The sequence below is a fragment of the Alkaliphilus peptidifermentans DSM 18978 genome, from assembly GCF_900101495.1.
Taxonomy (GTDB): domain Bacteria; phylum Bacillota; class Clostridia; order Peptostreptococcales; family Natronincolaceae; genus Alkaliphilus_C; species Alkaliphilus_C peptidifermentans.
Window position 1 is genome coordinate 57,672 of sequence record NZ_FMUS01000013.1, and the last position, 55,260, is coordinate 112,931.

Sequence of the window (55,260 nt, forward strand, 5' to 3'; positions counted from 1 at the left end):
ACATATTATTAAGGGAAGGGATGTACTTGGTATTATGCCAACAGGTGCAGGTAAATCCATTTGCTATCAGCTTCCAGCACTAATATATGATGGTGTGGCAATTGTTATTTCTCCCTTAATTTCATTGATGAAGGATCAAGTGGATACCCTTCGTGAGATGGGAATAAAGGCAGCCTTTATTAATAGCTCTCTTAGTATTACCCAGATAAGGAAGGCTATATACAATGCTAAATCAGGTGCGTATAAGCTAATATATGTGGCTCCAGAAAGACTGGAAACAGAAGAGTTTATAGAGCTTTTACAATCTCTTGATATATCACTAATTGCAGTTGATGAAGCCCATTGCGTGTCACAATGGGGACATGATTTTAGACCAAGCTATACAAGAATTGCTGATATGATAAGTACTCTAACCAAAAGGCCAGTATTAGCTGCATTTACAGCAACAGCAACAACAAGGGTTAGTGAGGATATAGTTAACCTATTGAAGCTAAAAGATCCCTTTTTGCTAACAACTGGCTTTAATAGAGAAAATCTATACTTTGAGGTTAATAAGCCAGATAAAAAACTGGACTTTTTATTAGATTACCTTCAAAAGAATAAGGAAAAATCCGGGATCGTCTATTGTTTAACTCGTAAAACTGTTGATGCTGTCAGCGATAAGCTTACTAAAAAAGGGTTTAGTGTGACAAAATATCATGCAGGGCTATTAGAAAAAGATAGAAGAGAAAACCAAGAGGATTTTATATATGAAGGAAAGCAAATAATGGTGGCAACAAATGCTTTTGGTATGGGTATAGATAAATCCAATATTCGATTTGTGATACACTATAATATGCCTAAAAACATGGAGTCCTACTATCAAGAAGCAGGCCGTGCCGGACGGGATGGTGAATATTCAGAGTGTATACTTCTCTATAGTGGCTCCGATACTGTAACGAATAAATTTTTAATTGAACAAAATAGTGACAACATAGATAAAACTGAGGATTACAGAAAGCTGCAGGAAATGATTGATTATTGTAACACTGATAATTGTCTAAGAAATTATATCTTAAATTACTTTAGTGAAACAGACCTAAAGGAAACCTGTGATAATTGCAGTAGCTGTAATAATGATATTGAACATACAGATATAACTATAGAGGCACAAAAGATTATGTCATGTATTAAGAGAATGGATGAGGGATTTGGCCTAAGCTTAGTTGCGGATGTATTAAGCGGAGCAAATACTAAGAGAATAAGGGACTTGAGCTTTGATAAATTATCAACCTATAATATTATGAGGGAATACCCAAAGGATACTATTAAAGAATTGATTTCTTATTTAGTTGCTGAAAACTATGTAACATCAACAGGTGACAAATACCCAGTTTTAGTATTAAATCCACGAAGCTATAGTGTTTTAAGAGGTAAAGAGTCGGTCTTCATAAAAAGAGTAATTCAGAAGAAGCAACAAAGAGAAAAAGCTCAATTAACCCAAAGTGATTCACAATTGTTTGATATATTAAGAGGCCTAAGACGGAGGATAGCACAAGACCAAAAGGTTCCTCCCTTCGTGGTTTTTACAGATGCAACACTTAATGATATGTGTAGAAAGTATCCACAAACCAGAACTGAGTTTTTAAATGTAGCAGGGGTTGGAGAAAACAAACTTGAAAAATATGGAGATGATTTCCTAACAGCTATTATAGCCTATGTCGATGAAAATAAAATTGAAGTTAACATTGAACCAGAGCCAATTAGAAAACAACATGTAAAAACTAAAGAGGAAAAGCAAGATACAAGATTAGTTACATATGAGCTATATAAAAATGGCAGTTCAATTGATGAAATAAGAGATAAAAGAGTGCTGACACTTGAAACTATTGAAGGACATCTGCTGGAGTGCAAGAAGAGAGGATTATCAGTTAACTACTTTGAGGGGGTTGTGACTGAAGAGTTGGAGTACCAAATAATCAATAATATAAAAGAGTATGGTGTCGGTAGGTTAAAGTCAATAAAAGAAGCATTACCAAAAGAAGTAACCTATGGGATGATTAAATATGTAATTTATAAAATGAATTATATATAGCATTTAATTTTTAGCACTTTCGCTTGGAGAGTGCTAATTTTTTTATTGACAGTAAATGCGTAAAATTGTATCATAATCTGTAAAAGGGATTTTAATACATAACATTCAAAGAGAAGGAGTCGGTTTTATGAGTAAAGAAAAAGGTAGCTTATCTATTCATAGTGAAAACATATTTCCAATTATTAAGAAGTGGCTTTATTCAGATCACGACATCTTTATTAGAGAGCTTATATCCAACAGCTGTGATGCTATTACAAAAGTAAAAAGATTGGAGAGCTTTGGCGAAGCGGACCTACATGGTGAAACTGATTTTTTCGTTAAGCTTATTTTAGATAGCACAGCCAGAACATTAAAATTCAAAGATAATGGAATTGGTATGACTGATGATGAAGTAAGGAAATACATTAATCAAATTGCTTTTTCAGGGGCAGAGGATTTCTTTAACACCTATAAGGATAAAGGAGATAAAGATCAAATTATTGGACACTTTGGTTTGGGCTTTTACTCAGCCTTTATGGTGGCTGATAGGGTTGAAATAGATACACGGTCCTACAGAGATGAATCAGAGCCAGTAAAATGGAGCTGTGACGGTGGTACTGAATTTGAAATGGAAAAGGGTGAGAAATTAAATAGAGGAACAGAGATAACTCTTCACTTGGGGGAGGAAGGAGAATCTTTTCTTAATGAGTACACTGTTAGATCCACAATCGAAAAATATTGCTCCTTTATGCCTTATCCAATATATCTTGAAGTAGCAGATAAAGAGCCCCAAAAAGATGAAGAAGGCAATATAATAGTTGAAGAGCCAAAAGCCCTAAATGACGTAGATCCACTATATTTAAAACAACCGAATACTTGTAGTGACGAGGATTATAAAAAATTCTATAATAGTACCTTTAAGGATTTTAAAGAGCCACTTTTTTGGATACATCTCAATATGGATTATCCATTCAATTTAAAAGGAATTTTATACTTCCCTAAGCTAAGTACAGAGTTTGATACCCTGGAAGGGCAAATTAAGCTCTATAATAATCAGGTTTTTATAGCTAATAACATTAAGGAAGTGATTCCAGAGTTTTTATTGCTTTTAAAGGGAGTTATAGACTGTCCTGATTTACCACTTAATGTTTCAAGAAGCTTTCTACAAAATGATGGATCTGTAAAGAAGATTTCTGAATACATAACAAAGAAGGTAGCTGATAAACTTAATCAACTATTTAAATCTGATCGTCAGTCCTATGAAAAATTTTGGGGTGACATTAGTCCCTTTGTTAAGTTTGGATCATTAAAGGATGAGAAGTTCTATAAAAAAGTAGAAACAATAATACTATATAAAACTATTAGTGATAAATATGTTACAGTAGAAGAATATCTTACAAACCTTGAAGGCAAGCTAGAAAACCAGGTTTATTATGTAACAGATAAGGTACAACAATCACAATATATTAAGCTGCTGCAAGAACACGACATCGACGCAGTTATATTAGATCATAACATTGACTCCCCTTTTATTTCCCTTGTTGAGTCTAAAAAAGACAATATTAGCTTTAAAAGGGTAGATTCAGATATAGCAGACCTTCTAAAGGATAAAGATGCAGAAACAGATGATGAAACTAATAAAAAAGAAGATGAAAATGTTTTGTCTGTCTTTAAAAAAGCTATAAATAAAGAGGAAATAAAAATTCAAATTGAAAGCTTAAAATCAGACGATGTTGCCGGTATGATTATTCTTTCTGAAAATACCAGAAGAATGCAGGATATGATGAAAATGTATGGAATGAGTGGTTTGAATATGGGAGCAATCCCCAGTGAAGAAACGCTGGTGTTAAATAAAAAGCATCCACTAATTCAATATGTAATTGAAAAATCATTAGAGGACACAGAAACCCTTAATTTAATTGCACAACAGGTATATGATTTAGCCATGATTAGTCATAGGGCACTATCACCTGAAGACATGAGCAATTTTATTAAGAGAAGTAATGAAATTATGAAACATATGATATCCTAAATATCAAAAAGTTGTATATTATTTTAAAGCATTTGTGGTGAATATGCACTTATCTCACTTCTTTTAGTTATGTTTGTCTTAAAAACTTACATTTGAAAGAGAAGTGAAGATAAGTGCATTATTCTATTCAAGAAATAATGCAGAGACACATACACCCTGGCATTTATTAGGGACAATAATATTTTGTAAACAATAGCATCTTTTATTTGTATTTGTTTTTTTCGTCAGCTAAGGTTATTAGCTCAATACCAAGTTCCACTAATTTTTCTGAACCCATAAAATTTAATGCTATCTTTGCTCTGGATTTCCTTTTATCTATTTTTTTTATCAAGCCTTCAAATCCTTTCAAAGGGCCTGATTCGACATGAATTTTTGAATTTTCCATAAATACTTTAGAATAATCTATAATATTATTTTCTGGGATTAGTCTCAAAATAGGTTCAATTTCGGCATTATTTATCTTTGAATAGAATTCACATGAATTATTTAATATTTTATATACTTTTGGTATCTGATTAATTATATAGTACATATTAACACTCATTTCAATGTTAATAAATACGTATCCAGGAAAAAGTGTTTTGACGACACTATAAAGCTTACCTTCTCTTCTTTCATTCATTTTCTTCTTTGGAATAATTAAATTATACTCAGATTGATGGAAATGATAATGGATATATTGTCCTACAACATCTTCTTCTCCTGTTTTAACAAAGATAGCATACCAGCTCATTCAATTCCCCCCATTCAAGTTAAAAATAGAATATCATATAAAAATAATTAGAAAAACTATACTTATGAGGAAAAATATTACAATAAAATAAACCTGGTATAATGACTGACAGGTAAAATTTGTAATATTGGCAATAAAATCATTAATCAGAAAAATACATTCTTCGACAAAATACACTTTGGTTGCTATAAGACTAAAGAACAGTTCAAATTACATTAAATGGAATATATACTTAATCTATGCATTAGGAGGGAGAAATAATATGGTATATGAACAATATTTCTATGAGGCAATGTTTCAATCATGGGAAAAATGTATAAATATCGGAATATCTAAAGAAATAGAAAAACCGTTAATAAAACTCACCAAGAATGATTTAGCAGTAAGACAAGAAAAAAATAACAATCTAATATTAAAGTTCAATGATTTCTTGGACAAGCATATTGATGCTATAAAGAATGTTAATAATGGTGGATATTATTTTATACTGTTTGATGAAGATGGATATATTTTAGACACAATAAAAAGCCAGGGGAAAGGCAAAAGAATGAGTAACAGCTTTATATCCCCAGGTATATCCTTTGACGAATCTAGTATAGGAACAAATGCCTTAGTTTTTGCAAAAAAATTTAAAAGTGCTATATGTATGCTGCCAAGTTTTCATTATTGCAACAAGCTAAAGGATTGGTATGAGTACTGTGTACCTATAAAAATAAATGAGCTGGAAAAAGGATACATCTCTGTGGTGAGTGAAAAATATCCTGTGACAAAAGCAGTAGTGGGATTTGTTGATTTGTTGCAAACAAATATGCTGGATGAATATTTTAATGTTAGTGACATTTCAATTGATGCGAAACAGAACAAACATTTGACTGAAAGACAATATGTAGTATTAAAACTAATAGCAGAAGGCCTGTCAGACGAAAGCATATCCCATGAGTTAAAAATATCCCTATCTACAGTTAAATATCATAACCAGAGTATTTTCAAACACTTAAATGCAACAAGCAGAGTAGAAGCTGTCATAAAGGCATTAATTCTTAAAGAGATAAGTATTGCTGATTTATATAATATAATTGCATAGAGTTGTTTTGGGGGCAAGCTATCTTAAGCCTCGGAGGGGTGAAAAATGCAGAATGAAGTGTATGTAATGAAGATTAATGAGGATTTTAAGAGAGAAAAGTTCGAAAGTCTTTTAAATTTTATTGATAAAAAAAAAAAAATAAGATACTTAAATTTAGGGTTTACGGCGATTCATTAAGATCACTATCAGCCAATATACTGCTTCGAAATATTATAATGAAAAAATTAAAGCTGAGAAATTCTGATATATATCTTGAATCAAACAAGTATGGTAAACCCTATTTATTAAATAATGAAAACTTCCAGTTTAGTATTTCTCATTCAGGTATATGGGTAGCTTGTGCTATATCACCAAAAGCAATAGGTGTTGATGTTGAAGAAATAAAATCAATTGAGGATAATATAGCCAGACGTTTTTTTTCGCCACAGGAGGTAAAGGATATGTTTTCCTTCACAGGAAATGAGAGATTACTTTACTTTTATGATCTATGGACCTTGAAGGAAAGCTTTGTAAAGGCAGAGGGAGAGGGATTAGCAATTCCACTTAATTCTTTTACGGTTAGGAGGAACAATAAAGGAAATTTTTACCTAAATAAACAACATGCAAAATATTTTTTTCAGCAGCTGAAAATATCCAATAACTATAAACTATCTGTCTGCTGTACTAAAGGGACTCATTTTAGTGGTATAAAAATTTATAATATTGACCAATTGTATAAAGATTTTATGAATAAGGTTGATTAAATTAAATAATTGAGGGGAGGTGGAGTATGTCTATTGAGTTATATGATTTTAAAAAAGACAGACCAAATTATGAGAGGAGATATTCTATTCAGGACATAAAAAAAACTAGTAATTGCAATGGTAACGAAATAGAAGTTGAATCGCTTGGGGAACAAATAGAAAAGCATGAAAAATATATTGAAATTTTGAGAAGGTATGGCGAAATGATTTCAAACGTAACAGAAGAAAAATTCACATTATTATTTTTGACAACCTGTGGTATAGTAATTAGCATTATAGATTTCAAAGAAACTAATAAAGAAGATATGAGAAGGTTTAAATTAGGAATGTCTTTTAAGGAAGAAGCTATAGGAAAAAATGCAGTTGTTATGGCTATGAATTTAAATACACCAATTAGGTTAGCCCCTGAAGAACATAATAGCAGTACACTGAACAATGTGCATGAATATTGTGTACCACTTAATATTACTGGAAATAAAATAGGATATTTTAACTTTATTACAGATCAAAAAAGTAACATTGATAGAATTGTAGATATAGCCCATGTCATTAAATTTTATACATATTACACAATAATAAACAGTTTAAATATATATGATGCAAGCCAACAAGAATCACCCATGTTTACCAGACGGCAACTTGAAGTACTTATAAAGATGGCAAAGGGAATGACTGAATATACTATATCGAAAGAGCTAGGGGTTAGTATAGATACCATCAGATTTCATAAAAAGGTTATTTTTAAGAAGTTAGATGTTAACTGCACTGTTGAAGCCGTTATTAAAGGACTTAAAGGTAATTATATATCCTTAAATGATACATAATTATATACTCTGACTACCATCTAATGTAGTTGTCAGTAAATATCAACTGGATTATCATAAAATTGTAACAGATTATAATGATAAATATAGTTGAACATATTATAAAAGCATTTCGAGGAAGCTAATCGATGTGGAGGCACGTTAGCCTAATCGAGAGATTATAGAGTAGATGTAGATATAGTAGTGTATTATTTGTTTCATACATGAATGGGCGAAGCTATGTTTTATTATATGTAATAATATATAGCTAGTTATTGTAATCAGTATAAGTATATATAAATAACAAGACTTTTCTTGAGTCTTTTTTTATTGTATAGGAAAGTTCGTTTATAAGTCCTATACAATAGGAGGTTGTTAAGAGGAGGATCCCCTTATAATTAATGAGGAGGATACAGCGAAGCGTCCTAAGGACCTGAAATAAAACATTTGTAGATAGCAATAAAATTAAAAGAAATCACTTAATTAGTTGGAGGGAATCCAGATGTTAAGAACAGCACTTTTATTTTCTGGACAAGGGTCTCAGTTTATTGGAATGTGCAAAGAAATCCACCAGCAGTATGATGTTGTAAAACATACATTCGAAGAAGCCAGTGAAGCATTGGGATTCGATTTGTATAAATTATGCACTGAAGGTGATTCAAAGGAGTTGACAAAAACTGAAAATGCACAACCAGCAGTACTAACATCAAGTATTGCCGCCTATAAAGTATATATGCAGGAGATAGGTATAAATCCAGTTTATTGTGCTGGACATAGCCTTGGAGAAATATCAGCATTGAGTTGTGCAGGAGCCATTAAGTTTTACGATGCAGTTAAGCTTGTACATAGTAGAGGGAAATTTATGCAGGAAGCTGTTGAGGAAGGTATAGGCGCAATGTCAGCCATCATTGGAAATGATATAGAGTTATTGGAATGGACTCAACGTGAATGTAAAAGGTATTCAAAGAAACAGGATATTGCAGTTGTTTCTAACTATAACTCTAAAAACCAATTGGTGATATCAGGGCATAAGGGTGCTATAGAGCAGGTGGGAGATGCTTTAAAAGCTAGAGGGGCAAAGGTTATACCATTAAAAGTAAGTGCACCCTTTCACTGTTGTCTGATGCAGCCAGCTGCTGAAAGAGTGAAGGATTTGCTGGAAGGGATTGAAATAAAAGACTTGCTCATTCCAGTCATATCTAATGTTGATGCAAAACCTTATATTAATAAGGCAGATGTCAAGGGTAATATCTACAGGCAAATGACAGCACCTGTAGAATGGGTGGAATCAATTATCTATATCCGCACTCAGGGTATAAATTTAGCCTTTGAATTGGGGCCTAGAGCTGTTTTAAAGGAAATGATAAAATACATAACAGATAAAATAGCTGTTATTTCAATAACCGATGGTGAAACAGCCAGTATTGCAAAGAGTATTATAGAAGAGAGGGCTGAAAAGGAAAAAGAGGAAATAAAGCAGGCTAAAGGCAAGCTGATAATGAAATCAATGGCAGCAGCTGTATCTACAAGGAATTTAAACTATGATAAAGAGCAATACACCGAAGGGGTTATAAAGCCCTACACTGTAATCAAGCAAATATGGGACAGAATTCAAGAGGAAAAAACTGAACCATCCATGACAGAAATGGAGCAGGTGCTTAAGCTTTTGAAATTAATTTTCACTATAAAAAAAGTCTCATTAGAGGAGCAAAATGAAAGATTAAAGGAAATATTATGTGACACAGGCTTACATAAGCTGAATTAAGCTATAAATGCTGATGTATGTAGATGAAAGCTGCGATGGGAGGTTGAAAATCATTGGATAGAGATATTACATTGTATCCATTAACACATCCACAAAAAAGAGTATGGTATATAGAAAAAATTTACCCCAGCACTTCAGTAAATAATATTAGTGGAACCGTAAGAGCTGAGGGGAAAATTGATTATAAAGTACTGGAAAGAGCTATAGATACGTTTGTGGAGGCCAATGATGGAGTAAGAATCCAATTAAAGGAAGTTGAAGGTGAAGGCTTTCAATATATTGAGGAATTTGTCAGCTGCCATGTGGACTTTTTTGATTTTAGTAATAGCTCAAACCCTGAAGAAGATTTTAACGCATGGGCATGTGAAGAATCGAAAATACCCTTTATACTTGAAGATAGTCCTTTGTACTACTTTGCTATATTTAAAATTAATGAAGGGAGTAGTGGCTATTACGTAAAGTTTCATCATATAGTTTGCGATGGTTGGTCGATAAAGCTGATGACAGAACAGATAAGTCAAGCCTATAACAGCATTATTAACAATGAAGAAGAGTATCTGGAGAAGAAACCTTCTTATCTTCAATATGTAATAAATGAGAAGGCGTACCTAACTTCAGATAAAATCCATAAAAATAGAGAATTCTGGACAAGTAAGTTTTCTGAGGTTATAGAGGGTATTACCAGGGGAAAAATTAATAATTTCCCAGGGAAAAGAAAATCCTTCCACTTTAATAAATATGAATCAAAAGAAATTCTTGAATATGTTAAAGAAAATAGTATATCCCTAAATACACTATTTACTGCGGCGACATTAATTTATTTAAGTATCGCTGAACAGCGGAATGACATTACAGTAGGTATTCCCGTATTAAATAGAAGTGGCAAAATAGAAAAAAGTATAGTTGGTATGTTCACCAGTACAGTACCTTTGAGAATTAAGGTGGATGAAGAAGAGGAAATTTACAGCTTTATTCAAAAAATAAAATCTGAAATGAAGAAGTGCCTATTTCACCAGAAATATCCCTATAATCTCCTTGTTCAAGATTTACAGCTAAAGAAAAAAGGGTATGACAATCTATTTGATGTATGCATAAACTACTATAATACAAAACTGGAGAGCAGACTAGAGGGTATACCCTTGGATAACAAAGAAATCTATAACGGTAGGCAAATTTACCCGTTGCAAATAGTGATTAAAGAGTGGTATGGAGAAGGAAAACTGACTTTAGAGTTTGATTACCAGCAGGAACATTATAACGAAGGTAATATTGAAGATTTATTTTTATACATAAATAAAATCCTTAAATCAATAATTTCAAATGCAGGCATAAAACTAAAGGATATCAATATTTTATCAGAAGAGCAGGTAAAATATCAGTTATGGGACTATAATGATACGGTAAATAACTATGATGACAATACAATAGATCAAATGTTTGAAGAAGAGGCACAAAAAACACCTGATAAAATTGCTGTTTCCTACAAGGAGAGGCAATTGACTTATAAAGAGCTTAAAATGAAATCTGATAAGCTAGCCAGCTTTCTACTGGACAGTGGAGTTGAAAAAGGAGAAATTGTAGGCTTAATGACAAATCATTCTATCGAGACTATAATAGGTATTCTCGGTATTATGAAGGCTGGAGCTGCTTTTCTTCCTATAGATTCCAATTATCCTCCAGAGAGGATAAAGCACATGCTGGAAGAATGCAGTGTATCAACAATAGTTTCAAACTGTAAATTAAATAATGACATTACTTTATCTTTTAATACCATACAGTTGGACAACCCTGAAATATATAAGCAAATATTACATTTGCCAGCCCGTAAAAATAAGCTTTCGGATATTGTCTATGTTATATACACTTCTGGATCTACAGGAAAGCCAAAGGGGGTACATGTTCAACACAGAGGTCTGGTAAATTATATAAAGTGGGCACAGAAAACATATGTAAAAAATGAGACGGAGGTTTTTCCCTTATATTCTTCTTTAACCTTTGATTTAACCATTACTTCTATTTTTCTGCCTTTGATTTCCGGAGGTAAAATCATTATATACAGAGATGAGGATGACACAGAGTATGTCTTATATAGAGTCTTTAAAGACAAGCTGGCTACAATAGTAAAGCTGACGCCATCTCAGCTATCCTTGATAAAGGATATGGATAATGGGAAATCCACAGTTAAAAGGCTTATAGTAGGAGGAGAGGATTTAAAAGTAAGTCTGGCAAAGTCTATATATGAAAGCTTCCAGGGTGATATAGAAATATTTAACGAGTATGGGCCTACTGAAACAGTTGTAGGCTGTATGATACATAGATTTGATATAGATAGAGATACAGGTCTATCTGTACCAATAGGAAAACCTATTGATAACGTTCAGATATATATATTGGATAAATATATGAGACTTTTACCTCCAGGAAGCGTTGGAGAATTATATGTATCTGGTGATGGAGTTGCAAGAGGCTACATGAGAAAGCAGGATTTAACCGATGCTAGATTTATTACAAACCCCTTTATCAAGGGAAAAAGGATGTACAAAACTGGAGATTTAGCAAAGCTTAATCTGCAGGGAAATATAGAATTTGTCGGCAGAGCTGATAGACAGGTGAAGATTAGAGGACATCGCATCGAATTAGGAGAAATAGAAAATTCCTTGCTGAGCTTTGAAGCAATAGAAAATGCAGTTGTCAGTATCCGTCAACAGGCTAATGGAGATAAATATCTATGTGGCTACATTGTAGAGAAGATAAAGGTAGATTTAAATGAACTAAAGGATTATTTAAGCCAATTTTTATTCAATTATGCAATACCAGAACACTGGATTTATATGGACAATATACCTTTAACGAAAAATGGAAAAGTAGATTATAATATGCTGCCAGAACCTGAGATAGTCACTAATAAAAAAATAGTAGAACCACGGAATTCAATAGAAAAGGTTTTACTGGAGTATATTGTTGAATTAATAGGTGTTGAAGCAGTTGGAATGAAGGATAATTTTTTCCATATTGGTGGAGATTCAATAAAAGCCATTCAACTATCCTCCAGACTTCAAGGAAAAGGATATAAAATAAGGGTAGAGGATATTTTATCTAAGCCCCTTTTAGAAGAAATGGCTCTTTGTATATTGGAGGGGGAGTATATATCAAAAAATAACAATAATACTTGTGAAGGAAGCATTAAAGCTTCACCTATCACGGAATGGTTTTTTGCACAAAACCTCCAAAACCCAGATTGTTTTACCCAGTCGGTAATGGTTAATATAAGAGGGGGTATTGATGAAAATCAGTTTAATGATATATTTCAAAAACTAATCCAGCATCATGATATATTGAGGGTCAACTATGATCCTATAAAAAAGGAGCTTTATTATAATAATAGATACTTGAATAACAATTTTAAAGTTGCTTTTTATGATCTTTCAAAGTATACAGTGGAAGAACAGAAGAAAATGCTTCAACAGATTTCAACTGAGGAATCTGGGTTTAACATAGAAAGGGATATTTTGATAAAGGCATGCTTATTTTATATGGACAAGCAGCAGTATAAATTATTTATAAAAGTCCATCACCTGGCTATTGACGGTGTTTCCTGGAGGATACTGATAGATGATATCTCTACTGCAATTGAGCAGTTAATTTTAGGAAGGGAAATAGAATTACCTTCAAAGACAAGCTCATATAGTCAATGGTGTGAAGAAATAAATAGATTTTCTATAGATAAGGCTCTGGAAAAAGAAAAGAGCTACTGGCAAGAAATTGTTCAAAAAGAGATTACATTTCCTGCAGCAGGAAAGAAGTATTTTAAATCCAGCACTAAGAAAGGTTTAACAATAACAGCGCAGCTTACAGAAGATGAAACAGCAAATTTAGTCTATAGAGCAAATCGTGCCTATAACACTAAGGTGAATGAATTACTGATTATTTCATTGGTTATGACTATTGCACAGCTTAGTGGAAGTTCCAGTGTGGTTTTAGAGCTGGAAAGTCATGGTAGAGAACACTCCCTCATGGAAAGTGACTTAACTAGAACAGTTGGCTGGTTTACCAGTATGTTTCCCACCTCCTTTAAAGCTGAGGGAATAGAAGAGATGGATATTCTAATTAAAAGTCTAAAGGAACAAATCAGGGAAATACCATATAACGGAATAGGGTATGGAATTCTCAGATATCTGAAAAAGCAAATACAGGATAATTATGAGAATACAAGATTACGGTTTAACTATATGGGTGACATGGATGATATAGGTGGATACAAATATGTAAAAGATGCTGGTATATGCTTTTCAGCCTACAGTGACGCATCAAATATTTTGACATGTCCCATGGTAATTAATGCTCTGTTGATGGAAGATAAGCTAACCATACTAGCCACCTATGACGAAAAGCTTATCAATACAGATAAATGTAAAGAGTTTATAAATTTATATGTAGAAAACATAAGTAAAATAGTTGATTATTGTATCAGTAAGGATACTATCCAATATACTGTCTCCGATTTTGATTTGGTAAAGATTTCTCAAGAGGAGCTAAATAATTTAATTAAATAAATTCAAATTTGAAACCCCATAGGAGATATGAAAAAGCTCCTATGGGGTTTCTTATAAAATATAAGGTAGAGGAGTGTAGGTATGAGTAAAAAAATATTATTTTCATCTGAATCTGTAACCGAAGGTCATCCAGATAAAATCTGTGATTGCATATCTGACGCAGTACTGGACGCCGTTATAGAGAAGGATCCAGAAGCTAGGGTGGCATGTGAAACAGCTGTTACAACTGGACTTGTACTGGTAATGGGGGAAATAACCACAAAGGCTTATGTGGAAATTCCAGATATAGTTCGCAGTACAATTAAGGAGATTGGATACGATAATTCCGTATATGGGTTTGATTACAAAAGCTGCTCTGTTATTACGTCAATTGATAAGCAATCAGAAGATATTGCTTTAGGAGTTGACAAGGCAAAGGACAAAGAGAATTGCGAAAATTTATACAGCCAGTGTGAAGGGTATTGTAATGATAATCCGGCGGAGGGAAGTATTCTCGGTGCAGGTGATCAAGGAATGATGTTTGGATACGCTTGTCAAGAAACCGAAGATTATATGCCTATGCCCATTTATCTAGCCCACAAGCTTACCAAAAAACTTACTAAACTAAGGAAATCAAGAGGTATTGATTATCTAGGGCCAGATGGAAAAGCCATCGTAACTGTTGAATACCAGAACAATATACCTGTGAGAATAGACAATATTGGGGTATCGATCCAGCACCTGCCAGAGGTGGATAGGGGTACTTTAGTATCTGACATTGTTAATAAAGTAATTATTCCAGAGATACCTAAGGAACTAATAGACAATGCCACCAGATTTATGGTGAATCCTACTGGTCGCTTCGTAAAGGGCGGTCCATGTGCAGATTCAGGTCTTACAGGCAGAAAAATTATAGTTGATACATATGGAGGCTTTGGAAGACATGGTGGAGGAGCATTCTCTGGTAAAGATCCAACAAAGGTAGATAGAACCGGTGCTTATGCAGCCAGATATATAGCTAAAAACATAGTGGCTGCAGGCTTGGCAGAAAGATGTGAAGTGCAGATTGCCTATATCATTGGTGTAGCTAATCCAGTTTCTTTACATATAGATACCTTTGGAACTGGAAAAATCCATAGCAATAAAATAGTTAAGATAGTCAAAAGTATTTTTGATTTAAGACCATCGGCCCTTATAGATAATTTTATGCTGAAAAGACCAATATATAAAGCCCTTTCATCCTACGGTCATTTTGGACGTCCCGAGCTGAATCTTCCATGGGAGCAATTGGACAAAGTAGATGAAATAAAGGCTAAAGCAAGTACATTGGCATAGGATGGAGAAAAATTATGACAAATATAATTGTTACTGGTATGGGGGTTGTTTCAACAGCAGGAAACGACTTAAATACATTTTGGGATACCCTGGTGAATGGGAAAGTAACCTATGGAGAAATAGACGAATTTAAAGAAGACCCCAACTATAGAATTAAAGTAGGAGCAAAAATTAAGGATACAGCCTGGACTAAAAATATTCCAAGTAACATGGAAGAATACGGTAAAGCAGCAAAATATGCTGTAAGGGCAGTCAGCAATGGACTTAATGATGCAGGCTTAACATCCAGTAGATTGCATAAAAACCGTACTGCCATTATTATAGGAACCACTATGGGGGAGATACAGGTAGAGGAGGAAGTAACACAGCTAAAGTGTAAGCTAGGACTTGATCAGGTTCCACCAGAGCTTTTAAACCAGTATAGAACAGATAATATAGGAAATGCAGTTAAGAAAGTTTTGCAGATATCAGGACCTGCCTATATTGTTCCAACTGCCTGTGCAGCAGGTAATTACGCAATCGCATTGGGGAGGCGACTGATTGAGTGGAATTATGTAGATGTGGCTATTGCAGGAGGAGTTGATGTATTTTCTCGGGTTGCCTTTACTGGCTTTCAACGCTTGCTTTCACTAGCACCAGATATTTGCAGACCCTTTGACATGGAAAGAAAGGGGTTGGTGGTGGGAGAAGGATGTGGAATATTGATTATGGAAAGGTTAGGGTGGAGAAATGATCAAAATAATAGATACGGAGAAATTTTAGGTGTAGGCTTAACCTCAGATAGATACCATATGACAGCTCCCCATCCAGAAGGAGATGGAGCCCAGCGAGCTATTGTACAAGCATTATATGAATCAGGACTTTCACCAAATCAAATTGATTATATTTCAGCCCATGGTACTGGAACCACCATGAACGATAAGGTAGAGGTAAAGGCTTTGATGGAGGTTTATGATAATATAAAAATTCCTCCCATAAGTTCAATTAAATCAATGATAGGACATTCTATGGGTGCAGCAAGTGGGTTGGAGCTAATTGCATCATTTCTTATGATGAAGAAGGGTATAATGCTGCCTACTGTAAATTATAGTACACCTGATCCTGATTGCTCTGTCGATTGTGTTCCAAACCTTGCAAGAGAAGGTACAATGAGATATATACTATCAAATTCATATGCTTTTGGAGGACAGGTTAGCAGTATTATTATAGGCAGGGGAGATTATATATGAATAAAAGAGTTTTTATTACTGGTATAGGCTGTGTATTGGGAAATAGATTTCAAGAGGATGGGAAATATTATTCCATTGCAGAAGGACAATATGAAGATATAATAGCCAGGCGAAGGCTTAATGCATTAGATCGTATCAGTAAACAATGTATAGCAGCTGCTGAATTGGCTTTTATGGATGCAAATCTGAAGGAGGAGAGGATTCCTGAGGATTGTGGTATTTTTTTTGGCACTGCATTTGGTCCTATAAGCAGTATACATAAATTTGATACAGTATCAGTTGAAAAGGGAGCCCTTTTTGTTAACCCCAGTCATTTTCCAAATACTGTCCTAAACTCACCTGCATGTCGAACTGGCATTGAATTTGCCATAGCAGGACCAGTATATACAATATGCAATGGCATTACATCTACATTAGATGCTTTAGGGTTGGGTTATTGCCATGTTAAAAATAATATTACTTCACTTGTTATCGCTGGTGGTGTAGATGAAGTATCGGAGCTTCAGTTAAAAACATATGATTCCCATAATACTATAGTAGAAGGCTGTGGCTTTGCAGTATTGGAAAGTGAAGAATATATGGAAGATAAAAATAATGTCTATGAGATACTTGGCTATGATACCTTTAGTGTTTTGAAGGAAGATACCCACCAAATATGCAGGGAATTGTCCGATAGGATAGGGGAGCTGGTTAAATCTTTAGACTTGCAAAGTGATGTAATATTCTTCAGCATTTATAGCTGTTTAGCCAGTGAAACTGTTGAAAAAATATTGGAAGAAATAAAACAATATTTCAATAATCCAATAAAATATAAGCTTGTTACTGAAGATTTTATTGGAGCAGGTGGAATAGTTCAATTGTTTGATTTAATGAAAAACTCTGAAAATACAAGGGGTTTAAATATATTATTAAATATGGATGAAGGTAAAGCAACGATGTTACTATTGTCAAAATATATCAAATAAATTATTTATTGGAGGGTAAATTTATGAGTGTAAAAAATACTGTTACAGAAATTGTTTGTGAAATAATTGGGATGCAGGCTGATGAGATTAATCCCGATGCTTCCTTTAGTGAGGATATGGGAATAGATTCTCTAAGAGCATTGGAAATTCTTGCAGCCATTGAGAATATATTTGAAATAACCATTGACCCAGAGAGATTAAAGGACATGGGTTCACTCAACAAGGTTATTAAAGTAACTGAAGAGCATGTGAAATGTTGTGATAATTTATGATTACATTTGATAAGATAAGAAGATATTTGAAACAGGAAGCGCCCTTTGTATTTATTGACAAGGTTTTGGAATATGAGGTGGATAAAAGAATAGTGGCTTTAAAAAATGTATCAGGTGGTGAATTGTTTTCGTCATTGCATTTTCCAGAAAAGGCCATTTATCCAGGGGTTTTTCTTGTGGAATCTGTGGCTCAAACAACCGCTGTTTTATGCTATATTTCTAGAAAAGATGAAGAATCCCAAGATACACAATATTTAGCCCTTGGAGGGATACAGCAATTTCAATTTATAAAACCTGTAAAGCCAGGAGATTCCCTTATAATTCAAGTGGACATAACAAAAAGAATTGCCAATATGGTTTTAGTAAAGGCAGTAATCACCGTAGATAAGGCTGTAGTAGCGTGTGGACAGCTTTCCTTCGGAGTGATGAAGGATGAGGAATAGAGAAAACAATATATTCATCACAGGTGTAGGGGTTGTTTCCATATTCGGGAATTCACTAAATGAGTTTTGGACAGGTCTTATGAGGCAGGATAATATTCCAATTCATGTTGAATACTTAAAAAAATCAGGTGGTGAAAATACCTTAGGTCTACCAGCAGACATGCCTGTTGAGGATAATCAACCGGCTGACAGAATTCTAGAAATGGGGGAAAAAGCAATATATTCAGCCATAAAGGATTGGGGAGGCAACTTGTCTGATTATAAACGTATATGCCTTGTGGTGGGATCAGGGCTGGGGTTTTCAGACTGTTTTTTATTTAGAGATGATTTACAGAATAATAAAGAGCTTCTATCGACATTGGGAGAAAGGCTTGCAGGCTTTGTTGATAAGGAGTGTAGAAATGTTTATATTGCAAATGCATGCTGTGCAGGAGCACAGGCCATTAGCTATGGAATGGATCTTCTGGAATTAAATCGATATGATTTGGTAATTGCGGGAGGTATTGATATTTTATCCAACATTGCCTACTCTGGCTTTTTAAGGCTGAATTCCATAGACTTTATGGGCTGTAGACCCTTTGATAGAGATAGAAAGGGAATTGCAACAGGGGAAGGTGCAGCATTTTTTGTATTGGAGAAGCAAAGGGAAGCTTATAGTAAAAAACCTAAAGTATACTGCGAACTAGTAGGCTCTGGAATAACAAATGATGCTTATCACGTAGTACAGATGAAAAATGATGGAAGGCAAATATTGAGGGCAATGGAAGAGGCCCTTGAGGCTTCTGGAATGACCAGAGGAGATATAGACCTGGTTGTAACCCATGGAACAGGTACTATACAAAATGATATTATAGAAGCCAACACTATAGAAACCTTTTTTAAAGAAGATTTAATTAATATCCATGTGACAGCCCCTAAAGGGGCTATTGGTCATACCGGGGGAGCTTCAGGAGCCTTTGGCCTATTGACTGCAGTTGGTTCCATTTGCCATGAATGTGTTCCCCCCATTTGTAACTTTAAAGAGGCTGATAATGGATTTAATATACCATTGGTTGGGAGAAATAGAGTACAGGCAAAGGTATCTGGTGCTATGGTAAATACCTTTGCATTTGGTGGAACCAATGTAATTATTGTTTGTAAAAACCATATTGGAAGTGATTATGTTGGATAGAGTGTACATTATATCAACGAAATATATAAATGAAGAAATGCTCAAAAAAACATCCCTTAAGCATCGTGATTCAAGAGTTATGGATGTACTGTCAAAAAAAGCCTTATTATTGGCAAGAGAAATCTTCAGTGAAGAAGTAAGCAAAAAAATTAAAAGTGAAAGGCAGGGAATAGTAATTGCTTCCGATACTGGTCCCTGCACCTCATTATGGGAGCACACAAATATTTTGCAAACTGTTGGATTTAAAGGCATTAATCCAAGTAAATTTCCCAATACCATGCTTAGCACGGTATTAAGTCGTGTCTCAACAGAATTTAATTTGAAGGGTCCCTCAACGGCCATGTATGTAAATTCCAATAGAAGTGAAGCACTTGAATATGCAGTTGTACAAATTTTGATGGGGAGAAGTGACTTAATGGCAGTTATGTTTATAGGTGAAGGTGAAAATGGATTTGGAATATTAATAATGAGCCAAAAATTTCTATTAGAAACCCAAGCTAAAGTACGATTTTATATTAATTGTTCAAATCAGCATGTCTATATTTTTGAAGAAAGGAAAAAAATCTATGAGACTAGCATTAATTTCGCCTAAAGGTGTGGCAATGGGAACAAATGAAGAAAATATACAAACTAGAGAGATCTATAATCACCTCAATAATATTGATTCATTAAAGGAACTAATGAGCTGCCCTAATTCTCCCTTACTTACTATTGCAGCACTGGCAGAAAATTTTTTTGATGAAGTCCTATACATTGACGAAGAGATTGAAGCCATAGACTGGGATGAATTCTATGATGTGGTTGCTATGTCCTTCATGACACAGCAGGCTTCAAGGGCCTTTGAATTGGCAAATAAGTTTAGAGAAAAAGGGTCTTACTTAGTTTGTGGTGGTATGCATCCCACAAATTCACCTGAGGAAAGCATGAAATATTTTGATAGTGTATTCATAGGTGAGGGAGAAATAACCTGGTTTGAGTTTATGAGAGATTTTAAAAATAATTCTCCACAGAGAATATATAAGAACAAGGTAGAGATCGATATGGATACCGTCCCCATTCCTCGATTTGATCTCTTGAAAATGGACAGGTATAAAACTATTCCAATACAGATTTCCAGAGGCTGTCCCCATAATTGTGAATTTTGCGCTTCTACAAAGGTTTATGGAGCAAAATATAGACATAAGAGTATTTCTAAAATTCTTACCGAGATAGAAATTATAAAGAGCTTAAAGCCCAATCCACATATATATTTTACCGATGACAACATGTTGGTGGATAAGAAATTTTCCATAGAACTGTTAAAAGAAATTCAAGGTGGTGGGTTTCGATGGATGACCCATTCAGATGTTAGTGTTGCAAAACATCCCGAGGTTCTAAAGCTCCTTTTTTCATCAGGATGCCGTAAGATAGTTATTGGCTTTGAAAGTATAGTTCCCGACTCCCTACAAAGCCTTGAAGACTGGAAATATAAGAAGCTTAATTTTTATAGTGAAGCTATTGGTATTATCCAGTCCTATGGAGTAGGTGTATGGGGGACATTTATAATTGGGCTTGACCATGATGATATTTCAGTTTTCCAAAGAGTTATAGACTTCACCTTAGAAAACAACCTCTATGGTGCTATGATTTCTGTACCTACACCATTTCCAGGCTCTGATCTCTATAGGCGCCTGGAGAATGAAGGCAGAATTCTTACAAAGCACTGGGGCAGCTATACCCTATGGAATGTCGTGGTTAAACCTGCAAAAATGTCAGTAAAGGAGCTGCAGGAAGGCTTTAAACATACACTAAACCAAATATACTCAAATGAGGCAGCAATAAAGCGGATGGAGTATTTTAAAAAAATATATGGTTCCCTTAAGGAGAATTTAAGTTGAAAAGAATACTAATTATGGCCCCTGCAATGAATGGACCTGGGGGCAATAGAAAATTCAACAGTCAATGGCCACTGTGGCTGGAAAAGGAAGTTAATAACCACCTATGGAGGCTGGTGACACCAGCCCTTCTCACACTGGCGGCCCTTACCGATAAATCAAAATACATCATTGATGTTGTGGATGAAGAATTTCAACAGGTGGATACCGAAGCATATTATGATATTGTTGCAATGTATACTATTACCCCTAATGCTAAAAGAGCATATAGCTGGTCAAGGTATTTTAAAGCCAGGGGCAGCTGGGTAGCTTTAGGTGGAGTACATGCAACTATTATCCCAAAAGAAGCCAGTGAATATGCCGACACAGTTTTAGTAGGTGAGGGAGAATATATATGGCCTCAGTTTTTGAAAGACTTTCAGGAGGGAAAACCACAAGATCTTTATTTTCAACCCTTTGGAGAAGTAAAGGTGAATGATTCACCGCTGCCTGCCTTTGAATTTATACCTGAATCAGGACGTAGAATAGTTCCTATACAGACGGCAAGGGGATGTCCCCATGGGTGCCGCTTTTGTAATGTAAAGAATTTATACGGAAGGGAATATCGCAGTAAGAGTATAGAAAAGGTTGGAGAAGAGGTCAATAGGGTAATGGATTTATGCAAGGGAAGCACCATATATTTTACCGATGACAATCTCTTTTGTCATATGGAAAGGGCTAAAAGACTGCTATATCTTTTGGGAGATTATAGGGCCATGTGGTATACCAATTCTGATCTTTCCTTTGGTATGAATGAAGAATTTATAAAGCTGGCCTATAAGAGTGGCTGTAGGCAGGTTTTGATAGGCTTTGAAAGTATTACAGCAAAAAATCTTAAAGATATAGATTACACTAATTTTAAAATGCGTCACATACCACTTTACCAGGAGACAATAGAAAGAATACAATCCAATGGCATTGGAGTAGTAGGAAGCTTTATTGTGGGATTAGATGGTGATGACTGTAGTGTGTTTGATACTTTAGCTGATTTCATATTTCAAACAAAGCTCTACGGAGTAAGTATAACAGTAAATACTCCATATCCAGGTACTGAAATATTTAAGACAATGGACAGCAGAAATAGAATTTCTTCATATGATTGGGATCAATATACAATATTTCAACCAGTAATTAAATCATCCCATATGACCTATGAGGAATTAAACAAAGGCTATATTAATCTTTTAAAGCAAATAAACTCACCTGCCTACACAGCACAGAAGCTTCAATACTTTAAGGAAAATATAAAAAATCTAAGGGGAAGTAAATAAGTGAAGGAAAAAGCAAGAAGCCTCAAAATTGCATATATGTGTTCATATGTTCCATATAAATTTATGGAACAGCAGGGATTTGAGATGATTTACATTAATCAACCATATAATATCTCCAAGGAAATGCATGACAAATTACCAGTTAATCTATGCAGCTATGTTCGCTATTGTCAAAAGGTTGTTGAAACAGGTGACTTTGATGGCATAATACTGACAAATTGTTGTAATGGTGTACAGAGATTATATGATTATATGAAGTCAGAGGTTAAAATAAGATTTTGTTATTTGCTGGAATTACCAAGAAAAAATACCCTTAAAGAATATGAATTCTATTATAAATCTGTTAGTTTGCTGGTGGAAGAAATGAAAAAATATTTTGACATAGGTGATATTTCTATATTAAAGAAGTCCCCAGAAGAAATTCGAGTAAAAGAAAAGGTACCAGATGGAAGAACTGTGCTGGCACTGGGAAGTGCAGTCAGTCCATCAACAATGGAGACACTAAATGATTATTTTACATCCTACAATATACTGGTGAAGGCTTGTAGTACAAGACAAAGCGGCGATGCCATACTGGAAATCCGCAATAAATTTACCGGTAGAGATTTTGATATATCAAATAAAGAATTCTTAATTGATGCTGAGCCCTGTCCTAGAATGAATGATTTTACAGGCTGGTTTAAACAGTTTATAGCTCAACAGCATACCGGCTTATGTGGGGTGGTATATATATCACCTCAAAGGTGCGATAACCTTCTACTTAGTTATCCTCACGTAAAAAAAATATGCGATTCCCTTCATATCCCCATAATACAAATTGAAGAGGAATATGGCAGCTGGGCTATGGGGCAGCCATCAGTAAGACTGGAGGCCTTTGCCGAAAATTTAGGATTCAAGGGGAAAAAATAATGAGAAATAATAATGAATTTAAACAACGGATGAGTTTAGTAAAGGCAGTTATTCCAGGGCTTCAGCTGGAGGCAGTAAAAAAGTTGGTGGAAAATCAGATAGATATTTTTACTGAGATAATATGGAAAAACCCAGAAAAAATTATTTGGACAAATATGGTAATGCCATTGGAGATTTTTTATGCAGCAGGGCTGGTGCCTATAAATATGGAATTAGTTGCAGGCTGGCTAGCTACTTTAGGCTTGTCGAAAAAATATATTATGCTAAGTGAAAGTATGGGCTTTAGTCCAACCCTGTGTTCTTACCATAAAGCTGTATTAGGAGTATGTGAAAATGGAGATTTGCCCTTTCCAAGGGCAGCAGCCATTACATCCCATTTATGTGATGGTGGTAATGGAGTAGTAAATCACTTTGTCCATAGATATGATACATGCTCCTATACACTAAATATACCATATCACAATAATGGCTTACATTTTAGCTATGTTCTGCAACAGTATAGAGAACTGATAAAATGGCTGGAGGATTATACTGGAAGTAAATTGTCAAATGAAAAATTATCCAGAGCACTAGAGCTTTCCAACAGGGCAAGGGAATACTGGGTAAAGGTTTTACAGCTGAGGAGGGGAGTGCCTTTAATCAATGGACATCTTGCCTTGAGAAACCTCTTTGGGGCTACCTTTCTATTTGGCACAGAAATTGGAGTAGAAGTAGCAAAGGCCTACCATCAGCAGCTTTGTGACAGCAAGGCTGCAGAATCTAAAACTGACTCAAACCGCAGCACAAAACGCATATTATGGATACACTTTGCACCATTATATGCCAATCAATTAATGGAATATCTTGAAGAACAGCTTAATTGTCGTATTGTTTTCGATATAACAGGTTATATTTACTGGCCGGAATATGAGCTTGAAAAGCCACTGGAAAGTCTAACACAAAGAACATTATCACACTTTTACATGGGTGATGCCCAGGAGAGAAAAAATCTGTATTCCAGCTTAATAAAGGATTTTAGAATTGACGGCGTTATACACTTTATGCACAATGGATGCCGTGCCATTCCAGGATGGTCATGGCAGGTAAGACAGGTTGCAGAAGAGGGAAATATTCCCTTTTTGGAGATTTCGGGAGACTGTGTAGACCCCAGAGGCTTTTCAGAGGAACAGATGAGACTCAGGCTGGAGGCTTTTAATGAAGCTCTAAGGAGGGATGAATTTGTTTTTAGGAGTTGATGTAGGTTCAATTAGTACCGATGCAGTGTTGATTGACAGTCAAAAAAATATATTGTCCTATTACATTGTAAAAAGTGGGTTTGATCATAAAGCTGCTGTTGATAAGGTATTAAAGGGAGTTTGTGAAGGAGCTGGAATAAAGTCTAAGAATATTATTAAAATGGTGGGAACTGGCTACGGAAGGCGGAATGTTTCTGGTATTTACAAATCTGTTACAGAAATATCCTGTCATGCCATGGGGATACATACCATATTTCCCACTGTAAGAACCCTTATTGATATAGGTGGACAGGATAGTAAGGTAATCCGTATATCGGAGGAGGGCTTTGTGGAGACATTTGTAATGAATGATAAATGTGCTGCTGGGACTGGTCGATTTCTTGAGGTAATGGCAAATGCAATGGATGTAGGTGTAGAAATGTTGGGGGAATATTCATCGAGGGCAACTAAAGCTGTGAAAATCAGTAGTACATGCACTATTTTTGCTGAATCAGAGGTAATATCAAGGATTTCACAAGGGGATACAGAAGAGCAAATAATTGCAGGTGTACATAATGCCATAGCAGATCGTATTGTAGCAATGGTAAATTCCATAGGATTAAAGAAGGATCTTGCCTTAACTGGTGGGGTAGCAAAAAATGAGGGTATTAAAGCAGCACTGGAAAAAAAATTTGGAAAGATATTGGTACCAGAAGAGCCTCAAATAACAGGTGCTCTGGGGGCAGCAATCTATGCCCTGAATTATAAGGAATCATAATGGCATGAAAAATAATCTCAGAATTGGCTGGTATTGCCCCTATACTCTTCCCCCTATAGCACAGATTAAAAATATCACAGAGGTTGAAATTCTATGGAATGAAGGAAAAAACTCTTTTTTTGGAAATGTAAAGCTCTGTCGTAAAATGACCGCACTACTAGAAACAGTAGAGAGTAAAGAAATAAATGGACTGATTATGCCAGAATGCTGTAATGTAGCCTATTCAATAAAGGAATATTTAAAAAGAGAATATACTGATTTATCCCTTTACAGTATATATATCCCCAGAAAAGTAGATGAATCCTTTAATGAAACCCTATGGAATCAGTGGAATATCCTTTATGATAAATTGGACGGAAATCAACAAGTAGAAAATAGCAAATTAAATACAAATCCCTTTACATGTAATATAAAGGAAATAGCCACAAGGATAGATGATTTACCAATGATTAACCCTAAAAACAATTGGTGTTCTATGCCAAAGGATTATCAGATTAATGATAAAAGCCTTAAACAAATTGCTGGTGATATATTAGAGACAGTGAATTGTCCAAGATTAATCTTTAAGAATAATAAAAGACATAGTAAATTTAATGATGTTCCTGTACCAGACCAGCAGTGTATAATACAAAGATACTATACCTGCTTGTCTCAACAGCCTATAATGAATGGAAATGGTGATGAAGCAGATGAAAGCACTAGTACATAGAATGGATTTATCTGCAAGACTTCATAAAGGATTGGGCAGTACATATCTTTCTCAGTATCTTGAGATGCAAAAAAAATCATTGGAAAAAATTTTAGCAGGAGGGTCCTATATTGCAAGTACCTTTTATATGCCCAGTGAATTATTCAAGCTTTTAGATATAGAGGTTATATATATTGAAAGGCTTACAGGCTTTACAGCGGCTAACCAGCTTCTTACTAATATACAGTTTTATCGGTCTTTGAACAATCTCCCAGAATGTGGATGCTCATATCAAATTGCCTTCGACAGTCTTTTAAGTAATAAGCATATACCGTGGCCCAGTGAAATTATTGCTTTAAACTATGCCTGTGATGACGGATGGATCTATGGCAGCTATGCCAGTGCAAAGTATTCTGTACCATTCCACTTTGTTGAGGTCAATAGAGACACACAGGCTTTGGCAGTAGATTTGAAGGATTTGTATAATAAATTAAGGAGTAAATATATAGAAAAGAATTCTATAGAGAAAATTGTCGAAATATCCAACAGTACCATGGCTGTTAAAGAGGAAATAGATGCTTTACGTTTAGAAAATCCAGGGATAATAAATAGCATGGATGCATTTAGAATTTTTACGTTGTATAACGATTTAGGAGACCTTCAGACCTTTGATATTTTAAATGATCTTAAAAATAAAATCCATGAAGGGTTACAGAGCTATCAAAAACCTTCTGGAGCTAAAATATTGTGGCTGGGAGTTATTCCCCTCTATCATAACCGAATTATAACAGATTTAGAAGAAAGATATGTCTGTAGGGTTGTTTACGAGGATCTATTTGATTTTACAAATAGGTATTTATCAGTTGATGGCTTTTTTAATGATCTTGCCAGTCGTATAGAGTCATCTGTTTTTTTCTCCCTACAGAATCGGTTAGATGCCATACAACGTTATAATAAGACTATAGAAATTGATGGCATAATACATTTTTCTCAAAGAAATTGTAAGTTTCTGCCTTCTATGGTGCCCATATTAAGGAGAGAGATGGAAAAAGCCAATATTCCCTTTGTTGAAGTATCGGGAGATGTAATTGAATCACAATACTTTAATATTGAAGGCTTTTGGAATGTAATGGATGTATTCTTTGAGGGAATCTATGGGGGTAGAAAGCTTGTATATTAAAATAAAAGAATTTAATCATATAGCTGTAGTAGAGTTAAATAGGAGTCCCGCTAATGGATTTAGCAGGGGCTTTCTTATGGAGTTTATTAGGGCAATAAAAAAGGTTGATGAAGATAGAAGTATAAAAATCGTCATTATATCCAGCAAACAAAGTCAAATTTTCTCATCGGGTCTTGATTTAAGAAGTCTTATGGGAGATAACGCCGATGAAATGTCAAGAAACATATTTGATGCAGTTCATCTTGTATATAAAATTGTAGAAAAAATAATGTTGTCGAAAAAGATTTTTATAGGAGCCCTTTCCGGAGCAACTATAGGGTCAGCAGTATCAGTTGCTTTAGCATGTGATTTACTGATAGGCAGTCCCGAGACATGGTTTTGGCTGCCAGATCCTCAGTATGGGGGATTATTGGCGGATGGAGGAATTGATTTACTCATAAATCACATTGGCACCTCAAGGGCAAAGATGCTGGCATTGACAAATGACAGAATTAATCCTCAAAGAGCCCTTGAATGGGGGATATTGTATAGAGTGGTTGAGAAGGGTAAATTACTGGATGTGGCTTTTTCAGAGGCAAAACGATTATCTGGATACTCTACTGATACCCTAAGCTATACCAAAAGATTGATTAACGAAGGAATACTAAATAGCTTTAAGTGTGATGAGCTAAAAGAAATATTAAATAATAGAGAAATATACAATAGATTGCAGAACTATATTAAATTATAACAGGAGGGAAGGACATGGGATTAGATAATAAGGTTGCAATAGTATCGGGAGGTTCTCGAGGGATTGGCAGAGAAATAGTTTTATCCTTTGCCCAAAGCGGTGCAAATGTTGTATTCACATACTTTAATAGTCCTGATGCTGCCAAAGGGGTGGAGGAAGCGGCAAAGGACCTAAAGGGAACAGTAAAGGCATTTCATGTAGATATAAGGAATGCTGATGAGGTAAAAGAGCTGGTTAAAAAGGTTATAGATACATGGGGTACTGTGGACATTGTGGTTAATAATGCAGGCATCTCAAAGGATAAAACACTTCCATTCATGGAGCATGAAGAATGGAAAAGTGTTTTGGAAACTAATATATATGGAACCTTTTATTTAACTCAGGCAGCAATAGCCTATCTATTAAAAAAGAAGAAGGGAAGAATTATTAACATCAGTTCAATTAGTGGTATAAGCGGCATACCTGGTCAAACCAACTATTCTGCCTCCAAGGCAGCTTTATTAGGATTTACACGATCATTGGCCAAGGAGGTAGCACGTTACGGAATTAGTGTTAATGCAATTGCTCCAGCCGGTGTAGAGACAGATATGTTTAGAGCTTTATCCCCAAAACAAAAAGATACCCTATTACAAAATGTTCCTATGGGGAGGCTGTGTTCAGCCAATGAAGTAGCAGATATTGCCCTTTTTCTTGCGGATGATGCTATGTCACCAGATTATTTAACTGGAGCAACTATAGTTTTAGATGGGGGAATGGGATCTTAAATGAGTAGAACAATTGATAATCTCACGTTGGTCTGGGATAGACAAACAAGTATTAAGAATATTTCACGTAACCTGAGAAATAAAAAGCAAATTTCAATTGCATTAATTGACATAGATTTCTTTACAAATATAGATGCAAAGGTTGGGGGAGAAATAGGTGATACAATACTGTTCAATATTGCCAATTATTTAAAGAAAACCCCAAAGGTAACTGTAGGAAGGTATGGTGGAGACGAGTTCATAATGATGTTCTTAAATGCAAGTGAAGAAGAAGTAAAGGAAAAGGTTTATGCAATTCACAAGGATTTCAAGAAGCAGAGGTTTATACCAAAGGGATCATTGTATGAAAAGGTTCCAATAACCATTAGTATAGGTATGGCATTTAGCTCGGCGACTACTAATGGCTCCTTCCTTCTTTTAAAATCTGCTGAAACGGCACTGGCAATGGCTAAGAAGAAGGGAAGGAATAGAGTTGAAGTGGCAACAGATATGAAAATACAACTGATGCGGAAAAATGGAGTAGTGACAACAGCAGTTGGAGGAGGATTAAAGGGCAGCTGCAAAGACGGCGAAAAGGCCTTTAAGGCAGAAATTGCAGAACCCTATGGTGTTGATTTGAATAGAAGGGGAGACCTTTTTATCGTTGATAGAGGAAATCATAGAATAATAAAGGTAAATTATCAAGGACGAGTATACACAGTAGCAGGTTCAAAAGACTGCGGGTATCTTGGCGATGGTGGCTTGGCAACAGAAGCCCTTTTGTCAAAACCCAGTGGAGTCGCCATAGATAATAATAATAATATTTACATTGCTGATACAGGAAATCATCGGATAAGAAAGGTAGATGGAAAAGGGATTATAACAACTGTAGCAGGATGTGAACTTGATGGTTACAGCGGTGATGGGGGAAGTGCTGTTTTAGCAAAGCTTAGCCGTCCAGGAGGCGTGGTAGTAGACATAAGGGGAAATGTTTATACAAATGATTACGGGAATAATGTTATCAGGATGATAACACCAGAAGGACTTATATATACTGTTGCCGGATCAGGGAAATATGGATACGAGGGAGATGGTAGGGGGGCAAGTGAAGCTACTATGGATAGACCCTACGGCCTTGCAATTAATCCTGATGGAAGCATGCTGTATATTGCCGATTATGGGAACAACTGTATTCGACAGGTGGATATGAAGAGTAAAATAATAACCACATTATGTGGAGGTGGAAAAGCTGGGTATATGGGTGATGGAGGCGATTCCACAGAGGCACTTCTTGATGGGCCATATTGGGTATGCCTATGGGGAGAAAAATACCTGTTGATTGCAGATGGAAATAACAACTGTATTAGGATTGTAAACCTTGAAACTAGAAGAATTGATACATTAGTAGGTGGAAAAGAAGCAGGATATAGAGACAGCAAATATATTGAAGATGTTACCTTCAACACTACAGCCGGGATGGCTGTAGATACTAAAAAAGAAGTCATCTATGTTTGTGATTATGCAAATAACTCCATTAGAAGGGTTTTAATGAGGGACATAACTATGCCGGAAGGAATATGACAATGGTAATAATTATAGTTGCTTTTTGTTTATTAATCTTCATAACCTACAGCTTAATGGAGGCATATTATCTTGTTCACTCACTAAGTCATCCTGCCATAAGGAAGCATCTAATAGGTATCAACAACACATTAGTATCCAATAAAAAATTTGACTTTAAAAGCAACACTGGGCTGAAGCTTAAAGCCATAGAATATTTACCTGCTTTAATGCCCCGAGGGACAATTATAGCCTTTCATTATTTGGGAGGCTCTAAAGAATCTATATTTCCATATTTGGAATTTTTAATTGCTGGAGGCTATAGGGTCATTAGCTTTGATTTTCCCAATCATGGCGAAAGTGATAGCCAGGTGACAACTAAGTTTACCCTCGACAAGGATGCCTTTATGCTAATGGAAAAAATTAAAGAAATGGGTATTGGCGGTCCATATGGTGTTATGGGGCTTTCTATGGGGGCAACTGCAGCCTTGGCGGTATATGAAGGATATCCAGAAATAAAGGGGGCGGTTATTGACAGCGGGCCCCTTATTTATGTCAGAGAATATTTTGACTATGTTTTAAATATTAAAGGTATAAAAAATCCCCTATGCAGGTTCTTCTTTAAAGTGCTTTATCTTCACCTTGTAGGCTTTAAAAGCATGTCGGAAAATACTTTAAAATCCCTTAAAAAACTAAAGGGAAGGCCGATTTTTTTTATTCAGGCCGAGAAGGATACTACAATACCAATAAGAAATGCTTTAAAGGCATTTCAGCTGGTTAAATCAGATAAGGCAATGTTTTGGAGTGTCCCAAAGTCCAGACATTTGACAATTCTTAGTCAAAATAGTAAGGAATATAAGAAGAGAGTATTGGACTTTTTTGATGATGTTTTTTGCATATAGTTAACTGAGCTTGTAGAAATATAGTAGAGGAGGGAGAAATTTTGTACACCCACAAAAAACTGCAAACATCGCCCTACGTGATTATAACAACAGATGGCATAAACAAGGACAAAAAATTTTTTTCCACATTAACTGGAGAATATTATGATATAGAGGATACCAATCTGCAAATCCTGGAGTATTGCAGGTATCCTAGAGAAATAGAAGAATTACAGCAAAAATTTGGAGAAGACACTATTGAGGAATTAATCATCAATAAACTGTTGTCAGACCCATCAACAGTTTGGCAGGAAACTAATATAGTATACATGGAAATGGAAACCTGTACCTACTGTAACTGGAAATGTGAATATTGCCCCATCACATTTGACCCAAAGCCACATAGGGTTATGGGTATGGATGTTTACAATGAGATTATAGATAAAGCCGCCAGACATCCTTCCTTAAAGCATATTGCCTTCAATTTCTTCAATGAACCTACCCTTGATATATTCTTTGAAGACAGGGTACGAAAGCTGGCACAGACACACTTAAAACTGATTTTATTCACCAACGGCAGCATGCTTGACGAAGGGAAAATTCAGCTGCTTAAAGATACAGGCGTTTTAGATACAGTCAGATTTAATGTGCCTAGTGTTAATGAGGCAGAATTTAAACGTCTAACTGGCTCCAGTTTATTCCGAAGGACCATGGCAAACATTGAAAATTCAATAGCAGCCGGCTTCAATGTGGAAATTTTAGTCAACGGAACTACAGAAGAAGTTGCAAAAAATATGAAGGAAATAGAGGATAAGTACAGGGCTTTTGAAAATGTTCGTATTCTCCATTACATTACTATGGACAGGGCTGGGTTATTAAAAAACAGATATGCCATGAACTACCATCATAAGGATGAGCTTTGCGGATGTATGCAGATTATAAAAGAGCTGAGGGTTGGATATAATGGAGACTTCTTTATTTGCACCATGGACTATTATCAAAAAGATGTGTTCGGCAATATAAAGGATGGAGAGATAGAAGATATTATGCAATCACAGAAGGCACAGCTTATTCGCAAAAGGGTTTTTGGAGCAGAAACGGCACCAGAGGATTATATATGCAGAAGGTGCTGGGCCATTATGCTTGCAAGATTAGATAGCCGCCATTCAAAAGGAATAAAGCCAGTATTTAAGGAGAAAGGAATTGGAGTGAAACTATGAAAAAAGTAGCACTTATATCTCCAAAGGGAAGCTTGTTTGGCAAAAACGAAAAAATGAAGGGCTTTGTGGAAAATTCCAAAGTTATGGAGAGCTTTCGGTATTTATGGTCTGGTCCCAACCTTGGATTAATTACAATTGCAGCCTATATGTCGGAAGAATGGGATATTGAATATATCGATGAAAACTATGTTGAAATAGATTACACAAAAACCTATGACCTTGTTTGTTTAAGTGCTATGACACAGCAGGCACCAAATGCATATAGGATAGCACAGAAATTTAGACAAAAGAAAATTTTAACAGTGATGGGAGGAATACATGCCACTGTATTGCCAGAGGAGGCAGCAAGGTATGTTGATGTAGTAATAGCAGGAGAAGGAGAGGTGCTTTGGCCTAGATTTTTAGAGGATTACATAAAGGGTAATACAAAGGAAATATATCAAGAAGCTGTATCTGGAGGGTATAAGCTGGAAAAGGCTCCTATTCCAAGATATGATCTTCTGCTGGGATATGAATATCCGGTAATTACCCTCTACACAACCAGAGGATGTCCTCATAATTGTTCTTTCTGCTGTGCTTCCAATGTTTACGGACACAAATACAGGAGAAAAAGTAATCACCAAATCATTAAAGAGCTACAGCAGATAAGTAATTTGTTCCCCGATCGACTTATACTATTTGCAGATGATAATATGCTGGTTAAACGTTCAGAATGTAAGGAATTGCTTAAGGTAATGATGGATATGGAGCTCCGCTGGATAGCACAAACTGACATATCAATAGCACAGGATGACGACCTTTTGGAATTAATGGTGCTGGCAGGCTGTCAATGGGTAGTAATTGGTTTTGAGAGTATTTCCCATAGAAGCTTAAGAGACATAGAAAAAATATACTTTAAATTGAAGCATCAATCCCAATACCCGGAATTGATAAAAAAAATACAGTCCTATGGGATAGGTATATACGGCACCTTTATTGTAGGCTTAGATAATGATTCTACAAATGTTTTCCAATTTACCACAGACTTTATACTGGAAAATAATCTTTATGGAGTTAATATAACGGTGCCAACCCCCTTGCCAGGCACCCAGCTGAGGGAAAAGCTTTTAGTGGAAGGCAGAGTATTAAATAGTGACTGGGAGTACTACACCCTATGGGATGTTGTTATACGACCTGGAAATATGACAGTAAAGCAGCTGCAGGAGGGGCTTTTATACATGTATAATCAGATAACAGAGGAATATGTATCGCAAAAAAGGCTGGCATATCTTAGGTATGCAACAAAGATTCGCAGGAAAATATGCTATAACTATACTCAAAAAGGCAGCAGTGATGGAAATGAATAGATATCTGGCTGCTTTCCCGGGAAGAGAAGCCTTTTATAAAGGCTTAAGTAAAACCTTCATTAAAGAGTATACAGTAGCAAAAAAAATATTTAAAGAAGCCAGTGATTACATGGGACAGGACCTTGAATATATATCCTATGAAAATCCTGAGACTAAACCAGAGCTACACACAGCATGCCTTATAACCCATTGCTATGCAATGTACAATTCTATTGTAAAGACTATAGCACCTCCTACTGCCGTAGCAGGATTCAGCCAAGGGGAATTTACAGCCCTGACAGTAGCTGAAAGCATTAAGTTTCCTGATGTCTTAAACCTTGTATACAGGCTGGAAAAACTAGTCTATAGATCTAAGGAAATCATGGGGGGTAAAATGGTACGTGTAGTGGGGTTAGATATAAAGGAGTTAGAGAAATGCTGTAGACAGGTGGATAATAAAAGACAGAAGGTATCAGTTGCAATTTATTTGTCCAACAATCAAAATATAATTTCTGGTGAAAAAACAGCAGTGGAAGAGGTTGCTGATCTATCCAAAAAAAGGGGGGCAAGATGGACTATTGACCTGGAGAGTGTAGGTACCTTCCATAGCCCCTTATGTGAAGGTATTTTATGTGAGTCTGATTTAATATTTGATCAATATGAATTTTCCGATTCTATACTTCCTGTGTATTCCTGTGTCGATGGAAGAAGACATGTTAAAGGAGAAGCTTTAAAAAGCAATTTAAGAATTCAGATTGCCAAAGCCGTAAGGTGGAATAGAATAATAGAAAATGCAAATGAAGATAAAATAAAGAATATTGTAGAAATAGGTCCTGGCTGTACAGTTTCTGGCAACTCCCGACTAGCCGACCCTGATATACAATGTACATGGATAAATGAAACAAAAACTATTAAGGATTTGCTCAAATAAGCATAAAGGTAAAGAAATTAGGGATATATTCCAGTAAGGGTTTACCAAAATACACCAAAGGAGGGAGTCTAAAATGTATAGTATAGAAAAGGTTATATGCTTCGACTATTATGGAACCTTGGTAAAGCTAAACTCACCCTTTGATCAAATAAAGGCACTATTAATAGATCATGTAACAAGAAATTTTCCCAAACTTGACTCTAAGAAATTCTACAGTGGTTTTTTCAAGAATATGGCAGTATTAAACTCTGATGAAAAATTCTATAGAGGTATTGATTTACTGGTGGAGAGTCTGGTAAGAACATGTAACCTATATAAAGTACCCTGCTTTAAAGATATATTTATACCATTTGTTGAGGAGCTTTTTATAATGCCAGAAGCATATCCTGATGCCAGAGGTGTTATTGATAGCTTGAAAAAGAGCTATCAAGTTGGTGTATTGAGTAATGCAGACAATTATATTATTAAAAAATCCATACAAACCCAAGACTTTAAATTTGATTTTATAATAACCTCTGAAGATGCACAATCCAATAAGCCCAATGAAAAAATTTTTCTTTATGCTATGGAAAAGCTCTGTAAAAAGCCCAATGAGTTATATATGGTGGGGGATTCACAAATTGATGATATTTTAGGTGCTGGCAGGTTAGGCATCAATACCATATGGATAAATAGAGATAAAGAATCACTCAAGGAAGGTATAATCCCCCCTGATTTCCAGGTGCTTCAGCTGAGTGAAATTCCATATATACTTAATCACAGCTGTAATGCTACTTCTTAATGTAGTTGAAGGATTAAACAATGTGGTATATTCTACTATTAATTAAGAAAAAACATCCTATTATTTTCAATCGATGTGGGTGCACGTTGAAGGGAGTGGGAGATTATAAATACCTTTATATGTAGTGCTGCATTAATAAATAAGCATGAAAGGGCGGAGCAATGCTTACTGTAATACATATACATTATGGAGGGAGGAATTTATATTAATAAGAAAAAACTGCTCTTTATGACCACTTTAATGTGGATATTTTTTTTGCTGCTAATATTATTATTACAAACAAATATTTTTTCATATGGAAATACCGAAGTAAATGACTATATTAACCAACTACTGATGGAGTCGAAAATACCAGGGGCATCGGTAATTGTTATTGATGGAAATAAGAGTCAGATAATGACCTATGGTGTTAAAGGCATAAATACAGAAGAATTGGTGGATGAAGAAACATTATTTGAATTAGGATCAAACAGCAAGGCCTTTACAGCTTTAGGGATATTATATTTAGAGAAACAAGGGCTTCTTTCCTTAGAAGATCAAGTAAATAAGTACATACCCGATTTTGAGATGAAAAGCTACGAAAACCAACAACAAAATATGTCCCAAGAAATTAAGATTAAACACTTGATTAATCACACAAGTGGAGTACCCTTTAGTACATTAGGTTATATTCCGCCGGATGAATCAGAGGAAGCATTGGATAAGGTTGTAGAAATCCTTAAGAATTTCCAGCTGAATGCTATACCCGGCCAAGAGTTTTCATATGTATCTACAAATTACGATATACTGGGTTTGGTAATTGAAAGAGTGACTGAAGAAAAATTTGAAGACTTCATCCAGAAAAACATTCTAATTCCATTGGGTTTAAATAATACCTATTTAATATCAAATGAAGGATATAATCTCAACAGTATAGCAAAGGGACACAAGCCATTTTTTAGTAAGATACGTGAATATGAAGCCCCCTTTTATAGAGGAAATGCTCCAGCAGCCTATTTTGTTTCAAATGCAAAGGATATGGAAAGATGGATAGGTATACAGCTTGGAATTGTAGACATTCCAGATTTGTATAAGGATCTGATTCAAATATCCCATCAACCTGACACTTCTGTTGAAGCCCATGGCGACTATTTTTATGGAGCCGGATGGGAAATTCATACCAATGGTAAATACATTTCCCATGGAGGAAGCAATCCTAATTTTTCCTCTATGATAGCCTTTAAGCCTGATGGCAAGCTTGCTGTTTGTATTTTAGCAAATGTAAATACAACATATACTGGATCGATGGCATTAAATATTTTAAATATCCTTGAGGGTAAAGCAGTAGAAGAGATAACAGTTGACATGTTTGCTGCTATTGACATGTTTTTTTCTATAGTTGCCTTAACCTTCTTCATAATCAGCTGTTTATTAATATATCTTATTATTTATGCTGTTGTTGCAGTAGTCAATGGATATAGAGAGAAGAAAAAAAAGGGCTGGGGCAGAATAATAGCTACTGTAATATTAACTATATTCACAGTATTTTTAAATTATATGATATATTCTCTGCCAGAAACACTTTTTGGAGGCTTTCCATGGCGGGCAGTAAAGGTTTGGGCCCCCAGCAGCCTACTGGTAGGAATGATTCTTTTAGTCATAACAGTAATTTTGCTTTGGGTATACCTTTTAATAATAATTCATTATAGAAAAATAAAAAATTACTCTATTGAAAAATTGCAGATGCAATTTAATAAAACAAAATAAAAACATTGGGGTAGGGAAAATGAAAAATTATATTCAGCATCTATCAAATTTAGAAGAAGGTATGGATAAGGAGTATGGATCAAAGGCTGTAACACTGGCACTGATTTTAAAGAGTGGATACAATGTTCCTGATGGATATTGCATTTCCATTAAAGCGCTAGAAGTGTTCACCAGCCAATTTCAAATGGATACTCTTAGTATGGAAGAGATGACGGAGAAAATCCTATACAGTAATTTTCCTGAGGATTTACATACAGAAATTGAAGAAATGTGGACAAAATTGGATTTAAAGGAAAATGAAGCGCTGATTGTACGTTCTTCAGCAATAGGAGAGGATGGAAATGAACATTCCTTTGCTGGGATTTATGAAAGCATCATTAATATTAGATCCCTTAATGACTTGATTATTGGAATCAGAAAATGCTGGAGGTCTTTTTATTCTACAAGAGCTGATTTATACAGAGAAAAAAATAAAATTGCAGTAGAGGGAATGGCTGTTATTGTCCAAAGAATGATATGTGGAGATTATTCCGGTGTCCTTTTTACTGCTAACCCCCTTGCCCCTAAAAATGATGAGATGGTGATAGAAGCCTATCCGGGACTAAACTGTGGAGTTGTTGATGGATCAGTAAATGCTGATAAATATATAGTTAAAAATACTGGCGAAATTATAAATCGGATTATCACCAATAAAACAGTAGAATACTGCTTAAGTAGAAACTCCTTTAGAATTGATGTCAAAAACACCAGGATACAGAATAATGAAACCCTTTCACAGGAAGATGTATATCAGCTTGTAAAAATAGGACTTAAGCTAGAAGAAAAATTTGGAATCCCCTGTGATATAGAATGGACAGCTTTAAACAGCAAAATGTACATTCTTCAAACAAGACCAGTTATTATAAAAAATTTGGACAAGCTTACAAATATAATAAAATATGATTCTGATATAGCTGAAGATATTGAATGTACTCTACTGGACAGATATGCACAACCGGCTTGTACCTGCTACCTTTCCCTTCTGCAGTCATGGGAGGAGCAGGTTTACCTAAGCTTTTACAATAAGAAGGAGGGGCGACTTTATAAAGAGAAGCCCCTGCTTTTTTATTTTAATAGAGTTTATTGGAACATGAAATATCAAAGAGATTTTTTTGATGATTATCCAAAAGGGAAATTAAATATTGCTGATTGTGTCAAAGTGGTAAAGCTGTTTTTTCTTATGAAAAATAGTTATATAAGCTGGTACCAACGACTGGCAAAATATAATAATCATATAGAAGAATTAAATAGACAGCCCTATGGAAATATGAGCATAAGTCGATTAGGGCTGAAACTGAATGGAATATTGGATATTTTCTGTAACTATATAGGGAAGGATCACTTTATATTTCTGGGGCTTGCACAGGTTACTTATAATCTTCTCAGTAAGGAACTGGAAGGCTTACCCAACACAAAAGAAATAATCTCGGAAGCTATAGAGCCAATAGTGTCGCAAAATATGACCATGAAGTCCAACCTTGAGTTGGTGGATTTGGCCTGGGAAGCAGAATGCTCTACAGAAATCAGTAATTTATTTAGGGAAGTAAATACAGATGAAATTTATTTGAAGCTCAAAGGCAGTATGGAAAAAGAAGGTTTTAAAAGAAGATTTGATAAGTTTATTAGAGACCACGGCCATCGTGGAACATCCTGTGATGATCTGTACCATCCCCATTGGGTAGATGAACCTGCTATTGTGATGGAAACCATTAAGCAATTTATATGCTCCTCTACGAAGGTATGGGACAAAAAAAATATTAAGGATGATGGTAAAAATCATTGGAATTCATCAGTTGAGAGGTATATCAGAGACTTAGAGCACAATCCAGTATATAAACACCTCAAAATGTCCCAAATCAACACACTGGTTGATCTCACTGGTAAATATATGGCATTAAGAGAAAATCAGAGATACTATTTTGATAAAAGCTGGGTTTTAATACGGAGGGTGCTGCTGGAAATTGGTAAAAGGTTAGTTTCAGCAGGTATTATTGATGAAAAAGAGGATATATTTCATCTAACTATATCAGAAATACTTGTGATATCCCATACGGATAATATGCTAAACCATAGAGATTGGAATGAAGTTATTAAGGAAAGAGAAAAAAGCTATGAAAAGAACAGAAAAATTACACCGCCATATTTGATTAAAAACAAGGATTTGATTCGTTTGCAAAAGGGTGGTGGACGAAATAGCTACAAAGCCCTGGGAATAAGTCCCGGTAAAGCTACAGGGCCAGTCAAAATTATTGAATCCATAAAGGACTTAAGTAGAATTCAACAGGGGGATATTGCAATTGTGTCAACCTTTCACCCAAGCTGGACACCAATCCTAGGTATTGTTAAGGGACTTGTGATGGATTATGGTAATATTCTGTCCCATGGTGCCGTTATGGCAAGAGAGTATGGTATCCCTGTGGTGGTTTTCAATGATATAGCGGCACAGGTATTTTTAGAGGGCCAGTGGATTGAAATAGATGGTTCAACGGGAAGAATTCGTGTTATAAGCAGCCAAAAAAATAGTTTATGAGGAGGGATGATATGCCTAAAATTGCATTAATTGTTCCTAAAGGATCCAAATACGGTAAAAATAAATATTTAAAAAGCTTTTTAGAAATTAACAATGTCGTATCAAGCTTTTACGGTGCATGGGAAACACCTAACTTAAGTCTTTTGACTATAGCTGGACTAATCCCGGATTCCTATGATATATCATTTATTGACGAGGATCATGGGATGGAGATACCCTTTGAAGAGGAATTTGACATTGTAGCTTTGACAGGTATGACACAGCAGATATATAGGGCTTATGAAATATGTACTGAATTTAAGAAAAAAGGCTCCTATGTAGTTATTGGCGGCATTCATGCCACCATCATGGCAGAGGAAGCTTTAAAGTATGCCGATACAGTATTTATTGGAGAAGGTGAAAACATATGGAAGAAATTCCTCAAGGATTACGAGAATGGGACACCCTATAGCAGGTATACATGTAAAGAGTATATTGACCTTAGGGAATCTCCAATCCCACGATATGATATTCTTAATAAAAATATATACAGCTCATATAGTATACAAACCACAAGGGGATGCCCCAGAACATGTAACTATTGTACACTGCCGATAATGTATGGGTCCACATACCGATATAAAACAGTTAAGCAGATTATTGATGAAATTAAGGCAATACAACGATTTGACTCGGATCCTTTCATCTTCTTTGCTGACGATAATATGTTTATACAAAAAGAGCATTCAAAGGAGTTGGTTAGAGAGATAGAAAAGCTGGGGATTATATGGGGTACTCAGACAGATATTTCTGTTGCTGAGGATGAAGAGCTGCTGCAGCTTTTGTACAAATCAGGCTGTCATTGGTTGTTTATAGGCTTTGAAAATGTCTCTGAGGATGGACTAATTTTTCTCGATGATAAAAAGTGGAAGGCTGAACAACGGAATAATTATGAAAGAGCAATAGAAAAAATACATAACAATGGTATACATATTTGGGGCTCCTTTATGTTCGGTGGAGATAGTGATACAGATTCAGTTTTTGCCAATACATTAGACTTTACTCTAAAAAATGGAATTTACTCAGGCAGCTTTACTATCCTTACACCTTTGCCAGGAACTCAGCTTTTCAAGCAAATGGCAGAGGAAAAAAGGATAATTGACTATGATTGGAGCAGATACACCTTCTGGGATGTGGTTTTCCAGCCTGTTAATATGACTCCTGATGAACTGGCTAAAGGTGTGGCATGGGTTTACCAGGAGTTTTATTCCAAGGAAAATGTTTCCCGCAGGGCAGCAAACCTAAAGAATCGGTTAAGAAAAGCAAGACATAAGTAAAATAAGTTGGTTTATATAAGAAATGAGGCGTTCTAATGAAAATGGGCTATACCTTCTCTACAAAGGAGAAGCTTATATTAGAGGCAACATTAAAGGTTATGCATAAAAATAACTTTCTTTCTGCAAATATTTCAGAGACAGCAAAGCATACTATGCTGAAGCCTGAAGCTATAAAAGCTATATATAATTCTGATGACGCCCTAAGAATGGCTGCAATTTTCTATGCAGCTTCCATCTGGGTTGACTATATAAAGAAGGACATTGCTGGTGAAAAAGATAAAAAAACCAGACTAAGAAGGCTGCTTCGTCATTATGCAGCAGGCTCAGAGAGCTATCCTGCTTCACTGTCCCTTTATATTGATATATGGAAAATTATAAGAGACGGCCAAAGGGAAAATGAAGCTTTTTTTAAGGAAGAGCTTCAAAGTATATATACCATGTTTGTGGAGGCGTTTGAAGAGCTTATACTGCAGGAAATTTGCCAGAGCTTTACACTGACATCAGAAATCAGACAGCTGGCCTGGATCATAGTTGTCATAAGCGATGGACTCCATATACAGAATCTTATAGAACCCGAATCCATAGATTTTGATGGAGTGGAGGAGGTTCTTTATAAGATGGTTGAAAGTTATCTATTAGAAACGGGGAAAGAGGTATGAAAAAAATTCTATTTTATTATCCACAAATCGTCGAAAATAAAGATTCAAGCCCCCTATACAGGGGGCTTCCTTTTTCGGTAATGGCTTTAGCTGCTCAATTTAATGACAGGGAATATAATATAAAAATTGTTGATGGCAGACTGGAGGATAAAAAAAACACTAATATCTGGAAATGGTTTGATAAGGATGTTATTTGTGTAGGTATAAGTGCCATGACCAGTTATCAGATAAGGGATGGATTAAAATTTGCTGAGCTTATTAGAAATTCCTATCCCCAGGTTCCAATTGTATGGGGAGGATGGCATCCCAGTCTAATGCCAACTCAAACAATAAAGGATGATTTAGTGGATATTGTTGTCATTGGACAGGGGGAAGCAACGCTGCCCAGGCTTGTGGAGAGGTTGTACATTAAAGGTAGTCTAAAGGAAGTACCTAACCTTGTTTATAAGGACGAAAACAGAGAAATAGTATGGACAAAAATTGAGGCTTTAAAAGTATTCTCTAATACAAAGCCAATAGAGAGGGCATATAAATACGTTGATATGGAGTCATATATTCAACCTCTATGGGGTAATCAGAGGGTTATTGGATATGAGTCCAGCAGAGGCTGTCCCTTTATATGCAGCTTTTGCTCCATTGGCTCAGTATATAAGGGTAAATGGAGCTCATTAACTGCCCAAAAGATTGCCGACAGTGTTGAACTATTAAAGAAAAGCTATAATGTTGATGCGATTCATTTTTTTGATAATAACTTTTTTGTTAACCGTAATAGAGTATTGGAATTCAGCACCATTATTAGAGAAAGAGAGCTGAATATACGCTGGGATGGAACCTCAGTAGTGGAGCAATTCATAAAATTTCCCACTGATTATATAGAAGAATTAAAGCAAAGTGGTTTTTTTCGAGTTATTGTGGGTGTCGAATCAGGAGATGAAGATGTCTTGAAACGAATTAATAAGAGACATAGGCCTGCTCAGGTGCTGGAGCTTGTTGAAAAATGCAAGGCAAGCAATATAATGGCATCCCTGTCATTTATGGTGGGATTCCCCTGGAATCCAGAAAAGGATTTTTATGAAACCATAGCCTTGATAGAAAAAATAAAAAGGATTGCAGCAGAAACGGAAATATTGCTTTTTATTTTTTCGCCTTATTTAGGGACAGAGCTGTTTGAAACTGCAATTAAATATGGTATGAAATTCCCCAACAGCTTAGAGGAATGGGCTGATCATACATACGATAAGCTCAATGTTCCATGGATTTCCCAGAAGCTGTTTCATAAAATGGATCGATACATAAGCTTTTTTGGTACTAAAGAAATGACATCCTCTGTATCAAATTTTTTAAAAGGAACTAATTTATAAAAAAATGTGGGGTCTTTAAATGAAAGGTGAGGTAGAAGGTGGAGACTGTTTATATAGAAAAGTGTGATGGCTATAATTATAGAGTGGTAGAAAAGGCTGTATTTAAGTGTTTAGAAAAGATTCAGCCTTTAAACGATAGAATGAAGGACAAAACAATACTGGTAAAAGTGAATCTACTTAAGAAGAATAAACCAGAGGATGCTGTTACCACCCATCCCTTTGTTGTAGAAGCCATAGTTAGGTATCTTCAAGGAATACAATGTAAGGTGATTATAGGAGACAGTCCAGGAGGGCCATATAATAAAAAGATGCTTGATGGTGTTTATAAAGAGTCCCAGATGGATCAGGTGGCCTATAGAACTGGATGCCAGCTTAACTATGACACCTCTGTTATTGAGGTATATAACGGAAAAGCAACAAAGCTAAAAAGAATGCAGATCATAAAAGTAGCCGAGGATGTAGATTACGTTATATCGGCAGCTAAGCTTAAAACCCATTCTATGATGACCTTTACGGGTGCAGTAAAAAATCTATTTGGAGTAATACCAGGTGTTACCAAAACTGAGTATCATTTTAAGATGAATAACCCTGAGAATTTTGCCCATCATCTAATTGATATATGCCAGTATATAAATCCTGTTATATCAATTATAGATGCTGTTGAAGGTATGGAGGGGGACGGTCCTGCTGCTGGAGACAAAAGACATGTAGGTCTTATTATGGCATCAACAAGCCCATATGCACTGGATACAGCAGCAGCCCATGTTATAGGAATAGAGCCTTTAAGTGTACCCACAATAAATATTGCAAATGAAAGGGGAATATTTTGTGGAAGTATAAAGGGCTTAATTGCTAAAGGTATTGGATTTGATGACATAGATATAGAACCCTTTAAGCTGCCGCAATCTATTAATGTTAACTTTTTCAGTGATAAGACCCCAAAATTCATTAAAAGCTTTTTTATAAATAATCTTCGTGCAAAGCCTGTATTTGATCATAAGCTTTGCACCTCTTGTGGAATCTGTAAGGAGGGGTGTCCTGTGGCAATAATTGACATGGACAAAGGCAAGCCCACTTTGGATATTAGCAAATGTATATGCTGTTTTTGCTGTAATGAATTATGCCCTCAAAAAGCTGTAAAAATTAAGAAAAGTTTTTTGCACAGGCTTTTAATGGACTAAAGAATGTGTTGGAATTTTTAATAAGAGTATGAAAGGGTGAAGTTGGCATGATTAACCAAAATAAAGAGGTAGTAGAGAAAATTTATAAAATAATCGGTGAAGTTCTCATATGGGAATTTCCTCAAGAGAGCTGGGATTTAAATACAGAGCTTGCTGAATTAGGGTTTAACTCAATGAATTTTGTAAAGCTTGGAGTTATCCTGGAAGATGAATTTGGGATTAAATTCAGTGCAGCAGAATTAGATTTTAGTAATAATGCTTTTTCAACAGTAAAATCACTTGTAAGCTTTATAAAAGAGAAGCAGGAAAACATTAAATAGCTATTATTAATAAAATAATAGCTACAGGTTGTAGACAAAGTCATCAAAATGCAGACTGATCAAAAAGCCACAGATTCGAGGCGCAAAAAAACCTAGCGACTGCAGCGTATACGTAATACGTAAGGGTGCTGGGTTTTAGAAGCAACGAAGAAGATGGGGGTTTTTCATCAGTCTGTAGCTATTATTAATAAAATCAAAAATTATTAAAAACATTGTGGTAGAGGTCAGGAGGTATATAATGTGAGTTTAAATATGATTGGACTTTGGGCTTCCAACGAAGGATCTTCCTGCTGCTTACTTCAAGACGGAGTGGTTAGATTCTGTGGACAACAAAAACCCCCACCGGAAAATAAACCTCAGCAGCTTATACCAATAGAGGCATTTAATTTTTGTCTAAAAAGTGCAGATATTTCCATTACAGATGTCAATTGCATCACATTTAGTGAAGAGCCAAAGAAGCCTATGGAATTCCACCCTTATAATAGTCCAGTATTAACAGTAGATAAGATAAGAGATTTTTTTTGCTATAGTGGTACTGTTACATCTGTTGACCATCAAAAGTCACATGCTGCATACAATTACTATTCATCTGCCCTTCAAGAAGCCGCCATTATGGTTATTGATAAAGTTGGACCCTGGACCCTGTCCTCCTATGGATATGGAAATGGGGAAAAAATCGAAATGTTTGATATCCAGCCATTTCCTAGTTCTGTAGCCATAGTGTCAAGCCTAATTACCAGCTATCTTGGCTTTAAAGATAGTGATGAGTATAAAGTTATGCTGCTGTCAAACTACGGTAAGCCTATTTATGCAGAAAAAATAAACCAGCTTATGTCATATATGGATAGAGAATTTAATAAATCCTTATGCCATGGTGGATTTCAGAAAATAATTACAAAATACTCTGAAGAACTGACAGAGCTTTTAAAAGCACCTCCAAGAAACTCCCAAATACCTATAAGCAATTTCCATAGGGATATTGCCAGTAGTATGCAGTTGGTTTATGAGGAGTTTTTTATAGACAGGGCAATATATGCTTATGAAAAAACCAACCTCAGTAATTTGTCCATAGCAGGGAATTTATCAAGAAACAGTAGGGCAAATAAGAGGATTTCTACAGAGCTTCCATTTAAAAAAGTATTTGTCCAACAGTCCTGTGACGACAGCATATGTTCAATTGGAGCTGTTATGGAGGGATTTTTAGAGGAAACAGGGAGAGTGATGGCAGTAAACCCTGTTAAAGATTTTTTGCTGGGGCCGGAATACTCAGATGATGAAATTGAACATGTGTTAAAGGCAACTGCTATAGAATATGAGGACTATCGCGGTAGGGAAGAAGACATGATCAGCTTTATTGCTAGAATGCTGACAAAGGGAAAAGTTATTGGGTGGTTTCAGGGAAGGGCTGGAATAGGATCAGAATATTCACCTTCAAGGCTGGTTTTGGCTGACTCAAGAAACCATAATACATATAACAAACTATCCTCTGCATTAAAAAGCAACGATGATCTTATTCCCATAGGTTATGTAGTATTAGATAAAGAATGGAATAATCATTGGCCAAATAATATTCAAAAGGGGACTACCGAAGAAAATACTGATGAAGCCCCTCAATTTAGAGGAGGTATGGATACAAACTCGGGAGAGGAATTTCTGTTTCGGGTGAATCAACAATATACTCCTTTATTATATAAGCTTATGGAGAGGTTTTATAGCAGCACTGGATACGCAATCCTGGCAGCTTCACCCCTTAGACTGGCAGGAGAGGAAAATCAAACAAACCTGTACGAAGCAATAAGAATATTTATCATTGGTAAAATAGATTTGCTTATAATGGGCAATTTTATATTACGAAGAGAAAAGAACTCTATACCCTCTGTTTCATGGTTAAGAATACAGCTAAAGAATCTTTAATAGAAAGGGAGGGATACACAAATTGAAATAACTGTTGAAGGAGGTTATATAGCATGACAAAAAAAATGCTTACTGGAGTAAGACCTACAGGCTTATTGCACCTGGGTCATTATATAGGTGCTTTTAAAGAATATATACATCTGCAACCACAATATGAAAATTTTTTAATTATCTCTGATCTTCACATGCTGACGACTCGATGTTCTAAGGAGGATATAGCTGTAGTAGGAAATAATGCAAAAAATATCATTATTGATTCAATAGCTATGGGAATTGATCCCCATAACACTACATTTTATCTTCAATCCAATATACCAGAATTAACCTATATATTTGTTCTGATACAGAATCTTATAACTATTGGCAGAGCAAAAGCAACCCCAAGCCTGACTAAAATAACAAGGGAAATAGGAATCGAAAACCTTCCTTTAGGATTGTTAGCATACCCAGTGCTGGAAGCAGGAGATATTCTTTCTGTTCAAGCAGATATTGTACCAGTAGGTAAGGATAATATAGATCATATTTCCATGACACAGGAAATCATCGATAGAATAAACAAAACATACGGGGCAGATTTTCCAATACCTGAATGTATTAGCGAAGATAAAAATTTTGTTATAGGGTTAGATGGTGCAGAAAAAATGAGTAAGAGCCTTAACAACACCATTTTTATACGTGATAATGAAAATGTAATAGAAGATAAAATTTCACAAATCCCCTGGGTTTCTCCACAGGACACCAGCACAGTAAATCCTATTATAGAGTATTTGCAGATATTTGAAGAGGATAAAAGGATCGCCTTAAGCTTAAGGCAAAGCTATTTTGATGGACAGGATGTAGAAAGGGAAGCCAGGGAGCAACTGAATGTAACTCTAAATACCCTTTTAAACCCCATGAGGACAAGAGTGGAGAAATATACCTCCAATCCAGAGCTTGTGGATGAAATATTGAAGGATGGCACCCTTAAGACAAGGGAAAGGGTTAATGAAACACTGGAAAAACTCAAAAATTGTATGGGTATGTATAACTGCTGTAAATGATGAATGAGTAGAACCTGATAATCAGTATATTTTTATATGGGGAGCTGCGTAATGAGTAAAGAAGAGAATATGAATTGTAATAAGAAGGATAGAATTGGTATCTGGAAAGCACGAGAAAGAGCTGGAGCAATTTCCTTTGAAAGGGATGCTGCCCTCTATCGAGAATTTAGCTATTGGGCATGGACCCTCTCAATCCCTCTAAAAAGCCCAAATAAAAGAGTCGTCTTTATAGGAGATTCCGTTGGCATGGGGCATTTTTATCAACCATTGCTTACACCGGCCCAATATCTGGAGAAGTTATTAAACCAGGGTATGTCCCATAATCATATAGATGTTATAGATCTTTCCTGCAAAACCTTAGACTACAATAAATTTATGGAAATATGTACTTCATCCATGATTTTGAAGCCAGATGCCCTTATGATCTTTATCGGAAATAGCTGGTGGGATTATGCCTTTGAAATGACTGATGACGAAATTAAGAGAATCACTTCAGTAAAAAATATTGATAATATCGATTATATGTCACAATTTATTGAAGGTAAGCTAAAGTCGGCTATTGTTTCTCAAATGGCCTTTTTAAATGCCATAAAGGAAAAGTACGATATTCCAATTATTTTTATTATCCCCGAAGTAAACCTAAAGGATTGGCAAAATGAGGGGTGTTTTTTTATTGGAAGCCTAAATGGTGGAAAGCCCCGCAGTTGGTCAGCCCTTAAGGAAAAAGCCCAAATTGCCTATAACGAAGGTGATTATACATTGGTGGAGGAAGCTGCTGAAGAGATGCTGGAAATTACCACTTACAACCCAATACCCTATGAGCTTTTAGCAAAGTGCAAAATGAATCAGGGAGATATTAAGCAGGCTAAAAGATATTACCGGATGGCCTTTAATACGCAAATCTATAGATTCAAGAATATCCCATCAAGCATATCTGTTGTAAAGGAACTGATTCTCAAAACTGCTCTAATTTATGGAATTGAAGTGCTGGATCTCCAGAAAGTATTTCATAGGCAGCTATTGGGTGGAATCCCTGGAAAAGATATGTTTCTTGACTCCTGCCATCTGACAGCCAATGGAATACGTGTAGCTATGAATCATGCTGCCCTTAGCTTATTACCCCAAATAGGTGGGATAGGGTGTAAAGCAGAGGATATCATGGAAGGCAAAATAGAAGCAGATGAAGCTGATGAAGCTGATGAAAAGGACAGGAACATGATTTTAGGTAAAGCACATCTCCTTGCAGCCATCCATTGCCAGCATGAAGGCCAGCCTTATAACCTTCTCTATTACCACTGTATTGAAGCCTTAAGATATTGGCCCCAATCTACAGAGGCAATGAAGATGTATATACAATTGATTACTGCAAAGGTTCCGTGGTTTATTCACAAGAATTATACGGAATTATCCAAAATAGATTTTTGGCCTGTTTTTCCGAAAAAGTCTCAGCTTTATGGCTTAAATAGCATGGAGAAGGAATTGATTAATGCAATGGTGGATGCTTTAAGATCAGTAAATATAGACATGAGGGAAAAAGTTAGAAAGTATATAATTGACGGCTTTGGACCAATAGACGGAGGGACAAATTTACTGGAGCCCTACTATTGGGGTAAGAATCCCTATTCCTATGGAAAAATACATCAAGGACTGGATACCAGCAAGGATTATGGCTACTACAAGGAAATAGGTACAGAATCTTTGTTTTATCTTGTGGCTGACGACAAACATGACATTGTCCTGGATATAACCCTAAGAATACCAGAGGAGTCACAAATGAATGATGAGGTTGTCATTAGGCTAAATAAAAACCCTGTTTTTAGGGGAAGAGTATGCAGCCAGTGGAGAGATTACAGAATAGTAATACCTAAAGAAACCATAGGTAAAGCCATAATAAACTACATAACAATAAAATGGCCCCTTAAGGACAAAACAGAATGGGAAAGTGGAATTTTCAACAGATTCCATGAAGGGTCAGCCCATATATTCCCGCCAGCCAGCGGAAATATCATAAGGTTCAAGGCTCGATATTTATAAAGGGTCATTAGAGAGGATGTGAGTTATGTTTATTGAAGATATTATGAATAGTATATGGGAGCCGTTATCCATAAGCTATTGGGAAGAATGTAAGAGGGCTGAAGTAATGAAGGATGAAGAGCTGGTTAAAGCAATTACTAACAAGATAACCAGTCAAGACTCCTTTGTTTATAAGAATGAATGGTTGCACATGACCAGTCTTACCACCAGTGGATGTCCCCATAAAGTAAATAATGGTAAATTCTGTGGCTGCAGCATGTGTAACTATTTTTCTGAGGATATGGAAACACTTGCCATGATGTCGGTTATTAAGAAGAGAAACCCCGCCCTTTATGGAAAAACCCTGCGATTCTGCTTTGAAAACTGTAGAGGAAAAAATTCGATACCAAATGTTTTTGAGTATGTTAACGGACATGACAGCTTAAGCACAGAAGAGTTCCCAGAGGAAGCATTTAATGAACTATTTTGTAAAGAAAATCTTTTCACTACAAAGCCCTACAAATTAATTTTTGAAGCCAGAGCATCAAGTATATCAATAGATAGATTAAAAGTATTTAAAGATAAATGTGCAAGGAATGTAGAAATTGCATTTGGGGTAGAGGTATATGACCAGTGGATCAGAAATCATTGGCTAAACAAGAACATTACCAACAGTGAAATAATAAAGGCTGTAAAAATGATAAAGGAATGTAAATGTCAATCGAGAGCAAACCTGCTGATGGGTATGCCAGGGCTGACAGAGGAACAATCCATGAAGCTTCTTATGGATTCCATTGCCTGGCTTAAGAATCTGGGTGTCGATTACATAACACTTTCACCCCTGGTTTGTAAAGAGAAGACTCTGCAAAGCATTATATTTGAGAAGCTGAAGGATAATAGCAAAATAATCGAAAGCAAAATAATAGGAGCTATAGAGGATGGTTCACCATCCATATTTTTTATTTTTGAAGCAATTTATAAAATTATGGGTGATGGTGACCTTATAAATAAAGTGGTTTTTGCCCCGGTTAATTTCATGCAGTATTTTGTCAATAAGGGCAGCTATTATCAAACTAAAGAGGAAAAAGACATTTGCAGTTTAATTACCAATGCCCTTAATGAATTTGATATAAAAAGAGACGTAAATTTGCTATTAAAAGCTAAAGAAGCTATTTCTAAGGAGAACAGTTATATTAACTACTTAAGAAATAAAAAGCAGCAGGCTGGTGAAGAAAAAATGCTGGATACCCTTTGTTTAACAGGGGAAGAAATAGCAAGGGTTCTATGGAAAGATTCATGGGAAGGAAGAGCAAAGATTTTTAGAAATGAAGCAAAAGAATATTTTACTGGTTGTTGGAAAAGTTAATGTCCACAATATTGCAAAACAACTACTTTATAAAGGGGAGGTAAAAATGTACCTTATACAAGACATAATGACTGAAATATGGAAGCCCATATCTAAGTCATATAAAGAGGCATATGAGAAGGCCAGCAGGCTGGAAGCAGAGGAAATCTTTCAACAGCTAAAGCATATTGAAATGTCAATTGTAGAATACCCTGCTCCCTATCCTAAAATGAATTTATTGGCAACAACAGGCTGCTATCATGCAATTAAGGATGGAAATCACTCTGGCTGCAGCATGTGTAACGATAGCATTTCCCGTATGAGTGATGCATTTGCAACAGTAAATGCATTAAGGCATAAGGATGTTAATTTGTATGCCAAGTTTGTACGGTCAAGCTTTGAAAACAAGAGAGGTATAGTGGGGGAGCAAATGGGCACAGAGGTTGTTACAGGTTGTGACTGTCTAAGTGATATGGAATTTCCAGAGGAGGTTTATAAAGAACTCTTTGGAAAGAATGGAGTATTTCAGGTGAGACCCTTTAGATATTCCTTTGAAATAAGAGCAGACAGTATTACCAAAGAAAAACTAGATATGATGCTGGGCTATTTAGGGAAGGGTAGAACCTATATAGAAATTGGAGTTGAGGTTGTAAACCAGTGGATAAGAAATAATTGGATAAACAAAAATGTAACCGATGTACAAATAGAAGCAGCAATTAACCTAATTCAGGAAGCAGGCTGTAAAGTAAATGCTAATGTCCTCATTGGAGTACCTGGGCTTACAGAGGAGCAGTCAATAGATTTATTCCTTGAGTCTATAGAAAGACTGCTTCAGCTAAATGTAAATAGAATTACCTTCCATCCTTTGAATAGAAAGGCATACACACTACACAATTTTATATACGAAAAGCTCCGGGATAATCAGAGATTAGCAGAAATAGGTATAGCCCACGGAGAGCATACAGGATTGCCATGGATGTTTACAATTATTGAGGCTATGGCAAGGGCCTTTGAGATGGCACCTCATTTGAAGAAGAGCTTTGGAGTAGGACAGTTCAATATTTTCCGTGGCTCTGATGTTTTAGTTTATAACAACGATAGAGAGTGTCAATGTAATTCCCAATTATTTGAGACTATAGATAGAACTATGAAATCCCTTGATATAACTGAATTGATGGAGATAAGAGAAACAATGAAAAAGGATAAATGCTACGAAGAGTATATTAAACTAATTGAAAAGCAGAAAAAGGCTGGAGACATTAGAAATACCGTTGGTATTGTAGGGGAAGAGATTATTAAGGCACTATGGCCCAATTGTTGGGAAAAGAAGCTGGATATTTTTAAGACAGAGCTGATGGATTTATAACCACAGGTCTTAGAATTTTTAAAAAAGGAGAATTGTATGAAACACATTAAACATATCAAACATATCATTCCTCAAGTGAAAATAACCAAGGGAGTTCATTGCTACTATTCAAGCATATTTAATATCATGGACTACAACGGTATTGATTTAAGCGAAGCAGAATTATTTATGATATTAGGAGGATTTACAATTCGATATTTTAGTAATTTTAGGAGATTAGATACCACAGTACATGAAGAAATAACAACTGATTTTGCAAAAAAACTGTCTACCAGCATCAATTTTATCGACGGTCAGGACAAGAGCAAGGCATTTGAGGAAATATATGAATCCATATCTAATAATAACCTTGTTCTTTTAGCAATACAGAATAAATATCTCGATTACAATAGAGTTTATCAGGAAAGTGAAGACTATCTTCATTATATCCTCATGTATGGATATGATATTGAGGCTGGTTTAGCCTATATTGCCGATACCTTTATGCTGGATCATTCTGGGAATGCCCTAACCTATTCTGGTACTATGGCTTTAGATAATATTGAAAAGGGAATTGGAGCATATGCCTGCTTTAACTTAAGGGGTAAGAAGCTTATAACAAAAGAGGATTTCTTTGATCAATTTATTACAAGATTTGAAACATTTTTAAAGCATCAATCAGATGAGACAGATAAGAGTATATATTTAGGCAATCAAGCCATAGGCAAATATATAGAAAATATTTTTCCTACTGAAGCAATGGATAAGGAAACCTTTGAGAAATCCTGCCTTGATGCTATCTACAACTTGAAATTTGGTGTAATGCTGCATTTGATGGAATATTTAATTCATATTCTAAAGAAATATAGTTCCATGTGGAATGAATCTGAAGATCTGATCTATGAATTAAGGCTGCTGAAACTAGATTGGCATAAGTATTTTATTTATCTATTGAAGGTAGCATATTCTGGCAGGAGGGAGAAGGCTGCTGAAACAATTAAGATGGGCCTTGAGATTTTTCAGTATCAAGAAAGAATATTTTTCCTAATATTGAATACTGCATCAAAACAAAAAGGTAAGGAGTGATTTATATATGTTAAGGATTATGCATAAATCTAAAATACATGGAGCAAGGGTTACAGAAGCCAACCTTAATTATAGGGGTTCCATTACAATTGACAAAAGGTTTATGGAGCTTGCCAACATTGTGGAAAATGAGAAGGTGTTAGTTGTAAACATCAATACTGGAGATAGGTTTGAAACCTATGTTATTGAGGGTGAGTATGGATCAGGAGTAATATGCTTAAATGGCGCTGCTGCAAGATTGGTTCAATGTGGAGATAGTGTTATTATTATTTCCTTTGGCATATACGATGACAGTGAACTGGAAAATTTTAAAGCTAAGCTTGTTTTTATTGACAGTAATGAAAATGAGGTTAACTGTATAATAGATGAAAATCAGTAATTAAAGTATTTATCCATGGCTAAATTAGGTGGCGGTGAGCAAAGTAATGGAAAACAAAATTAATCAAAATCTTTTAATTTCAAGTCAAAAACTTAATAGAGAAAAAGAATATTGGCATAATAAAATCAGTAATGATTCAATATTTGCAGACATACCCTTTGATAATTTGTCATTTAGAAACAGCAATATTTATAAAAACTATACCTTTACACTTCCCCATTCCCTTTTTAACAAAATGATGGAAATCAGTAATTCTTCATTATATGGAATATATACTATTTTTATTACAGCCATTTCCTTTTTAGTCTATAAATACTACGGCTATAACGACATGGTAATAGGCACACCCATATTCAAACAGCCAGAAGAAGGAGAATTCAGCAACGATATTCTTGCCCTTAGGTGTAGTATAGAAGAAGATGTGAGTTTTAGAGAGTATCTGTCACAAATTTGGGAGGAAATATCCAATGGAAATAAACATATGGCTTATCCAGTTGAAGCCGTTATTGAATCCATCAGAATCCACTCGGATTTGACTCTACCATTGTTTGGAATAATGGTAGAGTTTTTTGATATACATCAGAATGTAAAAAACATTATTGAAAAATGCAATCTCCTATTCAGCTTTGGTAAAGAGGGGCATAGTATAAACTGTCGGCTTGGTTATAAGGCTGGTAGATACAGTGATGAAACAATTCAGCTCCTTCATCAGCACTTTATAAAATATTTAATAGAGGCTACAAGACATCCATCAAAGAGGATATGTGATATAGAATTAATTCATTATCAAGAGGAGCAAAAATTACTAAAAGAGTTTAATAGTACTGAATACCCTTATGAAAAAGAAAAGCCGATACATCGCCTATTTGAAGAAGAGGCAGGCAGGTTTTCTGGAGATATTGCAGTAGTTTATAAAGGGAAGCGGCTTACCTATGGAGAGCTAAACGGAAAAAGCAATCGGTTAGCAAGATATTTGATGGATCAGGGAGTTAGAAGCCATTCCATAGTAGCCATTGTTCTAAATAGAACAGATGAAATGATTATAGCGATTCTTGCAGTTTTAAAGGCTGGGGGTATATGTCTTCCTATAGATAATGCAACCCCCATAAAAAGAATAATAGATATTACTGAAGATAGCAGAAGTGATTTCATTATAGCAGAAGAAAATACATATAATTTAAGAGAATGGACCCAAAAATGTATTGTATACTCCGAAAAAGCCCTAGAAGCCTTTGATGATAGCAATTTGAATATATATTCCAGTGGTGAGGATGCAGCATATATCATATATACCTCAGGAACAACAGGCAAACCCAAGGGAGTGCTGCTAAGCCATAGAGGAATAATAAACCATGCCTTTACTAAAATTAAAGAGCTGGAAATAAAGCAGAGGGATGTAATAAGCCAAAATCTAAGCATCAGCTTTGTAGCCTCAATATGGCAGATCATTGCACCACTGTTGGCTGGAGGAAAGCTGGTGATCTATGACAATGATACAGCAAATGATTCCTACAGGCTGATGGAAGAAATAGAAAGGGATGGAGTTACCATTACAGAGCTGGTACCATCACAGCTGAAGGCATACCTTATGCTTGTGGAGAATGGGAAAAAGCAGCTGGAGCTAAAGAGTTTAAAGAAGCTGGTGCTTACAGGAGAAAAGACAGAATCTGGCCTGGTCAACAGGTTCTATAAGCGATACAAA

The 55,260-nt window shown here is 35.5% G+C and carries 46 protein-coding genes (1 of these 46 cut by a window edge); 45 read left to right on the forward strand and 1 reads right to left on the reverse strand.

Annotated elements, in window-relative coordinates; translation table 11 throughout:
• Together recQ and htpG are read left to right on the forward strand one after the other, a co-directional pair.
• On the forward strand, positions 1–2,074 hold the 3' portion of the coding sequence (gene recQ, locus BLP68_RS10715; RefSeq protein ID WP_091543290.1) for a DNA helicase RecQ. The gene continues 83 nt to the left of window position 1, outside the view; 2,074 of the gene's 2,157 nt are visible here — the last part of the coding sequence; the start codon falls outside the window, past its left edge; it ends in the stop codon at positions 2,072–2,074.
• A 127-nt stretch (positions 2,075–2,201) separates the two neighbouring features.
• A complete protein-coding gene (gene htpG / locus BLP68_RS10720) occupies positions 2,202–4,085 on the forward strand; it encodes a molecular chaperone HtpG (protein ID WP_091543292.1) in 1,884 nt (627 codons plus the stop codon).
• A 202-nt stretch (positions 4,086–4,287) separates the two neighbouring features.
• Here htpG and loaP read toward each other — a convergent pair whose 3' ends face one another.
• The gene (gene loaP, locus BLP68_RS10725) at positions 4,288–4,818 is read right to left on the reverse strand and encodes an antiterminator LoaP (RefSeq protein ID WP_091543294.1); all 531 of its coding nucleotides are present in this window, start codon (positions 4,816–4,818) and stop codon (positions 4,288–4,290) included.
• 262 nt (positions 4,819–5,080) lie between these two features.
• Between loaP and BLP68_RS10730 the strand changes: the two genes are divergently transcribed.
• From BLP68_RS10730 to BLP68_RS10935, 43 genes are all read left to right on the forward strand, one after another.
• The gene (locus BLP68_RS10730) at positions 5,081–5,902 is read left to right on the forward strand and encodes a response regulator transcription factor (protein WP_091543295.1); all 822 of its coding nucleotides are present in this window, start codon (positions 5,081–5,083) and stop codon (positions 5,900–5,902) included.
• Positions 5,903–5,947: 45 nt separating this feature from the next.
• Positions 5,948–6,079, forward strand: a complete 132-nt coding sequence (locus BLP68_RS22265; protein ID WP_278278217.1) for a hypothetical protein — start codon at positions 5,948–5,950, stop codon at positions 6,077–6,079.
• A complete protein-coding gene (locus BLP68_RS10735; protein WP_408606033.1) occupies positions 6,046–6,645 on the forward strand; it encodes a 4'-phosphopantetheinyl transferase family protein in 600 nt (199 codons plus the stop codon). Before BLP68_RS22265 ends, BLP68_RS10735 begins: the two co-directional genes overlap by 34 nt.
• 26 nt (positions 6,646–6,671) lie before the next feature.
• Positions 6,672–7,469 (forward strand): helix-turn-helix transcriptional regulator, encoded by a 798-nt coding sequence (locus BLP68_RS10740; protein ID WP_091543299.1) that lies wholly within the window; start codon positions 6,672–6,674, stop codon positions 7,467–7,469.
• Between the two features lie 481 nt (positions 7,470–7,950).
• Positions 7,951–9,213: an ACP S-malonyltransferase gene (fabD, locus tag BLP68_RS10745; protein WP_091543300.1), complete on the forward strand. Its 1,263-nt coding sequence runs from the start codon at positions 7,951–7,953 to the stop codon at positions 9,211–9,213.
• Between the two features lie 53 nt (positions 9,214–9,266).
• Positions 9,267–13,766, forward strand: a complete 4,500-nt coding sequence (locus BLP68_RS10750; protein ID WP_091543302.1) for a non-ribosomal peptide synthetase — start codon at positions 9,267–9,269, stop codon at positions 13,764–13,766.
• Positions 13,767–13,847: 81 nt separating this feature from the next.
• Positions 13,848–15,080 carry a methionine adenosyltransferase gene (gene metK, locus BLP68_RS10755; RefSeq protein ID WP_091543303.1) on the forward strand — a complete coding sequence of 411 codons (1,233 nt, stop codon included), beginning with the start codon at positions 13,848–13,850 and terminating at the stop codon, positions 15,078–15,080.
• Positions 15,081–15,094: 14 nt separating this feature from the next.
• Positions 15,095–16,309: a beta-ketoacyl-[acyl-carrier-protein] synthase family protein gene (locus tag BLP68_RS10760; RefSeq protein ID WP_091543305.1), complete on the forward strand. Its 1,215-nt coding sequence runs from the start codon at positions 15,095–15,097 to the stop codon at positions 16,307–16,309.
• On the forward strand, positions 16,306–17,274 hold the full coding sequence (locus tag BLP68_RS10765; protein ID WP_091543306.1) for a beta-ketoacyl synthase N-terminal-like domain-containing protein: 969 nt from the start codon (positions 16,306–16,308) through the stop codon (positions 17,272–17,274). Before BLP68_RS10760 ends, BLP68_RS10765 begins: the two co-directional genes overlap by 4 nt.
• 23 nt (positions 17,275–17,297) lie before the next feature.
• A complete protein-coding gene (locus tag BLP68_RS10770; RefSeq protein WP_091543308.1) occupies positions 17,298–17,546 on the forward strand; it encodes an acyl carrier protein in 249 nt (82 codons plus the stop codon).
• The gene (gene fabZ / locus BLP68_RS10775; protein WP_091543309.1) at positions 17,543–17,989 is read left to right on the forward strand and encodes a 3-hydroxyacyl-ACP dehydratase FabZ; all 447 of its coding nucleotides are present in this window, start codon (positions 17,543–17,545) and stop codon (positions 17,987–17,989) included. The genes BLP68_RS10770 and fabZ overlap by 4 nt, the downstream gene beginning before the upstream one ends.
• Positions 17,979–19,160, forward strand: coding sequence for a beta-ketoacyl synthase N-terminal-like domain-containing protein (locus tag BLP68_RS10780; protein WP_091543311.1), 1,182 nt, complete (start codon positions 17,979–17,981; stop codon positions 19,158–19,160). Before fabZ ends, BLP68_RS10780 begins: the two co-directional genes overlap by 11 nt.
• Positions 19,150–19,752, forward strand: coding sequence for a beta-ketoacyl-[acyl-carrier-protein] synthase family protein (locus BLP68_RS10785; RefSeq protein WP_091543312.1), 603 nt, complete (start codon positions 19,150–19,152; stop codon positions 19,750–19,752). The genes BLP68_RS10780 and BLP68_RS10785 overlap by 11 nt, the downstream gene beginning before the upstream one ends.
• Complete coding sequence (locus BLP68_RS10790) at positions 19,727–21,037, forward strand: B12-binding domain-containing radical SAM protein (RefSeq protein ID WP_176758970.1); 1,311 nt, start codon at positions 19,727–19,729, stop codon at positions 21,035–21,037. The genes BLP68_RS10785 and BLP68_RS10790 overlap by 26 nt, the downstream gene beginning before the upstream one ends.
• Positions 21,034–22,344, forward strand: a complete 1,311-nt coding sequence (locus BLP68_RS10795) for a B12-binding domain-containing radical SAM protein (RefSeq protein ID WP_091543316.1) — start codon at positions 21,034–21,036, stop codon at positions 22,342–22,344. Before BLP68_RS10790 ends, BLP68_RS10795 begins: the two co-directional genes overlap by 4 nt.
• Positions 22,345–23,253 carry a 2-hydroxyacyl-CoA dehydratase family protein gene (locus tag BLP68_RS10800; protein ID WP_091543318.1) on the forward strand — a complete coding sequence of 303 codons (909 nt, stop codon included), beginning with the start codon at positions 22,345–22,347 and terminating at the stop codon, positions 23,251–23,253. It begins immediately after the preceding gene.
• Complete coding sequence (locus BLP68_RS10805; RefSeq protein ID WP_091543320.1) at positions 23,253–24,488, forward strand: 2-hydroxyacyl-CoA dehydratase subunit D; 1,236 nt, start codon at positions 23,253–23,255, stop codon at positions 24,486–24,488. Before BLP68_RS10800 ends, BLP68_RS10805 begins: the two co-directional genes overlap by 1 nt.
• Positions 24,472–25,245, forward strand: a complete 774-nt coding sequence (locus BLP68_RS10810; protein WP_207647912.1) for an acyl-CoA dehydratase activase — start codon at positions 24,472–24,474, stop codon at positions 25,243–25,245. Before BLP68_RS10805 ends, BLP68_RS10810 begins: the two co-directional genes overlap by 17 nt.
• 4 nt (positions 25,246–25,249) lie before the next feature.
• Entirely contained in the window at positions 25,250–25,954 is a 705-nt protein-coding gene (locus tag BLP68_RS10815; RefSeq protein ID WP_091543323.1) for a hypothetical protein, read from the forward strand.
• A complete protein-coding gene (locus BLP68_RS10820) occupies positions 25,935–27,113 on the forward strand; it encodes a 2-hydroxyacyl-CoA dehydratase family protein (RefSeq protein WP_176758971.1) in 1,179 nt (392 codons plus the stop codon). Before BLP68_RS10815 ends, BLP68_RS10820 begins: the two co-directional genes overlap by 20 nt.
• Positions 27,103–27,843 (forward strand): enoyl-CoA hydratase/isomerase family protein, encoded by a 741-nt coding sequence (locus BLP68_RS10825; RefSeq protein ID WP_176758972.1) that lies wholly within the window; start codon positions 27,103–27,105, stop codon positions 27,841–27,843. Before BLP68_RS10820 ends, BLP68_RS10825 begins: the two co-directional genes overlap by 11 nt.
• 14 nt (positions 27,844–27,857) lie before the next feature.
• Positions 27,858–28,607: a 3-oxoacyl-ACP reductase FabG gene (gene fabG / locus BLP68_RS10830; protein ID WP_091543327.1), complete on the forward strand. Its 750-nt coding sequence runs from the start codon at positions 27,858–27,860 to the stop codon at positions 28,605–28,607.
• Positions 28,608–30,167, forward strand: coding sequence for an NHL domain-containing protein (locus BLP68_RS10835; protein ID WP_091543329.1), 1,560 nt, complete (start codon positions 28,608–28,610; stop codon positions 30,165–30,167). It abuts the gene before it with no gap.
• Between the two features lie 2 nt (positions 30,168–30,169).
• Positions 30,170–31,048 carry an alpha/beta hydrolase gene (locus tag BLP68_RS10840; RefSeq protein WP_176758973.1) on the forward strand — a complete coding sequence of 293 codons (879 nt, stop codon included), beginning with the start codon at positions 30,170–30,172 and terminating at the stop codon, positions 31,046–31,048.
• A gap of 41 nt (positions 31,049–31,089) precedes the next feature.
• On the forward strand, positions 31,090–32,247 hold the full coding sequence (locus BLP68_RS10845) for a radical SAM/SPASM domain-containing protein (protein ID WP_091543332.1): 1,158 nt from the start codon (positions 31,090–31,092) through the stop codon (positions 32,245–32,247).
• Positions 32,244–33,593 (forward strand): B12-binding domain-containing radical SAM protein, encoded by a 1,350-nt coding sequence (locus tag BLP68_RS10850; RefSeq protein WP_091543334.1) that lies wholly within the window; start codon positions 32,244–32,246, stop codon positions 33,591–33,593. The genes BLP68_RS10845 and BLP68_RS10850 overlap by 4 nt, the downstream gene beginning before the upstream one ends.
• Positions 33,586–34,503 (forward strand): ACP S-malonyltransferase, encoded by a 918-nt coding sequence (locus BLP68_RS10855; RefSeq protein WP_176758974.1) that lies wholly within the window; start codon positions 33,586–33,588, stop codon positions 34,501–34,503. The genes BLP68_RS10850 and BLP68_RS10855 overlap by 8 nt, the downstream gene beginning before the upstream one ends.
• A 73-nt stretch (positions 34,504–34,576) precedes the next feature.
• On the forward strand, positions 34,577–35,284 hold the full coding sequence (locus tag BLP68_RS10860; protein ID WP_091543337.1) for an HAD family hydrolase: 708 nt from the start codon (positions 34,577–34,579) through the stop codon (positions 35,282–35,284).
• A 255-nt stretch (positions 35,285–35,539) separates the two neighbouring features.
• On the forward strand, positions 35,540–37,030 hold the full coding sequence (locus BLP68_RS10865; protein ID WP_176758975.1) for a serine hydrolase: 1,491 nt from the start codon (positions 35,540–35,542) through the stop codon (positions 37,028–37,030).
• 19 nt (positions 37,031–37,049) lie between these two features.
• The gene (locus BLP68_RS10870; protein ID WP_091543341.1) at positions 37,050–39,599 is read left to right on the forward strand and encodes a PEP/pyruvate-binding domain-containing protein; all 2,550 of its coding nucleotides are present in this window, start codon (positions 37,050–37,052) and stop codon (positions 39,597–39,599) included.
• 11 nt (positions 39,600–39,610) lie between these two features.
• Positions 39,611–40,915 carry a B12-binding domain-containing radical SAM protein gene (locus BLP68_RS10875; RefSeq protein WP_176758976.1) on the forward strand — a complete coding sequence of 435 codons (1,305 nt, stop codon included), beginning with the start codon at positions 39,611–39,613 and terminating at the stop codon, positions 40,913–40,915.
• Positions 40,916–40,950: 35 nt separating this feature from the next.
• Positions 40,951–41,574, forward strand: a complete 624-nt coding sequence (locus BLP68_RS10880; protein WP_091543345.1) for a TetR family transcriptional regulator C-terminal domain-containing protein — start codon at positions 40,951–40,953, stop codon at positions 41,572–41,574.
• Positions 41,571–42,935, forward strand: a complete 1,365-nt coding sequence (locus BLP68_RS10885; RefSeq protein WP_091543347.1) for a B12-binding domain-containing radical SAM protein — start codon at positions 41,571–41,573, stop codon at positions 42,933–42,935. Before BLP68_RS10880 ends, BLP68_RS10885 begins: the two co-directional genes overlap by 4 nt.
• Positions 42,936–42,973: 38 nt before the next feature.
• Positions 42,974–44,116 carry a DUF362 domain-containing protein gene (locus tag BLP68_RS10890; protein WP_207647913.1) on the forward strand — a complete coding sequence of 381 codons (1,143 nt, stop codon included), beginning with the start codon at positions 42,974–42,976 and terminating at the stop codon, positions 44,114–44,116.
• Positions 44,117–44,163: 47 nt separating this feature from the next.
• Complete coding sequence (locus tag BLP68_RS10895) at positions 44,164–44,436, forward strand: acyl carrier protein (RefSeq protein WP_091543349.1); 273 nt, start codon at positions 44,164–44,166, stop codon at positions 44,434–44,436.
• Positions 44,437–44,676: 240 nt separating this feature from the next.
• On the forward strand, positions 44,677–46,350 hold the full coding sequence (locus BLP68_RS10900; RefSeq protein WP_091543350.1) for a carbamoyltransferase N-terminal domain-containing protein: 1,674 nt from the start codon (positions 44,677–44,679) through the stop codon (positions 46,348–46,350).
• 53 nt (positions 46,351–46,403) lie between these two features.
• Complete coding sequence (trpS, locus tag BLP68_RS10905; protein WP_091543351.1) at positions 46,404–47,390, forward strand: tryptophan--tRNA ligase; 987 nt, start codon at positions 46,404–46,406, stop codon at positions 47,388–47,390.
• A gap of 51 nt (positions 47,391–47,441) precedes the next feature.
• On the forward strand, positions 47,442–49,424 hold the full coding sequence (locus tag BLP68_RS10910; RefSeq protein WP_091543353.1) for a tetratricopeptide repeat protein: 1,983 nt from the start codon (positions 47,442–47,444) through the stop codon (positions 49,422–49,424).
• A 25-nt stretch (positions 49,425–49,449) separates the two neighbouring features.
• On the forward strand, positions 49,450–50,769 hold the full coding sequence (locus BLP68_RS10915) for a hypothetical protein (RefSeq protein ID WP_091543354.1): 1,320 nt from the start codon (positions 49,450–49,452) through the stop codon (positions 50,767–50,769).
• 46 nt (positions 50,770–50,815) lie between these two features.
• Positions 50,816–52,114: a radical SAM protein gene (locus BLP68_RS10920; RefSeq protein ID WP_176758977.1), complete on the forward strand. Its 1,299-nt coding sequence runs from the start codon at positions 50,816–50,818 to the stop codon at positions 52,112–52,114.
• A gap of 36 nt (positions 52,115–52,150) precedes the next feature.
• Positions 52,151–53,179, forward strand: coding sequence for a BtrH N-terminal domain-containing protein (locus BLP68_RS10925; RefSeq protein ID WP_091543358.1), 1,029 nt, complete (start codon positions 52,151–52,153; stop codon positions 53,177–53,179).
• Between the two features lie 7 nt (positions 53,180–53,186).
• The gene (panD, locus tag BLP68_RS10930; protein WP_091543359.1) at positions 53,187–53,558 is read left to right on the forward strand and encodes an aspartate 1-decarboxylase; all 372 of its coding nucleotides are present in this window, start codon (positions 53,187–53,189) and stop codon (positions 53,556–53,558) included.
• Positions 53,559–53,604: 46 nt separating this feature from the next.
• A partial coding sequence (locus tag BLP68_RS10935) for an AMP-binding protein (RefSeq protein WP_143003090.1) occupies positions 53,605–55,260 on the forward strand: 1,656 nt, incomplete at its 3' end.

What these genes read in the sequence shown, in the direction of transcription:
- htpG (WP_091543292.1), top strand. Translation starts at nt 2,202, where the DNA reads ATGAGTAAAGAAAAAGGTAGCTTATCTATTCATAGTGAAAACATATTT.
- loaP (WP_091543294.1), bottom strand. Translation starts at nt 4,818, where the DNA reads ATGAGCTGGTATGCTATCTTTGTTAAAACAGGAGAAGAAGATGTTGTA.
- BLP68_RS10730 (WP_091543295.1), top strand. Translation starts at nt 5,081, where the DNA reads ATGGTATATGAACAATATTTCTATGAGGCAATGTTTCAATCATGGGAA.
- BLP68_RS22265 (WP_278278217.1), top strand. Translation starts at nt 5,948, where the DNA reads ATGCAGAATGAAGTGTATGTAATGAAGATTAATGAGGATTTTAAGAGA.
- BLP68_RS10740 (WP_091543299.1), top strand. Translation starts at nt 6,672, where the DNA reads ATGTCTATTGAGTTATATGATTTTAAAAAAGACAGACCAAATTATGAG.
- fabD (WP_091543300.1), top strand. Translation starts at nt 7,951, where the DNA reads ATGTTAAGAACAGCACTTTTATTTTCTGGACAAGGGTCTCAGTTTATT.
- metK (WP_091543303.1), top strand. Translation starts at nt 13,848, where the DNA reads ATGAGTAAAAAAATATTATTTTCATCTGAATCTGTAACCGAAGGTCAT.
- BLP68_RS10760 (WP_091543305.1), top strand. Translation starts at nt 15,095, where the DNA reads ATGACAAATATAATTGTTACTGGTATGGGGGTTGTTTCAACAGCAGGA.
- BLP68_RS10765 (WP_091543306.1), top strand. Translation starts at nt 16,306, where the DNA reads ATGAATAAAAGAGTTTTTATTACTGGTATAGGCTGTGTATTGGGAAAT.
- BLP68_RS10770 (WP_091543308.1), top strand. Translation starts at nt 17,298, where the DNA reads ATGAGTGTAAAAAATACTGTTACAGAAATTGTTTGTGAAATAATTGGG.
- fabZ (WP_091543309.1), top strand. Translation starts at nt 17,543, where the DNA reads ATGATTACATTTGATAAGATAAGAAGATATTTGAAACAGGAAGCGCCC.
- BLP68_RS10780 (WP_091543311.1), top strand. Translation starts at nt 17,979, where the DNA reads ATGAGGAATAGAGAAAACAATATATTCATCACAGGTGTAGGGGTTGTT.
- BLP68_RS10785 (WP_091543312.1), top strand. Translation starts at nt 19,150, where the DNA reads ATGTTGGATAGAGTGTACATTATATCAACGAAATATATAAATGAAGAA.
- BLP68_RS10790 (WP_176758970.1), top strand. Translation starts at nt 19,727, where the DNA reads ATGAGACTAGCATTAATTTCGCCTAAAGGTGTGGCAATGGGAACAAAT.
- BLP68_RS10805 (WP_091543320.1), top strand. Translation starts at nt 23,253, where the DNA reads ATGAGAAATAATAATGAATTTAAACAACGGATGAGTTTAGTAAAGGCA.
- BLP68_RS10815 (WP_091543323.1), top strand. Translation starts at nt 25,250, where the DNA reads ATGAAAAATAATCTCAGAATTGGCTGGTATTGCCCCTATACTCTTCCC.
- BLP68_RS10820 (WP_176758971.1), top strand. Translation starts at nt 25,935, where the DNA reads ATGAAAGCACTAGTACATAGAATGGATTTATCTGCAAGACTTCATAAA.
- fabG (WP_091543327.1), top strand. Translation starts at nt 27,858, where the DNA reads ATGGGATTAGATAATAAGGTTGCAATAGTATCGGGAGGTTCTCGAGGG.
- BLP68_RS10835 (WP_091543329.1), top strand. Translation starts at nt 28,608, where the DNA reads ATGAGTAGAACAATTGATAATCTCACGTTGGTCTGGGATAGACAAACA.
- BLP68_RS10840 (WP_176758973.1), top strand. Translation starts at nt 30,170, where the DNA reads ATGGTAATAATTATAGTTGCTTTTTGTTTATTAATCTTCATAACCTAC.
- BLP68_RS10850 (WP_091543334.1), top strand. Translation starts at nt 32,244, where the DNA reads ATGAAAAAAGTAGCACTTATATCTCCAAAGGGAAGCTTGTTTGGCAAA.
- BLP68_RS10855 (WP_176758974.1), top strand. Translation starts at nt 33,586, where the DNA reads ATGAATAGATATCTGGCTGCTTTCCCGGGAAGAGAAGCCTTTTATAAA.
- BLP68_RS10860 (WP_091543337.1), top strand. Translation starts at nt 34,577, where the DNA reads ATGTATAGTATAGAAAAGGTTATATGCTTCGACTATTATGGAACCTTG.
- BLP68_RS10870 (WP_091543341.1), top strand. Translation starts at nt 37,050, where the DNA reads ATGAAAAATTATATTCAGCATCTATCAAATTTAGAAGAAGGTATGGAT.
- BLP68_RS10875 (WP_176758976.1), top strand. Translation starts at nt 39,611, where the DNA reads ATGCCTAAAATTGCATTAATTGTTCCTAAAGGATCCAAATACGGTAAA.
- BLP68_RS10880 (WP_091543345.1), top strand. Translation starts at nt 40,951, where the DNA reads ATGAAAATGGGCTATACCTTCTCTACAAAGGAGAAGCTTATATTAGAG.
- BLP68_RS10885 (WP_091543347.1), top strand. Translation starts at nt 41,571, where the DNA reads ATGAAAAAAATTCTATTTTATTATCCACAAATCGTCGAAAATAAAGAT.
- BLP68_RS10895 (WP_091543349.1), top strand. Translation starts at nt 44,164, where the DNA reads ATGATTAACCAAAATAAAGAGGTAGTAGAGAAAATTTATAAAATAATC.
- trpS (WP_091543351.1), top strand. Translation starts at nt 46,404, where the DNA reads ATGACAAAAAAAATGCTTACTGGAGTAAGACCTACAGGCTTATTGCAC.
- BLP68_RS10910 (WP_091543353.1), top strand. Translation starts at nt 47,442, where the DNA reads ATGAGTAAAGAAGAGAATATGAATTGTAATAAGAAGGATAGAATTGGT.
- BLP68_RS10915 (WP_091543354.1), top strand. Translation starts at nt 49,450, where the DNA reads ATGTTTATTGAAGATATTATGAATAGTATATGGGAGCCGTTATCCATA.
- BLP68_RS10920 (WP_176758977.1), top strand. Translation starts at nt 50,816, where the DNA reads ATGTACCTTATACAAGACATAATGACTGAAATATGGAAGCCCATATCT.
- BLP68_RS10925 (WP_091543358.1), top strand. Translation starts at nt 52,151, where the DNA reads ATGAAACACATTAAACATATCAAACATATCATTCCTCAAGTGAAAATA.
- panD (WP_091543359.1), top strand. Translation starts at nt 53,187, where the DNA reads ATGTTAAGGATTATGCATAAATCTAAAATACATGGAGCAAGGGTTACA.